This window comes from Actinacidiphila sp. bgisy144 (assembly GCF_057708105.1).
Window position 1 is genome coordinate 52,936 of sequence record NZ_JBYIRM010000025.1, and the last position, 55,143, is coordinate 108,078.

Sequence of the window (55,143 nt, forward strand, 5' to 3'; positions counted from 1 at the left end):
CCTCCTCAACGAGGAGGGCGAACCGGTGCCCCGGCCTGTGGATGATCTGCGACCGCTCGACACGGGCGGCTGCCGCGGCTGCGGCGTCGTCCGGCAGACCGAGGAAGCGGGCGTTCGCCGACAGCAGCGCCCGAGCGTAGCCCTCGGTCTGGAGGAACCCGGGCACCAGGGTGGTCGAGTACACCCTGAAAGTCTCGGTGGACGCGTACATCGACCGGTAGGAGTCCTGCAACTTGCGCAGACTGTCTCGAGCTTGCCGCTTCCACTCGGTGTACAGCGACTCGGCGTGCAAGGAGGCCGCGACCAGGTCATCAACCTGGTCGTCAGCGTCGGTGGCACGGCACCACAGTCGGATGTCGGTGGGCGACTCCGGCGTGCGCGCGTTCTCGATGCGGCTGGTCTTGGCGTGGTGCCAGGAGCACCGGTTGGCCAGCTCGGTGACCGTCAGGCCGGCCGTTCGGCGCAGGCCGCTGAGGCGTCGTGCCACGTCTTCTCGTGCGGCCTGCGCGGACGATGACGGCGATGCGACCCTCGCCCTCACCGAGGAACTGCGCGCCGCGATCGAGGCGGCACCCGCCGCCCCGTCCACCAGGAAGGAGGAGCCCGATGTCCTGTGACACCCCCGGCTGCCGCAAAGGCGGCTGCACCACCGAACCCGCACCTCACCCGAACTGACCCACCCCCGAACCGCCGCGGTTGGTCCCGCGGCACGGCCGCCGCCACCCCCTGCGCGGCAGCCACCGGCCCCGGTACGCACCCCACCGCGTACCGGGGCCCTTCTACAGGGGTTGCCCCGACGCCCTCACGGGGGCCGGGCGCGAGCCAAGCCGCGGGAACCATGGGCTCGGGAAAAGGAGCACACTGGCTCGGAGAAGGGAGCTTCAGGGCGTGGGCCAGGTGGTGATCGCGGAGAGGAGCGCCGGACGGATCTCGTGGTCGAGACGGTCCGCCTGGGCGCGGAGAAGGTGCGCGAGATTGAGGAGCCCGTCAGGGTCGAGATCGGTGATCCACGTCTCCTCACAGAGGTGGACGTTGGCGACGGGCATGCGGGGATCGGGGTGGAAGGCGTAAGGGGTGCAGTCGATGGTGCAGGAGAAGATCTCCTGGGAGGTCGGGCGGCCGGTGGGCCCGGGGGCGCTGTAGAGGTTGATCCGCTGCCCGGGGAAGCGGGCGGTGTGGTGGATGTCGGCGAGGCGGTCCGCCAACTGGTCCGCGGGGACGTTGTGTTCGCTGGGGTCGTCGCCCGCCCACGGCGGCAGGTAGCCGGTGACGGTACGCCCGTCGGACGTCGTGATGGTCCACTGCCGCGGCAGTCCGGGTAACACCGGGAACTCGGCCGGGTCGGGCGAATTGCTGGTCATGCGAGGCGTTCCTTCTCTACGGCGGTACGGTTCGACGACAGTTCAACGGCCCTACGGCGCAAGGCGGTCCAGGGCTCGAGACGTATCTGCGGCTCCACGGCGGAGCCGCCCTACATCCACGCCTCCTTCCGCAACGGCAGCACCGTCGCGACCCGCGGCGGATCGTCCAGCTCCCAGCTGTGCCCGCCCGCGTGCCCCGCGAACTCACTGCACGGGCTGTCCACTTCGCGCCCGGCCGGGCAGTCCGGTATCTCCAGCACGGCGTTCGGCTCGCCGCCGTCCCGCCACAGTGCCCACAGCGTCCCGGCGTCCGGTCCGCGCAGGTTGAGCGCCGCACCGTAGTGAACCGGCCCCCGGTGCACCTCGATCGTGCACACCAGCGTCGCGAACATGTCCTCCCGGGTGTACGCGTACGCGTCGTCCGCCGCCACCAGGCTCAGCACCGTACGCACCAACTCGTTCGGCACCAGGGTCCGTCGACCACAGATGAAGCGCTGCGCGCGCCGCACGGGCATGCCCCGCACCTCCTCCCGCCATCGCTCCCGCGATCGCTGTTGCTCTTGCCACTGCTCATGCTCATGCTCCTCTGAGCCTGAACTGCGCGGCTCTACCGCGCAGTGGTGCCCTCAGAGGGGACCCGCCCCGGTCGTCGGCGACCAAACCGAGAGTCCGTCCCCGCCCGGGGGTGGGAAAACGGGGACCCGAAAGGACTCGGTCCGACCGGGGCGGGCGTTCACAGGGAAACGTCAAGGACCGTACGGGTCAGCGGCGATGACCAGGCCGATCTCCAGCCCGCACAGCGCCGCCAACCCGACCAGCACCACGATCCCGGTCCAGCCCATCAGCAGGACCAGACCCCACTTGCGGATCACGTGCGCACTCCCTCCAGATCGGCCACCGCCAGTGCCTCGGCCCGCAGCTCCCTCTCGCTGGCCGGCCGCACGCTCCCGGGGTCCGCCGACCACAGTCCGCGCCGCCCGGGCCGCTGGAGGGACAGCAGGCCACCGGTCTGCCGCAGCACCTCGCCGAGGTCCCCCGTCATCGTGTCCACCACCCATGTGCCTTCCGGGTACACCATGTGATCGGTCTCCGTGATCGCATTCTGACGTTCCGTGAACAAGAATGCACTGCGCGGCCTACGATCGGCATATGTGAGCCGTTGCCGTCCACGTAGGACTAGGCGGCGAGCCAAAACACGTCTGTCAGGGCGTCACCACTGCGCACTTGGCCGCCTGAGTGCGTACGCAGTGCGCCGATTGACCAGACCTCAGGACAAGGAGAAAGGGCTCTCTTTACTGATGAACAGCTTCATCGAAGGACTATCTCAGCTCGCAGGATGTACGCGGAAGAGCTCGCGCGGCTACGTCAGCTCCACGGGTGGAGTCTCGTCGAGCTGGGTGACCTCTGCAACTACGAGCAGTCGTACCTCCACCGCCTGGAAACCGGCGGCCGCCTGGGCACGATCGAGGCCGCCCAGGCGCTGGACAAGGTCTACGGCACGGCCCACCTGGTCAAGCTGTGGAAGCTCGCCAAGGAGGAGTCGAAGCGCAGCCGCTACGACGGCTTCGTTGAGTTGGAGGCCGACGCGACCAGCATCCAGGAGTTCTGCGTCACGACGGTTCCTGGTCTGCTGCAAACGAGGGCGTATGCGGAGACCCAGCTCCGGACGGCCGAGCCGGAGAACGAGGAGGTGCTGGCAGCGGGAATCGAGGCCCGGATGCGTCGACAGGAGATCCTCACCGGTGACAACCCCAAGAAGTACCGAGGGCTTCTGGACGAGTCGGTGATTCGGCGGCTGCCGCAGGACCCCACGGTGCGAAACGAGCAGTTGGAACGGCTCATCGACGCGATGCAGCAGCCCAACATCACAATCCAGATCGTGCCTTTCAGCGCTGGAATGCACAGTCTCCTCAACACCGCGCTCCAGTTGCTGTGGCTGCCAAATGGCCGGACCGTCGCGTACGTGGAGACCGACTGGAGCGGCCAGTTGATCGAGGAAATCGAGGACGTCGAGCGACTTCGCTTGCTCTACGATCAGCTCCGGGACTCCGCTCTGTCGCCCTCCGAGTCCCTGCAGCTACTGCGATCCGCACTGGAGGAACACACCCCATGTCCCACTCCACCCCAGACCTGAGCGCAGCCGCCTGGCGCAAGTCGTCTTACAGCGGGAGCTCGGACCCGAACAGCTGCATCGAGGTGGCCGACGGCTACACCGGCATCGTGCCCGTACGCGACTCCAAGGACCCGCAGGGACCGGCGCTGACGTTCACCGATGCCGCGTGGACCTCGTTCGTGACGGCCGTACGCGCGGATGAGTTCCCGACTGCCTGAACCAATTCGGGCCAAAGGGGCGCAAGTGGCTGTCCAATCCAGCCGCTTGCGCCCCACACTCATTCTCACAGCTCCCCCGCCCGATCGACGTCTGACCCGTCGAAGGAGCACCTGACATGCCGTACCCGAACCCGACCTGGCGGAAGTCGTCCTACAGCGGCGGCGCGGACCCGGACAGCTGCATCGAGGTGGCCGACGGCCACCCCGCACTCGTCCCCGTGCGCGACTCCAAGGACCCGCAGGGACCCGCGCTGACCTTCACCCGCGACGCCTGGACCGACTTCGTGACGGCCGTACGCACGGACGAGTTCCCCGCCGTCTGACCACCGCAGGCACCCGGAGCTGCCGGCCTGCGACGGGTAGGCTGATCGTTCGGCATCGGACCGGGGAGGCCGGCGTGGACTATGGCGACAAGCTCTTCTGGCTCTCGGTGGTGATCCAACGCAAGTACGCGGAGATCTGCGCCGGGTTCGACCTGACCCCCTTGCAGGCCACCCTGCTCTGCGCGATCAGGGACAGGCCGCGGCAGATGGCCGACCTCGCCGCGTCGTTGGGTATGACCAAGAACGCACTGAGCCAGCTGGTCGACCGCACCGCGCGGCGCGAGTGGGTCAGCCGGGCGAACTCGGCGCAGGATCGGCGGGTCGTCATGCTCAGTGTGACCCCCGCGGGGAAGGTGCTCGCCGAGGCCGTCTACGCCGAGGTCGCCAAGCGCCTGCCCGAGATCGCGAAGAACCTCGACGCCGACGACCAGCGCGACTTCGAGCGCGTGGCCACCGCCATCGTGGACACCTCGGACCTGTCCGCGCCCACCTCGCACACCTCGGAGTGACCCCTCCCCCCGCTCAGCCGTCGCATCCGCACCTTGACGACGTTCATGCCGTGAACTAGTTTCGTTCACGGCATGAACTAGTGAAGGGTGTCAGCGATGAGCACACAGACGACCGGCACGATCGCGGTCTTCGGCGCGACGGGGCAACAGGGCGGGGCGGTGGTCGACGCGCTGCTGGACCACAAGGCGCGGGTGCGGGCGCTGGTCCGCGACCCGCGGTCCGAACGGGCCCAGGCGCTGGCCGCCCGCGGCGTCGAGCTGGCGGCGGTCCGGACCGACGATCCGGCGTCGCTGGCCGCCGCGCTGGCGACGGTCGAGGGGTTCTCCTTCATGACCCCGGAGGCGAACAGCCTCGAAGAGGTCGAGACGGAGATCCGCATCGGTACCGCGCTCGTCGACGCGGCGGTCGAGGCGGGCGTCCCGCACGTCGTGTTCAACTCGGTCTTCGGAGCGGACCGGGAGGCGGGGGTCCCGCACCACGACTCGAAGCACGCGATCGAAGAGCACCTGAGGAAGTCCGACCTCAGGGCCTCGATGGTCCGCGCGACCGCCTTCATGGACAACTTCGCGAGCGTGATCGCACCGAGCCTGGAGCACGGGGAGATCGTGGTGAGGATGCCGCTGCCGGAGGACGTCGCCCTGAAGATGATCTCGATCAGGGACATCGGCCGGGTCTCCGCCGCGCTCCTGCTCGGCATCGCGGAGGCGCCCGGCGGGGCCGTCGAGCTCGTCGGCGACGAGCTGACGGGACCCGAGATCGCCGCGGTGTTCGGCGCGCGTGCCGGGCTCCCGGCACGGTACGAGGCCCTCCCGTTGAGCGTGCTCCCCACCGACCTCGACAAGGCGATGTTCCGCGAGTTCGCGAAGGCGGCGGAACACCCGTCGGACCTCGCGGTGGTGCGCTCGATCGAGCCGGACACCCTGGACCTGGCCGCGTGGATTCGAACCACCGGCTGGACCGCGCCCACCACCGTGGTCGGCTCCTGACCCTGGGGCCGCGATGCAGGCGCTACGGCGACTTCGGGCGCGGCGGGATCGGCGCCGTTGGCAAGCGCCGAGGGGGAGTTGGACCCCGAGGCGCGCGGACGGCCACTTGGCCTTCCCACTCGACGCGGGCTGACCGGTCAGGGTCGGCGGCGGGCGAGGTGGATGTGGAGGTCGGCGGTGAGAACGACGGTGGCGGGCAGGACGGCGGCGATCGCGCGGAGGGCGTGGCGCCGCTCGGCGGCGGGCAGCATCAGGTAGGCGGAGATCGTGCCGAGGTGGCCGAGGTAGTCGTCGGCGGTCATCGTCAACTTCCGCTGGATCACTGTCTGTTGGACGTCGGCGAACCGGTCGGAGCGCTGGAGTTCGGTGCCCGGCCACTGCATGGGGTGGTCCGGGGGTGTGCCGTCGGGCGAGGGGATGTCGTCGCGGTCCATGAAGGGCGCGCGGGCGGCGCGGACCGCCTCCGCCACGGCCGGGTCGGCCAGTTGGACGGGGCCGCCGAAGCAGGCGAAGACCCCGCCCGGGCGGAGGAGCGCGGCCACGCGGGGCCAGCGGCCGTCCGGGGCGGTCCAGTGCAGGGACGCGGCGGCGTACATCAGGTCGTACGGGGGCGGTCCGGCGCCGTCCTCCGACCGTAGGGCCTGCGGGCTGAGCTGCTCGAACGCGGCCTGGACGGTGCGGACTTCAGCCGGTACCCGGCGGCGCAGTTCGGCGAGCATCGCGGGGTCGGGCTCGGTCGCGGTGACGGCGGTGCCGCGGGCGGCGAAGAGGCGGGTGGCCTTGCCGGTGCCGGCGCCGATCTCCAGGGCGGTGCGCGGCGGGTGGCCCGCGTACGCCGTCACGGTGTCGGCCAGCGCGGCGGGGTAGCCGGGGCGGAAGCGTTCGTACGCTTCCGCCCCGGCTCCGAAGCTGAGGGCGCGGTCGGCCATGCGGAGCATCCTGGCACGGCCGGCGCGCCGTACGCCCGGGGTGCCCCGGGTGCCCCGGGGTGCGGTGCGGGCTACCAGGGCACCACGCCCTCGTCGTCGTAGAAACCGCCGGTCGGGCCGTCGTCGGGGAGCGACGCGAGGCGGATCGCGATCGCCGCGCCCTGGCGGGGGGTGCGGACGCCGCGGAAGCCGTTGAGGTCGGTCGCGCAGAAGCCCGGGCAGCCCGCGTTGATCAGGATGTTCGTGTCGCGCAGTTCCTTCGCGTACTGCACGGTCACGCCGTTGAGGAACGTCTTCGACGCCGCGTACGCCACGGAGATCGGGCCGGTTTCGGCGCCGGGCGTGGTCTGGCGGGTCAACGACCCCACGGTGCTGGACATGTTGACGATCCGCGGCGACGCCGAGCGGCGCAGCAGCGGGAGCAGCGCGTTGGTGACGCGGATGACGCCGATGACGTTCGTCTCGACGGCGGTCCGCACGGTGTCGAGGGCGACGGTGGTGGGGGTCTGCGGGAGGGAGCCGGTGACGCCCGCGTTGTTGACGAGGACGTCGAGGCGGCCGGCGCGCTCCTCGATGAGGCGGGCCGCGGCGGCGGCGCTCTCGTCGTCGGTCACGTCGAGGGGGACGCCGAACGCGTCGACGCCGTCCGCCGTGAGCTTGCGCACCGCGGTCTCGCGGCGCTCGTCGTCGCGGGCACCGACGCCGACGCTCCAGCCGAGGGCGCCGAGGCCGGCCGCGATCTCGTAGCCGATGCCCTTGTTCGCGCCGGTGACCAGCGCGATCGTCTTCTTCTCTGCGGTCATGACTTCAGCGTGCTGCGGGTCCGGCCGCGAAGCCAGGACCATGTCGGTGGGGGGCTATACCCGGCGGGTATCGGTGCAGTTCATGGTGGCTTTACGGCCGGTGGCGGGGGCGGCTCGGGTACCGTGGCGGGATGGAGACGCGGGAGCTGCGGTACTTCGTCGCCGTCGCGGAGGAGCTGCACTTCGGGCGGGCGGCGCAGCGGCTGGGGATCGCGCAGCCGCCATTGTCGCGGGCGATTCGGCAGATGGAGCGGCGGCTCGGCGCGCCGCTGCTGGAGCGGACGAGTCGCGGGGTCGCGCTGACGGAGGTCGGTGCGGTGCTGCTGCGGGAGGGGCGGGCGGCGCTCGACGCGGTGGACGCGGCCGACCGGCGGGCGCGGCGGGCGGCCGCGGCGGCGGGGGGCGGCGGCAGCGCGGCCATCGTCCTGGTGACGAAGGCGGGTGCGGCCAACGACCTGCTGGCGAAGCTGCTGGACGCGTACGCGGCCGAGCCGGGCGCGGTGCCGGTCGATGTGGTGCTGTGCCGGCCCGGGGAGCAGGAGCGGCTGCTGCGCGACGGGCGGGCGGACGTGGGGCTGCTGCACCTGCCGTTCGACTCGACGGCCGGGTTCGACACGGAGGAGCTGCGGGTCGAGGGCCAGGTGGCGGTCCTCCCGTCGGGTCATCCGCTCGCGACCCGGGGGGAGTTGCGGGTGGCGGACATGGCCGAGCTGCCGGGGCTGCCGCTGCCGCGCTGGCCCCGCTTCGACGGGACCTTTCCCGACGGGCCCGGGCCCGAGGTGCACGACCACACCCAGTTGCTCCAGCTCATCTCCCTCGGCCGGGCCGCGGCCGTCCTCCCCGAGGCCTCCCGGGCCGGCCTCCACGAGGGCCTGACCGCGGTCCCGCTCACCGACGCCCCCACGGTCACCACGGTCATCGCCTGGCCCCCGCACAGCACCTCCCGCCCCCTGGCCGCGCTCATCACCACGGCCACCCGGCTGTGACGCCCAGGGCGGAGGCCGGACGCTACGGCGCCGTGGCGGGCGGTGGCAGCGGGGCCACCTCGCGGGCGAAGAAGGGTTCGTACTCCTGCGCGCGGGCGTAGAGCGCGTCGAAGCCGGCGGAGGTCTCCGCGATGAGGGCGGGGTCGGTGAAGCGGTTCGCACCGTCGGCGTTGCCGTCGGCGTCGTACTGCACCTCGAACATGACGACGTCCCCGAGGACGACCACTTCGGGCACGGGATGCTGCTTCTCGATGTCGGCGATGGCGGCCGCGTCCAGTACGCGGATGGGGTCGCCTTCCTGTGTGCGCACCCGCAGGACGTGCAACTCCCATTGCACGTAGGGGGTGAGCGGGAATTCCACCACGCGCAGGCGGCGCTGGAGGACGCCGAGGCGTTCCGCTTCCCTCATCTGCTGCGCGTAGCCGGCGCGGCGCTCCTCGATCAACTCGATCGCCGTGTCCCACTCACCAGCGGCGAACGCCTCCCAGCTGGCGAATCCGCGTTCCTTGAAATGCTGCCCGCGCTCCAGTTTGTTCATGTGCCGGATTCCACTGGAGAAAACCCGGTAGAAATCCTCGTGGTACGCGGGGCGGTCGAGTCGCTCGGGCCGTGCGGCCGCGAAGGAGTCAAACACTCGGGATGTCCGGCTTCGCCGCGACGAGCATGCTGCGCGGGATCACCACGAGGCGCTCGTCGGCCCCCAACGAGACGCCCTCCGGCAGGCGCGTGCCGAGCGAACCGGTCACGTCGCGCCCGATGACGGCGATGTCGCCGTTGTCCAGCTCCCAGAGGTCGGGGCAGTCGGGGCTGTCCGAGGTGACGCCCAGTTCCTGGGGGGACTTGCCCAACCGGCGCCGAAATCCGGTATTCGGATCGGCGTCCCACGGCCTCGTCACAGATGCCCCCTCGGATGGCCTGCGGATCACCTGCGCATTCGGGAATCCGCCCACCATAGCACCGACCCATTAGGGGCAATATTGTCGCGCGGTCGATTCCGAAGGAAACAGGCCATCTCGTACATGCAACCGATTCGCCTTACGCGACCTGCGATTCATGTCATCCTCTTGGGGGAAAGCGCGGCAGGCGTACGGCCACGCAACCGCGGACAACCGTGAACGACACAACCAGGAGAGCAGTGGACCCGGAGATCACAGCACTCACCCAGGAGGCCGGCGGCACGCTGGTCGCGCTGATGGCCACGGACACCTGGCAGGCGGTCCGCGGGGCCGTGCTGCACATGTGGCAGGCCCGCCAACCCGAGCACGCCGCCGCCGTGGACGCGGAGTTAACCGCCGACCAGCAGGAAGCCGCCGCAGCCGGACTGTCCGCCGCCCCCGACGGCGACCGCGTCCTGGCCGAACTCCGGTCCCAGTGGCAGGCCAACTTCCGGCGCCTGGTGGCGGCACACCCTGAGGCCGCCGCTGAACTCCGCGCCCTGCTCGCCGACTTCCCCCCACCCCCGGTAGCCGCCGACGCCTCCCCCGCGCTCGCCCAGCACGCCACGGCCTCCGGCTCCGGCCGCGTCTACCAGGCAGGACGCGACCAGCACATCACCGAGCGATGACCACCCCATGACCGGCGGCCCGGGTGGCGACGACCCGAACCGGGCGTCGGGGAAGCGCGACGCCTCCCCCCACCCGGGCCCCGGCATGACCGGCAGCGCCGAGGACAGCGCCCGGGTCTACCAGTCCTCGGGCGACCAGTTCATCACCGAACACCACCACCACGGCTCCGAGCCGGTCGAAGCCCGCGCCTCGCGCTTCGCAGGCGACCGCGCAAGCTGGCCGGATTCCGTACGCCGCCCGGCGATCGGCCGCACCCCCGTCGTCCTCCGTGACCGCTCCGACGTGCTGGCCCGGCTGCGGCAGGGCATCGCGACCGGCCGCGGCGGCGCCGTGTACGTCCTGCACGGCATGGGCGGCTGCGGCAAGACCGCGGTCGCCCACGACGTGTTCCGGATCGCGATCCGCGAGTTCGACCGGGTCGGTCTGTGGGTCAACGCCGCTGACCGGGCGAGCCTGCGCGCGGGCATGCTCGCGGTCGCCGCGGACCGAGGTGCCGGCGACGGGGAACTCCAAGCCGCGCGCCATGGTTACCGCCCGGCCGCGGACCTCGTATGGGACCGCCTCGACCAGTCACCGGAGCCCTGGCTGCTGGTGCTCGACAACGCCGACGACCCGGCGATCCTGCGCGACGGCAGCTGGCTGCGGGAGAGCCCCGGCGGCATTGTGGTCGTCACCACCCGCCGTGCCGCGGCCCGCTGGTGGCCGGGAGCACAACTTCAGCACATCGGCGTTCTGCCGCAGGACGCCGCCGCGCAGGTGCTCTGCGACCTCGCGCCGCACAGCGGGACGCTGGAGCAGGCCGCCCGGATCGCCGAGCGACTGGGGCGGCTGCCCCTCGCACTCACCCTCGCGGGTGGCTTTCTCGCGCAACAGGTCATCGATCCCTGGACGTTGGACACCTACGGCCGCCATCTTGACGAAGGCGCGCGTGTGGACCTCATCGACCAAGGAGCTGATGGCTTGACCGGCGACGACCCGCGCCACCTTGTCGGCCGCACCTGGCAGTTGACCCTCGACTCCTTCGAGGCGAACGGACTGCCGGAAGCGGTGGTCCTGCTGCGGCTGCTGGCCAGGCTCGCCCCCGAGCCACTGCCGCTGTCGGTGCTGGGCCGCCCGGAGATCGGGGCGGTCCTGCCGCCGGCCCGGGCCGAGGCCGCGCTGACCGCACTGCTCGACCACTCGCTGGCCCAGCTCGTCGACCTCGGAGTGCGGTGCGTGCACGGCCACGGCGTGCTGCTCGACAGCGTCGCCACGGCGACTCCGGCCGAGGACGTACCGGTACTGGACACGACCGCCGTCCACCTGCTCGACGCCAGTGTGCCCGCGCAACCGGACGCCGGGCCGTACGACCCGAGGTTGCGGCTGCTCGCACCGCATGTGCTGGCGCTGCTCCGGCAGCCGGGAGCGCCTGAGCACGGCACGGCGGGGTCCGGACGTACGGCGGCCACCACCGCGGACGTCCTGGCCGTCGCCACCCGCCTCGCCGTCGCCCTGCACCGGACCGGCGACTACCTGTCCGCCTGGGAGACCGCGGGCGCCGCCGCGACCCTGGCCGAAGGCACGCTCGGCCCCGAGCACCGCGGGGTGCTCGCCGCCCGTTCCCGGACCGGACGGTCCCTCTTCCGGCTGGGCCGCTACGACGAGGCCGAGGCCCTGCTGCGCCGCACCCGCGACACCCAGCAGCGGCTGCTCGGTGCCACCCATCCCGACACCCTCGACTCCTGCCACGCGCTGCAACTCGTCCTCGGCAACCACGGCAAGCGCGACGAGGCGATCAGGCTGCTCCGGTCGACCATCGCGGCACGCCGACAGGTGCTCGGGCCCGGTCATCCGGCGACGCTCCGGTCGCGTGCCAGCATGCTGACCCTGCTGACCGGACCCGAACTCGCCGCGGAGGAGGGCGGATCGCTTCTGGAACTGGCCGAGGACTGCGTCCGCCACCTGGGCCCCGAGCACACCGTCACGCTCACCGCACGCCACAACCGCGCAAGAGCGCTGTTCGTGCTGGGCCGCCCCACCGGCGCCGACGAGGAGATCCGCCAGGTCATCGGGTTGTACGAGCAGCGTTTTGGTCCCGACCACCCGACGGTCCTTGCCGCACGACAGTTGCGCGCCCAGACCGCGGCCGCGCTCGGCGACCGCGGGACGGGTGTGGCGATCATGGCGGATGTCACCGCCCGCCGGGAGCAGAACCTCGGCAGTGACCACCACTTCACGACGGTGAGCCGGGCCCTGCTCGAAGCTCTGCGCGACGGCAGTTGGCAGCCGCCGCTGCCCGCCGGGCCGTGACCCGGGCGGGTCAGGTGCCCAGGGGGGAGTCGGTGGGGATGGAGCCGAGGCGGCCGGCCTGGAAGTCGTCGAAGGCCTGGGCGAGTTCGGCGTGGGTGTTCATGACGAAGGGCCCGTACTGCATCATCGGCTCGCGGATGGGGAGGCCGCCGAGCAGCACCACCTCGAGGTTCTCGCTGCGCGAGTCCTGCTTCTCGTGGGCGCGCAGGGTCAGCGCGTCGCCCTTGCCGAAGAGGACCGCCTGGCCGAGGTGGAAGGGGCGCGCCTCGGGGCCGGCGAAGCCGTTGCCGGCCAGGCCGTAGGCGAGGGCGTTGAAGTCCGCGCGCCAGGGCAGGGTGACCGTGGCGCCGGGGTTGACGGAGACATGGATCATCGTGATCGGGGTGTGGGTCGCGCCCGGGCCGCGGTGCCCGTCGAGGTCGCCGGCGATCAGGCGGATCAGGGCGCCGCCGTCCTCGGAGGTGAGCAGCTTCAGGCCGCCGGCGCGGATGTCCTGGTACTTCGGCGGCATCATCTTGTCCGCCTTCGGGAGGTTCACCCAGAGTTGGAGGCCGTGGAAGAGGCCGCCGCTGAGCACCAGGGACTCCGGCGGGGTCTCGATGTGCAGCAGTCCGGACCCGGCGGTCATCCACTGGGTGTCGCCGTTGGTGATGGTGCCGCCCCCGCCGTGGCTGTCACGGTGGATGAAGGTGCCGTCCATGATGTACGTCACCGTCTCGAAGCCGCGGTGCGGGTGCCAGGGGGTGCCCTTGGGCTCCCCCGCCGCGTAGTCCACCTCGCCCATCTGGTCCATGAGGATGAACGGGTCCAGGTGCCGGTAGTCGATGCCGGCGAAGGCGCGGCGGACCGGGAAGCCCTCGCCCTCCAGCCCGCTCGGCGCGGTGGTCACCGTCAGCGCGGGCCTCGACGTGCTCCCCTGTGCCGGGCTGACCCGGGGCAGGCTCAACGGGTTCTCAACGGTCACTGCGGGCATGACGTCCTCCTAGCGGATGCTGAAATCCAAAGTAGTTGAACTCTGAACATCTCGCAAGGCGCGCCTGTTCCCTCGCGGGTGCACAGGGGAGCGACAGGGTAGTGACAGGGGAGCGAGCAGGGGCGCACGCGCGGCGCACACCTGCCCCGTACAGCGGTGGTGCGGTACGCCCTAGCCGCGCATCAGCCGTACATGCGGCGCATCGTGAAGTCGACCATCTGCTCGACCGCCTTCGCGTCGAACACCATCCGGTGCTGGCCGTCGATGTCCAGGACGAAGCCGTAGCCGGTGGGGAGCAGGTCGAGCACCTCGGCGCCGGTGATGACGAAGTACTTGGACTCCTTGCCCGCGTACCGCCGCAGCTCCTTGAGCGAGGTGAACATCGGGATGACCGGCTGCTGGGTGTCGTGCAGCGCCAGGAACCCGGGGTTCTCGCCGCGCGGGCAGTACACCTTGGACGTGGCGAAGATCGCCTGGAAGTCCTCGGCCATCATCGCGCCGGTGGTGAACGCGCGCACCGCGTCGGCGAGCGACGGCGGCGAGGGCTCGGGGTAGGCGGCGGACGGCTCCGAGTACCCCGGACCGCCCATCTGACCGCCGCCCATCGGCGCGCCGCCCATGGGGGGACCCATCGGCGGACCCATCGGGCCGGCGCCCATCTGACCGCCCGGCCCGCCATTCACGCTCTGCTCGTAGCCGTACACACGTGCAAGGGTATCGACCCGCGCGGGCCGGCAACGAGGAAGCCGTCACATCGGGCCCGGTAGGGGTTGCGTCTTATTACCGACGGGTAGCATCATTTCGGTGAAGCCTTCTTCTTGACTGCGATACGGAGCCTTGGTCATGGGCCACTACAAGCCGAACCTCCGCGACATCGAGTTCAACCTCTTCGAGGTCCTGGGCCGCGACCAGGTCTACGGCACCGGTCCGTTCGCGGAGGTGGACGTCGACACCGCGAAGGACATCCTGGGCGAGGTCGCCCGCCTCGCCGAGCACGACCTCGCGGACTCGTTCACTGACGCCGACCGCAACCCGCCCGTCTTCGACCCCGAGACCAGCACCGCGCCGGTCCCCGAGTCGTTCAAGAAGAGCTACGCGGCCTACATGGACGCGGAGTACTGGCGGCTCGGCCTGCCCGAGGAGATCGGCGGCACGGCCGCCCCCCGCTCCCTGATCTGGGCCTTCGGCGAGCTGGTGCTCGGCTCCAACCCCGCCGTGTGGATGTACGCCAGCGGCCCCGCCTTCGCCCGCATCCTCTTCGAGGAGGGCACCGAGGAGCAGAAGGCGATCGCCACCTTCGCGAGCGAGAAGCGCTGGGGCTCCACGATGGTGCTCACCGAGCCCGACGCGGGCTCCGACGTGGGCGCCGGCCGCACCAAGGCCGTCAAGCAGGAGGACGGCAGCTGGCACATCGAGGGCGTCAAGCGCTTCATCACCTCCGGTGAGCACGACCTGAGCGAGAACATCCTGCACTACGTCCTGGCCCGCCCCGAGGGCGCCGGCCCCGGCACCAAGGGCCTGTCGCTGTTCATGGTGCCGAAGTACGAGTTCGACTTCACCACCGGCGAGCTGGGCGAGCGCAACGGCGTGTACGCCACCAACGTCGAGCACAAGATGGGCCTGAAGGCGTCCAACACCTGCGAGCTCACCTTCGGCGACAAGCACCCCGCCAAGGGCTGGCTGATCGGCGACCGGCACGACGGCATCCGCCAGATGTTCCGGATCATCGAGTTCGCCCGCATGATGGTCGGCACCAAGGCGATCGCCACCCTGTCCACCGGCTACCTCAACGCGCTGGAGTACGCCAAGGAGCGCGTCCAGGGCCCGGACCTGGCCAAGTTCACCGACAAGGCCGCGCCCAAGGTCACCATCACCCACCACCCCGACGTGCGCCGCTCGCTGATGACGCAGAAGGCGTACGCGGAGGGCATGCGCGCCCTGGTGCTCTACACCGCGACCGTCCAGGACGCGATCCAGGCCGCCGAGTCCCGCGGCGAGGACGCCAAGCAGCTGCACGGGCTCAACGACCTGCTGCTGCCGATCGTCAAGGGTTACGGCTCCGAGCGGTCCTACGAGCAGCTCGCCCAGTCCCTCCAGACCTTCGGCGGCTCCGGCTACCTCCAGGAGTACCCGGTCGAGCAGTACATCCGGGACGCCAAGATCGACACCCTCTACGAGGGCACCACCGCGATCCAGGGCCAGGACTTCTTCTTCCGGAAGATCGTCCGCGACCAGGGGCAGTCGCTCACCGCGCTCAGCGAGGAGATCAAGAAGTTCCTCGCCGAGGCGCCGGGCGGCGAGGAGCTGGCCGCGGCCCGCGACCAGCTCGCGAAGTCCGCGGCCGACCTGGAGGCGATCGTCGGCACCATGCTCACCGACCTCGCGGCGACCGAGCAGGACGTGCGCTCCATCTACAAGGTCGGGCTCAACTCCACCCGGCTGCTGCTCGCCTCCGGCGATGTCGTCATCGGCTACCTGCTGCTGCGCGGCGCGGCCGTCGCCGCCGAGAAGCTGCCCGCGGCGAGCGGCAAGGACAAGCCCTTCTACACCGGCAAGGTCGCGGCGGCGAAGTTCTTCGCGGCCACCGTCCTGCCGGAGGTCGCCACCGCGCGCACCCTGGCCGAGGCGGTCACGCTGGACGTCATGGACCTGCCCGAAGAGGCCTTCTGACCCGAAGAGGCCCTCTGACCGGTCCGGTCGGCCCCTCGTCAACGCCGCGTGCCGTCACCCCCCCGGGGTGGCGGCACGACGCCGTTGCCGCAGGCCACACCCCCACCGCGGACCGGCTGCCTACAGCGTCCGTAACTAAGCTGGCCGCCATGACCACTCAGCAGCGTCCCGCGTTCGACCGCGGGCACACCGACGACCTGGCCGCGTTCGTACGATCCGCGCCCACCCCCTACCACGCGGCCGCCTCCGTGGCCGAGCGGCTGGACGCGGCGGGCTTCACCCGGGTCGACGAGAACGAGCGGTGGGCGGACGCCGCGAGCGGTCCCGGTGGGCGGTACGTCGTACGCGGCGGCGCCGTCGTCGCCTGGTACGTGCCGGAGGGCGCCGCGCCGCACACCCCGTTCCGCGTGGTCGGCGCGCACACCGACTCGCCGAACCTGCGGGTCAAGCCGCAGCCCGACCTCGGCGCGCAGGGCTGGCGGCAGATCGCCGTGGAGATCTACGGCGGCCCGCTGCTCAACAGCTGGCTCGACCGCGACCTGGGCATCGCCGGGCGGCTGTCACTGCGCGACGGCTCCACCCGCCTGGTGAACGTGGACCGGCCGCTGCTGCGGGTGCCGCAGCTCGCCATCCACCTCGACCGGTCCGCGAACGACTCGCTCAGCCTGGACCGGCAGCGGCACCTCCAGCCCGTGTGGGGCCTGGGCGAGGTGACCGAGGGCGACCTGATCGGCTTCCTCGCCGGGGAGGCGGGGGTCGCCGAGGCCGACGTGGCCGGCTTCGACCTCATGACGCACGACGTGCAGGCCCCGTCGTACCTGGGGCGGGACCGCGAGCTGTTCGCCGGCCCGCGGCTGGACAACCTGCTGTCCACGCACGCCGGGGCGGCCGCGCTGATCGCCGCCGCGGCCCGGCCCGACCTGGCCCATGTGCCGGTGCTGGCCGCCTTCGACCACGAGGAGACCGGCAGCCAGTCCGACACCGGCGCCGGCGGCCCGCTGCTCGGCCGGATCTTCGAACGGTCCGTGCTGGCGCGGGGCGGCGACCAGGAGGACGTGCTGCGCGCACTGGCCGCGACGGTCTGCGCGTCCTCCGACGTCGGGCACGCGGTGCACCCCAACTACGCCGAGCGGCACGACCCGAGCCACCACCCGCGGGCCAACGGGGGGCCGATCCTCAAGACCAACGTCAACCAGCGCTACGCCACCGACGGGGTCGGCCGGGCGGCGTTCGCCGCCGCGTGCGAGCGGGCCGGGGTGCCGTTGCAGCACTTCGTCTCCAACAACACGATCCCCTGCGGGACGACGATCGGGCCGATCACCGCGGCCCGGTACGGGATCACCACGGTGGACGTCGGGGTGCCGCTGCTGTCGATGCACTCGGCGCGGGAGCTCGCCGGGGCGGACGACCCGCACCTGCTGGCCAGTGCGCTGGCGGAGTTCCTGGCAGGGTGAGGGCAGGGGCGGGGCCGTGAGGGCCGGCGGCCGCGCCCTCACGGGACGAGGATGACCTTGCCCGCGACCGTCCGGGACTCGGCCAGCTCCAGCGCCGCGGACGCCTCGGCCAGCGGGATGCGCGCGGCGATCTGCGGGGTCAGGACGCCCTCGTCCACCAGGCGCAGCACCTGCGTGAGGTCCTCGGCGAGCCGCTGCCGGAAGGCGGCCTTGCGGCGGCGGCCGGCCCAGAAGTTGTAGAAGTGCGCGCCCTTGCCGTTGGGCAGGGCGTTCCAGGCCAGGATGCGGGCGAGGAGCAGGAGCACCGGCAGCTGGGAGTTGCCCTCGTCGTCCTTGGTGGCGGCCGTGCCGTAGGAGACCAGGGTGCCGCCCTTGCGCAGCAGCGACCAGGAGCGGGCCAGGCCCGCGCCGCCGACGTGGTCGAAGACCGCGTCCACGCCGCCTGGGGCGAGTGCGCGCAGGCGCGCGTACAGGTCCGGGTCGCGGTAGTCGACCGGGGTCGCGCCCAGGGCGCGGACGGCGTCGTGGTGGCGCGGGGAGGCGGTGCCGATCACGGAGATCCCGGCGTGCCGGGCGAGTTGCACCAGGGTGGAGCCGACACCGCCGTTGGCGCCGAGGACCACTATGGTGCCGCCGGCGCGGACCTTGGCGATGCGGTGCAGCATCTGCCAGGCGGTGATGCCGTTGACGACGACCGTCTCCGCCGCGGCGGCGTCCACCCCGTCGGGGACGGGTACGAGGTCGGCCGCCTCGATGAGCTGGTGGCTGGCCCAGCTGCCGACCTTGGTGACCGCGGCGAAGCGCCGACCGACCATCCCGGCGTCCACCCCGGGCCCTGCCGCGGTGACGGTGCCGACCACGTCGTAGCCGGGGACGAAGGGGAATGCCGGCTGGTCGTAGTACTTGCCGCGGCGCATCTGCTGCTCGGCGAAGGAGACGCCGGTCGCGTCCATCCGCAGGACGACCTGGCCGGCGGCCGGCTGCGGCAGGTCCCGGGTCCTGACCTCCAGGCCGCTCGGCTCGACCGCGGCGGGCAGGACGACCTCCGTGGCGCGGACGGTAATGGTGCTGGTCATGGCGTGCTCCCTCAGGCTCGGCCCGTTTCCTTACGCTTGTAAAGCTACACACGTAAGCAGACGGCTGCAAGACACTGCGGCAGTAAGTTTTCAGGTGTAAGGTCACAGCCGTGAAAGAGACCACCCCGGCCGAGACGGCCGCACCGAAGCCCACCCGCGCCCGCAACCGCCGCGGCGAGGGGAACCGGCTGCGCGACGACATCGTCAGCGCCGCGACCGAGCTGCTGGACGAGACCGGCGACGAGCGCGCCATCACCCTGCGGTCCGTCGCCCGCCGGGTCGGCATCGCCGCACCCTCGATCTACCCGCACTTCCCGGACCAGCCGGCGATCATGCTGGCCGTCGTCCAGGGCGAGTTCGCCGAACTGGGACGCGAACTGCGCATCTGCGCGGAGCAGGCCGGCGACGACCCCCGCGACCGGCTCTTCGCGATCTGCGAGGGATACCTGCGCTACGCCCGCGAGCACCCCGAGCGCTACCGCACGATGTTCGGCGGCCTGTGGATGCCGAGCCTCGGCGACAGCTCCGTGACCGAGGCGGACCTCGCCGACCTCGGCCTGGACACCATGGAACTGCTCATCGGCGCGCTCAGCGAGTGCGTCGCCACCGGGCAGTCCACCAGCGCCGATCCGGGCGGGGACGCGATCGCGCTCTGGCTGGGCCTGCACGGCCTGGCCCACCAGCGCGCCGTCACCCGCGTCCACTTCTGGCCGCCGGACACCGGCGACCGCATCATCGCCGCACTCGCCCACCTCACCGCCACCTGAGGCCGGGGCGGGGCCCCGCCGCGCCCCGGCCCACCGGTCAGTTGATGTGGATGAAGGTCACGGTGCCGTTGACCGCGATGTTCCGCTGGTCCTTCAGGAAGTTGACCTGCACGGCGCTGCTGCCCCGGTCCACCCGGACATAGCCCGCGTTGTTGCCGGAGTTGAGGTACGAGACGTCGTAGACGGCGACGGGCAGGTCCCCGGCGTTGGCGAAGCAGAGTTCCTCACCGGAGGGCTGTTTCCACAACTGCAGGAAGTCCGACCGGTTGTCGCAGTCGGTGCGGTTGACGGCCGCGCTGGTCGGTGCCGCCACGGCGGCCGCCGCAGATCCGGCGACCATCGTCGCGGCGAACGTGACGGCGAGCGCCGCCTTGAGCGTCTTGTCGGGCTGGAATTTCATGCCGTTCCCTCGGGTCTCGTGCCTGCGAAAGGAATGCGTGCACCCAGGCCGTGAAAAGCCTGCGCGCACGGTCACTTTAGCGAGGAAAATAAGGGACGCAATGTTTTTCCGACCCCCGTCACCCACCCCCGCGGAAAGTGGGAAAATCAAACAAACAATTCCCGCAATTGCGCCACCCGACGCGCCACCTAATACTCCACGGTGATCCGCCGCGCGGGCCCGTCCACCCGGACCTGGCCGCCGTACGGGATGACCTGCTGCGGGTCGGTGTGCCCGAGGTCGACGTCGAAGACGATCATCGTGTCGGGGGCGTACTGCCCGAACGCCCGCAGCACGGCCTCCTGTTGCCGCGCGCGGTGGGCGACGCGCTCCTGCGGCGGCAGCGGCCGGTCGAAGGACCAGCTCTTGGCGCGGCCCATCAGCAGCGCGGGGAACCGCTGGAGCAGACCGCGTTCGCCCATGTTGCGCAGGATGCGGAAGACCTCCTCGCCGGAAGGCAGTTCCTCCGACGTCTCCAGGAACAGCACGCACCCTTCGTACGCCTCGGGCGCTTTGATACCGCGGTCGGCCATCAGCAGCCAGGACAGGATCTCCAGGTTGCCGCCCCAACTCGGGCCCTGCACCACCCGGTCGGGCCGGTGCCAGGTCCAGCCGCCGGCCGGCTCCATCGCGGGCTCCGCCGTGAAGGTCGCCGGGTCCTCCCACCGCCGTCCCACGTCGGTGAACTCGGCGGCGGGCACCAGTTCGTACGGGCCCGACCCGAGCAGCGCGGCGCGCAACGACCGTTCGGTGAGCGGGTTCAGGGCGCCGGGCCGGCCGAACTCCACCATCACGCTGCCGCCGTGGTAGCCGACGATCCCCAGGTTCCACAGGTGGACCAGCAGGTTGGTGCAGTCGCTGTAGCCGAAGAACGGCTTCGGGTTCGCCCGCAGCAACTCCGTGTCCAGCAGCGGAAGGACGGTGATCTGGTCGTCCCCGCCGATGGTGCTGATCACCGCCTTGACGCCGGGGTCGGCGAACGCCGCGTGCAGGTCCGCGGCCCGCTCGGCGGGGGTCGAGCCGATCCGCCGGGTGGCGGGGTACTCCACCACCTCCAGCCCGAACTGCTCGCGCAGCCGGGTGAGGCCGAGTTCGTACGGCAACGGCAGCACCGCCGGCAGGCCGGAGGACGGTGAGAGCACCGCGACCCGGTCGCCCGGGCGCGGTTTGGCGGGGTGGCGGAATTCCATGCCGCCATGGTCCTCGACGAGCGGGCGGTACCGCGAGCTGATTGTGCGGCAGAGGGCGGGGTAGGCGACAGCCGTTACCGCAATGTCGTCAACTCGACTGGGAGGCGGACACTGTGGGAATCGGAGGCTGCATAGTCCTCATCGCCATCGGCGGGATCATCACGTTCGCGACCGACTGGCACATGAAAGGCGTCAACGTCGACCTGGTCGGCCTGATCATGATGGCCGTGGGCATCGTCGGACTCGCCGCGTACGTGAGCATCTTCAAGCGCCGGCGCATCCCGCCCACGGCGGACGGCGACGTGCCGCCCGTCGTGGAGGAGCGCTACTACCCGTCCGAGCGGCGCTACTGAGCCGCTTCCGCCGGACCGTCGTCCCCGTCGTCCTCGCCGTCCATACCGGCCAGCACCAGGGCCAGGCGGGGCGCGCCGGCGGGGGTGAGACGGACGGGGACACCCCAGTCCTGCTGGTGGACGTGGCAGGCGGGGTAGGGGTTGGCGGGGTCGTCGTCGCAGGACGCGGCCATCGCCGAGATGTGCAGGACGCCCTCGGGAACCGCGGGGTCCAGTTCCAGGTCGCGGAAGAGGTCGGTGCCCTTGCCGGTGCCCGCCCTGAGCAGGCCGGGCGGGGTCGACTCGACCAGCAGGCGGGTGGCCGGGCCGTAGCGGTCGTCGAGCTTCTGGCCGGGCGGCGCGCTGAAGACCACGTCGAGCCGGAACGGGCCCGCCGCCACATCGGTGGCGGCGCGCTGCGTGCGGTGTGCCTCGCCCTGCACGCGGGCCGCCTCCTCGGGCAGCCTGATCCGGGTCAGCCGGTGTGCCGCGGACTCCACGACCACCACGTCGCCGTCGACCACCGCCGCGTCCGAGGGTTCGCGCAGGTCACCCGCGAGGGTGGTCACCTCGCCGGTCGCCGGGTCGTACCGGCGCAGCGCGTTGTTGTAGGTGTCGCTGATCGCGACCGAGCCGTCCGGCAGCGCGGTGACGCCCAGCGGGTGCTGGAGCAGCGCCTGCCCGGCCGGCCCGTCGCGGTGCCCGAAGTCGAAGAGCCCGGTGCCGACCGCCGTGCGGATCACGTACCCGTCGCCGTCGGCGGCCCGTTCGGCCCAGCGCAGCGCGGACGTCTCGGAGTCGGCGATCCACAGCTTGCCGTCGGCCGCGGACAGCCCCGACGGCTGGGCGAACCAGGCGTCGCCGGCGTGCCCGTCGACCAGGCCCTCGTTGGTGGTGCCCGCCGCGACCTCGACCCGCTCGGTGGCGGGGTCGTACGTCCACAGCTGGTGGACGCCGGCCATCGCGATCCACACCCGGTCGTCGTACCAGGCCACGTCCCACGGCGAGGACAGGTCCACCTCCAGGGCGGGTCCGGAGCTGCGCGAGCCCTGCCACCACTGGCGGCCGGTGCCCGCGACCGTGGTGACCTGCCCGGTCTCGAGGTCGAGGCGGCGCAGCGCGTGGTTGACGGTGTCGGCGACGATGATCGCGCCCCCGGGCAGCAGCGCCAGGCCCTGCGGCTCGCTGAACCGCGCGGTCCGCTCGTCGCCGTCGGCCAGGCCCCGCTCGCCGGTGCCGATCCGGCGCACCACGGTCTCGCCGTCGGCCGCCAGCTCGACCAGCGCGTGCCGGGTGGAGTCCGACACCAGGTAGTGGCCGCTGCCGGGCAGCGCCAGCATCTTGCCGGGGAAACGCAGGTCCGTCGAGACCGGCTCCGGCGGCACGTACAGTCCGTCGCCGCGGCGCAGGGTGCCCTTGGCGGCGTGCTCCTGCTCCAGCCGGTTGACCAGCTTCTCCAGCGCGTGCGCGTGTCCCTCCCCGGCGTGCTGGGCGACCACGTAGCCCTCCGGGTCGATCACGACGAGCGTCGGCCAGGCCCGTACCGCGTACTGCCGCCAGGTGGCCAGCTCCGGGTCGTCGAGGACCGGGTGGTGCACGCCGTAGCGCTCCACCGCGTCGACCACCGCCTGGTGCTCCGCCTCGTGCACGAACTTCGGCGAGTGCACGCCCACGATCACCACGGTGTCGCGGTGCCGTTCCTCCAGCTCGCGCAGCTCGTCCAGCACGTGCAGGCAGTTCACGCAGCAGAACGTCCAGAAGTCGAGGATCACGATCGATCCGCGCAGATCGGCGAGGGCGGGTTGGCGGTCTCCGGTGTTCAGCCAGCCGCCCTTGCCAACCAGCTCGGGCGCCCGGACACGTGCACGTGCAGTCATATCCCCATCAAACCGCATCGCGGCGGTGAACACATTCCCGGCCGGAGCGGGTACATGTCCCCCCATGAAATACGTGGTGCGGGAGAAGATGTTCGCGGTCGGCGACGACTACTGGGTGGAGGACGAGCACGGGCGGCGCGCGTTCTACGTGGACGGGAAGGTGCTGCGGATCAGGGACACCCTGGAGATCCAGGACGCCGAGGGCAACGAGGTGGCGGTCATCCACCAGAAGCTGCTGAGCCTGCGCGACGCGATGACGATCGAGCGCGGCGGGCAGACCCTGGTGACCGTCAAGAAGAAGCGGCTCGCCTTCCTGCGCGAGGTCTTCCGCGCGGAGCTGGCCTCCGGTGAGGAGCTGGAGATCCGCGGCGACCTCATCGACAAGGAGTACGACATCGAGTACGAGGGGGAGCGGCTCGCCCGGATCTCCCGCCGCTGGTTCACTCTGCGGGACTCCTACGCCGTCGACGTGGAGCGGGAGGACGCCGACGCGGGCATGCTGCTGGCGATCGCGGTGTGCGTGGACCACATCGTCGCCAAGGAGCACGACTCCGACTGATCACAGGCGGCGGTTTCCGGCTGGTCACAGCCGGCGGTCGCGCAGGACCGGGAAGTCCGCCCGGGTGGCGGCCACCGAGGAGGGGTCCAGGTCCGCGGTGAGGGTCTGCGCGTCCGGGCCCGCCTCGCACAGGATCTCGCCCCAGGGGTCGACGATCATGCTGTGGCCGGCCTGCGGCACCCCCGCGTGCGTGCCGGCGGTGCCGCAGGCGAGGACGTACGCCTGGCACTCCACCGCCCGCGCCTGGGCCAGGACCCGCCAGTGGGCGAGCCGGCGGGCGGGCCAGCCGGCGGGCAGCACGACGATCTCCGTCCCGGCGTCGACCAGCAGCCGGAACAGCTCCGGGAAGCGCAGGTCGTAACAGGTCGCGAGGCCGAGTACGGCATCGGGGTGGCGCACGGTGACGACTTCCGCGCCGGGCGCCATCAGCGCGGCCTCGCCGCGGTCGAAGCCGAACCGGTGGATCTTGCGGTAGGCGCCGCGGAGCTCGCCGTCGGGCCCGAAGACGAGCGAGGTGTTGTAGAGCGGCCCGTCCGGGTCGCGCTCGACGACCGAGCCCGCGTGCAGCCACACCCCGGCGTCGCGCGCGGCCGCGCCCATCGCCTCGACGGTCGGCCCGTCCGGCACCTGCTCGGCCTCGGCCGCGAACAGGTCCGCGGCGAAGGCGCCCACGGTCCACAGTTCCGGCAGCACCACGAGATCCGCCCCGGCCTGCGCACGTACCAGCGCCGCCACCCGGGCCCGGCGGACGGCCGGCAACTCGGCGGGGTCCACGTCGATCTGGAGAAGCGTTGCGCGCATCCGTACACCGCCCCTACGTTGGGTCGTCGAAGTCGGGCCTACCATCGTCACTCGAAAGCACTGCGTGGGCGCCCGCGCGAAGACTAACTTAGGCGCCAAACCGCCACGACCGCGCACCGACCGTCGAGGGGTCCCGTGACCGTCCACCGCAAGATCCAGCCGTACATCGACGCCTGGACCCACTCCATAGAGTCCATCAACGAACTGGTCTCGCCGCTGCCGGAAGCCGAGTGGAACCGGCCCACCGACTGCCCGTACTGGTCCGTGCGCGACGTGGTCTCCCACGTCATCGGCTTCGAGTGCGAGATCCTCGGCGACCCGCGGCCGATCCACAGCCTGCCGAGCGACCTGCGGCACATCACCAGCGACCGCGCCCGCTACACCGAGGTCCCGGTCGACATCCGCCGCCACCACACCGCGCCGGAGATGACCTCCGAACTGGAGTACACCATCATCCGCCGCTCGCGGCAGCTGCGGAACGAGTCGCGCGAGCCCGACGCCGACGTGCGCGCGATCGGCGGCGGCGAGACCACCCTCGAAGAGCTGCTGTGGTCACGGGTGTTCGACGTGTGGGTGCACGAACAGGACCTGCGCCGGGCCCTGGACAAGCCCGGCAACCTCGCCTCGGCGGCGGCGGTGCTCTCCCGCGAGTTCGTGCTGCGCGCGCTGCCGAAGGTGGTCGCGCACGACGCGGGCGCCAAGCCCGGCTCCGCGGTGGTCTTCGACGTGCACGGCCCGCTGGAGTTCATGCGCACCGTCCGGGTCAACGCCGAGGGGCGCGGCACCATCGACTCCGCGGTCTCGCTCGGCCCGGCGGTCACCTTCGTGGTCGAGTGGGAGGCGTTCCTGCGGCTGCTGACCGGCCGGGTGAAGGCGGCGGCGGTGCCCGAGGACCGGCTGAAGATCGAGGGCGACGAGGAGCTGGCGCAGGCGATCCTGGCGAGGCTCGCGGTCACCGAATAACCGGACGGGACGGCGAACTCCCCCTGAACCAGGGCGAATCGGTGGCCGAAAGTGAATTCTTGCACGCGCGGTGATGATCCAGTAACAGTCCGGCGACCAATACCTCAAGTTTCGGGCATAGGACACGAGTTCGGCGAGTAGGGTGAGGCGAACTCATCCTGTTGCCGCCCGTACGTCAGCGTGACCCGGCACGGCGGTCGGCTTCCGGTCCGGCCATGGGGTATCGCCTGATGTCAGCTCAAGGCTCACCGTTACCGTCTCAGCCGCCGCGGCGCTCCGGCGGCGGATTCCGCGCAGCCGGACGTGCCGCACCACTCCCGCTCGCCGCGGTGGTCGCCGCCGGGGCGGCCGGCGCGTGGGCGGTGCGCCGCGCCGACGCCCAGGACCGCCCGCTGGTGGCCGCGACCGCCGCGCTGGCCGCGCTGCTGCTCGGCACCGCGGTCGCGCTGGCCGCCTCCCGCCGCCGCACGGTACGCCGACTGCGCGCCGAAGCGGCCGAGTTACGGGAGGACACCGCCCGCTCCGTGGCCCTGCACGCCGAGGCCACCCGGCAGGCGGCCGCCGAACTGGAGTCGTCCCGGCGGTCGTTGCGCGACGCGGAGGCGCGGCGGCGGGCGTGGGCCGAGACCGAGGCGTCGCTGCGCGGCGCACTGCGCACCCAGACGGCACGGGCCGCCGCGCTGGAGGAAGAGGCCGTACGGCTGGCGGAGGTGACGATCCCGCTCGCCGTCGAGCAGTTGCGCGAGGGCGGCTCCACCGGCACCGTCCTGGCCGCGCTGCCGCGCCCCGAAGGGCGCACCCACCAGCGGCTGCTGGAGGTGGCGGTGCGAGAGCTGGGAGCCGGGGAGCGCGCCCGGGCCGCGGGGATGGCCGCGTGCGCCAGTGCCGCCGCCCGGGTGCAGGCGCTGACCACCACCATGCTGGCCGACCTGCGCGAGATGGAGCAGCGGCACGACGAGAGCGTGCTGGACGACCTGCTGCGGCTGGACCACTACGCCGCCCAGACCGGCCGGCTCGCGGACAGCGTCGCGGTGCTCTCCGGCTCGCGCTCCGGGCGCCGCTGGACCCGGCCGATCGCGATGGAGAGCGTGCTGCGCGGCGCGATGGGCCGTATCCACGCCTACCGCCGGGTACGGCTGCACACCACGACCGGCGCGGCCGTCGCCGGGCACGCCGCCGAGGGCGTCATGCACGTCCTGGCCGAACTCATGGACAACGCCTGCAACTTCTCGCCGCCGTCGGAGGAGGTCCACGTCTACGTCCAGGAGTCGCACTCGGGTGTCGTGGTCACCGTCGAGGACGCCGGGCTCGCGATGCCCGCGGGCGACCTCGCCCGGATCGAGGGCCTGGTCTCGGGCGACCCGGCGGAGGCCGCGGGCGACCTGCTGCCCGGCCTGTCCGGCACCCGGATCGGGCTGACCGTGGTGGGGCGGCTCGCCCGCAAGCACGGCCTGCGGATCTCCTTCCGGCCGTCCTCGCGCGGCGGCACCGGCGTGGTCGTGCTGATCCCGTCGCGGATCGTCACCCGGGCCACCGAGGCGTACGGGCCGGGCCTCGAGCCGGCCGCCGGTCCCGGACCAGGCCGCGGGTACGAGCCCGCGCCCGGGACCTCCTACGGCACCGCGGTGGCCGGCGGGCGGTACGGCGACCGGACCGGCACCGACGTCGGCGCCGGCCACGACGGCTTCCCCGAGCCCGCACGGCCCGAGGAGATCGGGCACACCGGCCCCCACACCGCACCGGACGGGCGAGGCGCTCCCGCGGGCCCTGACGGCGGCGTACGGCCCGTACGGCCCCGTACCGCCGCCGGTCCGGAAGGCGGCGCCACGGGCGGCCCGGCCGACCCCGTCCACGTGCCGCTGCCGCGGCGCACCCGGGGCCGGGGCATGCCCGAGCCCGCGCCCGGGTACGACTCCTCCCCGTGGCCTACGGCGGGCCCGGCACCCGCCACGGGTGCCGACGCGGGCGCCCGGTTCGGCGCCTTCCGGGACGCGGCGACCGGACGGGACCGGGGCAGCGCCGACAGCGAAGGGGAGGGTGACCAGTGACGACGAACGGCACCGGAGGCGCCGGAGGCGACGTCTCCTTACTGCTCGAACGGTTCGTGGCCCTGACGCCCGGCGCCCGCCACGCGCTGCTGCTGTCCGCCGACGGCCTGAAGCTGCACTGGTCGCCCGAGCTGTCCGTGGACCGCGCCGACCAGCTCGCCGCGATCGCCTCGGGCATCCAGAGCCTGGTGCACGGCGCGTCCGTCGAGTTCGGCGACGGCACCGGCGGCGTACGGCAGTCCATGACCGACTTCCACGGCGGCGCGCTGTTCATCGTCGAGGCCGGCGCGGGCGCCCATCTGGCCGTCGTCGGCGAGGAGTCGGCGGACGCCCGGGCGATCGGCCGCGGCATGAACGACATCGTCGAGGCGGCTCGCGGCCCGCAGGGCACCCTGCCGGCGGCGGGCGTACGCGGGAAGCTCCCGGCATGAGAAGCGGGCCGATACGCGGGCCGGTCGACAGCGGCGCCCCGGACCGGCTCTACACCCTCACCGGCGGGCGGAGCGGCACCGGCACCAAGGGCTTCGACCTCGCCACCGTCATCGCCGCCCGCGGCGAACCGCTCCCCGGGATGCCCTCGGAGCACGTCCGCATCCTGCGGCTGTGCCGCCGCCCCATCGCCGTGCTCGAACTCTCCTCCCGGCTGGCCCTGCCGGTCGGCGTGGTGCGCGTGCTGCTCGCCGACCTCCTCACCGGGCAGCACATCACCGCGCACGCGCCCACCACCGCGGCGGAGTTGCTGCCCCCGTCCGACATGCTGAGGAAGGTCCTCCGTGCGCTGCACAACCTCTGATCCACGGAAGACACCCGCGCCATGACGCCGCCTCAGGAGTGGGAGCCGCAGCAGCAGGAGCCCCGGGAGCGGCGCGGCCGGGCGGACGAGGTGGTGCCGCCGCGCGGGCTCGCGCCTCAGGGGCGGATGCCGCAGGTGGGCGCGGCCGCGCGGCAGCGGCTCGCGGAGATACCCGGGCCGCAGCCGGTGCCGCCGTGGGGGCCGGCCGCGACGAGCGAACGGCCGCCCGGCCCCGTACCCGCGAGCGGCCCTGTTCCCGGGCCCGGCTCCGTATCCGCGCCCACCTCCGTGTCCGGGTCCCCGCCCGGTCCCGGTTCCGCGCCGGACCACCGGCCGGTCGCCCACGTGCCGCACCCGGCGGCGCCCGCGTTCGACCACGCCGACCCGGGCGCGTACTACCGGGCACTGCGCGAGGCGTACGGGCCGGTCGCGCCGGTGCTGCTGGACGGCGGGGTGCCCGCGTGGCTGGTGCTTGGCTACCACGAAGTCCAACTCGTCGCGGGAAACCCGGAGTTGTTCGGACGCGACCCGCGCCGCTGGCACGCCTGGGACCGGGTGCCCGCCGGGTGGCCGCTGCTGCCGCACGTGGCGCACACCCCGTCGGTCCGCTTCACCGAGGGCGCCGAGCACCAGCGGCGCGCAGGCGCGGTCGCGGACGTGCTCGGCGAGGTGGACCCGTACGAGCTGCGGCAGCGCGCCGAACGGGCCGCGGACGCCGCGGTGGACGCCTTCGCGGGCGCCGGGCGGGCGGAGTTGGTGGCGCAGTACGCCGAGCAGGTGCCGCTGCACGTCATGGCCGGGCTGTTCGGGCTGCGCCCGGACGAGACGGCGGCACTGGAACGGGACCTGGCCGGCCAGTACGGCTACGGCACCGCCGCGCCGCCCGCGCAGTGCCCGGCGCACCCGGGCGGTGCTCCGTCCGCGTCCGGGCCCGCCGCTTCCGCCGCGCGGTTGCGGACCATGCTGGAGGCGGTGCTCGCCCGGGTGCGGCGCGCTCCCGCGCCCGGCGCCGACCTGCCGTCCCGGCTGCTGGCGCACCCGGCCCGGCTCACCGACGAGGAGGTCGTGCAGGACCTGCTCACGATCATGGCGGCCGGGCGGCGGCCCACCGCCGACTGGATCGGCAACACGCTGCGGCTGCTGCTGACCGACGAGCGGTTCGCGCTCACCCTGTCCGGCGGGCGGCGGAGCATCGCGCAGGCGCTGGCGGAGGTGCTGTGGAGCGATCCGCCCGTGCAGAACGTGATCGGGCGCTGGGCCACCCGCGACACCCAGCTGGGCGGGCGCGCCGTACGGCGCGGCGACTGCCTCGTGCTCGGGCTCGCCGCCGCCAACGCCGATCCCCGGGTGCACCCGGCGCTGCCCGGCGGTGCCGTCGGCAACCACGCGCACCTGTCCTTCAGCCACGGCGCCCACCGCTGTCCGGCGCCCGCGCCCCAACTGGCGGAGATCGTCGCGACCACGGCCCTGGAGATCCTGCTCGACCGCATCCCGGATCTGGCGCCGGCGCTGGCCTCGGCCGAACTCCCCTGGCGCCCTTCCCTCTGGCAGCGCGGCCCCGCCGCGCTCCCGGTCACCTTCACCCCGCTGTAGGGGCGCGGGGAACGGCGCGACAAGCCACCGTGCACCGCAAGGTCCGGCACCCGCAGGACGGGGCATCCCGGGGGGCAACCCACCACCGGCAGGTGGTCCCTCAGCCGACGGAGCCGGGCAACCCGGGGGGTCCCGTCGGCGCATGACTGCGGTGGACGCTCTCCACGCGGCTGGCCGCGACCCGTTCGCGTTCGAGCCGGGCGGTGCGGCGCCGCAGCCGCAGGATCTGGGTGGTGCCGAGGAGTTGGAGCACGAAGACGCTGCTCCAGGCCACGCGGTAGTCGTCGTGGGTGGCGTCCAGGAGCAGCCCGATCGCCAGGAGGGTCACCATCGACGCGGTGAAACCGCCGATGTTGACGATCCCGGAGGCGGTGCCGAACCGCTCGGGCGGGTTGGCCGGGCGGGCGAAGTCGAAGCCGATCATCGAGCCGGGCCCGCACGCGCCGAGCACCACGCACAGCACGACGAGCAGCCACAGCGGGTCGTGCCCGCCGGGCCACGCCAGCACCGCCGCCCAGGCGAGGGCGGTCGCGCCAATCACCCCGAGCGTCAGCGGCATCCGGACGCCGTGGTGCCGGGCGATGAGCTGCCCGAAGAGCATGCCGAACACCATGTTCGCGACGACCACCAGCGTCAGCAGCGTGCCCGCGCTGCCCCGCGACAGCCCCTGGTCCTCGACGAGGAACGGCATCCCCCACAGCAGCAGGAACACCATCCCGGAGAACTGCGTGGTGAAGTGCGTCCACATCCCCAGCCGGGTGCCGGGCTCCCGCCAGGCGTCGGCGATCTGCCGCCGCACGTACGCGGTCCCGACGTGCTCGACGGGCGCGGGGGCGTGGCCGTCGGGGTGGTCCTGGAGCAGCAGCGCGACCAGGACCAGGACGAACGCGCCGCCGATCGCGGTGCCGAGGAAGGTCGGGGTCCAGCCGGCGGAGTGCAGCAGCCGCGAGAGCGCCACCGTGGAGACCAGGTTGCCCGCGACGCCGAAGAGCGCGGCGCCCTGCGCCACCATCGGCCCGCGCCGGGCGGGGAACCAGCGCGAGCCCAGCCGCAGCACGCTCACGAACGTCATCGCGTCGCCGCAGCCGAGCACCGCGCGGGCGGCGAGCGCGGTGCCGTAGGAGTGGGAGAGCGCGAACGCGCCCTGCCCGGCGGTGAAGAGGACCGCGCCGAGCATCAGCACCTTCTTCGTGCCGAGCGAGTCCACCATCAGGCCGACGGGTATCTGCATGCCCGCGTAGACGAGCACCTGGAGGATGGAGAACGACGACAGTTCGGAGGCGCCGATGTGGAAGCGGGCGGCGGCGTCGATCCCGGCGACGCCGAGGCTGGTGCGGTGGACGACGGCCACGAGGTAGACGAGGGTACCCACTCCCCACACGAGGGTGGCCCGGCGGCCGCCCGGTGGGTCCCCCGGCAGCGGCTTCGCGGTCACGACTCGCCCCGGGCCAGCGTGTTGACCCAGGACACGTGCCGGTCGACGACTATCGCCGCGGTCCGCTCGTCGCCGTCCCGCAGCGCCTGGAGGATCTCGGTGTGCTCGACGATGTTCTTCGCCACCCGGCTCGGCTCGGCGTGCATCGTGGCGACCCCCATCCGCAACTGGCGGTCCCGCAGCTGGTCGTAGAGGTGCGCGAGGATGCGGTTGCCCGCCGCGCGGACGATCTCCGCGTGGAAGGTGCGGTCCGCGACGGCGAAGGCGGCCAGGTCGCCGGCGGCGGCGTGCGCGCGCTGCTCGGCGAGCGAGTCCTCCAACTGGCCGATCAGCCCGGCGGGTACGGCCGGCACCACCTTGGCGACCGCGTGCTGCTCGACCAGCAGCCGGGTCTCGACCACGTCGGCGATCTCCTGCGCGGAGACCGGCAGGACCAGCGCGCCCTTCTTCGGATACAGCTTGAGCAGGCCCTCGGCCTCCAGCCGCAGCAGGGCCTCCCGCACCGGGGTGCGCGAGACCCCGACCGCCTCGGCGAGGTCGCCCTCGGTCAGCAGCGTCCCGCCCTCGTAAGAGCGGTCCAGCACCCCGCTCTTCACATGGAGGTAGACCCGCTCGGCGGCGGGCGGCGACTTCGTATCCATAATGCGCACATCATAGATACAACACACAAGCAGACGATAGCCCTTCAGGCGGCAGGCATACGTCGAGCCGGGGCCGGGGATGTCCCCCGACCCCGGCTCATTGCCGTGCGCTCAGCGGTTGACGGTCTGGATCTCCTCCACCGTCACCGGCTGCTCGGACTGCGACATCCCGTCGGGCAGCGCGGTCCCCGCGGGCTGCACGTCGGCGGTCGGCGTCCACCACACCTTCCACGTCATGGCCGCGGTGAACGTGTAGTTCCCCGAACTGGCCTTGGTGTACGTGACGTTGCAGGACGCGCCGGACGTGTCCAGCGACGCGCCCGTGCCCGACTGGCTGAACCGGTAGTCGCAGCTCTGCGGGCTCGCGTACTGCGTGCCCGCCTCCACGTGCAGGCTGTACGGCTGCGCCACCACCGTGGCCGCGACCGCGTCGCCGTTCGGCTCGGTCAGCTGCGCGGTCACCGACACCTGGGCGTCGGTCTCCTTGAAGTCCACGTACGTCGGCAGGTTCACCTTCTGGTTGCCCGGCTGCGGGCTCAGCTTGACGCCCTTGGTGGGCAGCTTCAGCTGGCCGTACGCCGCCTTGGCCAGCACCTCGGGGGATATCGCGCCCTGGGGCGGGTCCGCCGGCGGCTCCCACATCCACCCGGTGCTGTACGGGCAGGTCGCGCCCGGCTCGTTGAGCGCGTTGTCGTCCCAGGTCAGCACCCACCAACTACCGTCGTCGCCCTTGTGGTACTTGATGTCGTTCATGTCCGACTGAACTTCGTTGTAGTACGTGTAGACGGTACCCGCGCCCTCCTGGCCGGCCGCGATATACCGACGATCGATCTCGTCCTTGAACTCGTCCGGCGTGAAACTCGTGTACCAGCACACCGGCGGCGAGAAGTTCGCGTCCGACGAGGTCACCGGCGTCGAGCCGTCCCCCTCCCCGTTCCCGCGGTGCGTATAACTCACGTGCACCTGGTACGAGGTGCCGCCACCGGAAGCAGTGCTGCTCGATGAGCTCGTGTCACCGTAGCCCTTGCCCGTCTTGGCGACCGCTCCCTCGGCGGTGCCGGCCAGCACGGAGACGCAGACGAGGGTGACGGCAGCGCCGCGGGTCAGTCGACGTACTGTCAGGCGATCTGGCACTGCTTCGCTCCGTTCTGCCACGTATGGTCGTATGCCTGCCATTCTCCTGTGGAACTCTTGGTCATGGTCAGCGTCCACAGGTTGAAGTCCTCCAAGGACGGCGTGGTCACGTCGACCTTGCCCGTCTTGGCGTCCTTGCCGTACGCCTTCCGCTGGTCCTCGCAGTACTGGACCGCCAGGTTCCCGGTCGAGAGGGTCTTCACCACCGGCTTGTAGTAGTTGAAGGTCCCGGTGACGACACTGCCGTCCTTGCCTTGCGCGATCAGCGAATCGGCGAACTCCGCACCGTGCTCGCCGGTCCAGAACCGTTTGAAGAACGCCGGTTCCTTGGTGTAGACCCTCGCCGTGAACTCGACCACGGCCGTCGCCGCGTAGGTGGCGTCCTTGAGTGCGGCCTTTTTCGTCGGGTCGCTGCTGTCGAACCCGTCGAAATTGATCTTGATGTCCGACGGAAGGTCGAACTTCGGCGCTGTGGGGCCTGCCGCCTGGGTCGGAGACGCGGTGGTCGCCGTCGCCGAGGCACTGCCCGTCGGGCTGTCCGACGAGCTGATCTTGTCCGAGCTGTTGGAGCCACCGCCACAAGCAGCCAGCAGGAGCGCGGCCGCAGCCGCAGTGACCGCGGCGACGGGCAGGGAAGAGCGGGTCACGATGACATCCCCCGTGAGATACCTGTACGTAAACAGAGTTGGCACCTCGACGCTACCGGCGCCACCCCAGCGACCGGAAGCGCCCCTCCCACAACTGTGACCCGCCCGGCACAACACCGGCGCCCTGGAGTCAGGCGTCGGTGTCCAACGACGTCACCGACGTCGAGTACGGGCGACCGTGCGACGCGCGGTGCGTCCGCTCAGTCCGCCTGGCACTTCTTCACCCCGTGTACCCTGCTGTAGTCGATGACCTGCCACTCGCCGGACGACGCCTTGCTCATGACGTACGTCCAGGAGTTGTAGCTGCGCAGCGACGGCTCGGTCACCGTCACCTTGCCGGTCTTCGCGTCCTTGTCGTACGCCTTGCTCTGGTCCTCACAGAAGAAGACGTTCACCGAGCCCGCCGCCTTGTTGACCGTCACCTTCGGCCCGTAATAGCGGATGGTGCCGGTGGCGACCTTGCCCGTCCGCGCGTACGAGATCATCTGGTCCGCCAGCGCCGCGCCATGATCGCCGGTGAAGAACCGCTTGAGGTTCGGCGTCTCCGCGAGCTTGCCCAGCGCCTCCGTCTCCACCACCGACGTGGCCGCGTACGTCGCGTCCAGCAGCACCGCCTTGTTCGTCGGGTCGCTGCTGGTGAAGCCGGTGAAGTTCACCTTGATGTCCGACGGAAGGTCGAACGTCGGCGCTGTCGGGCCTGCCGCCTGGGTCGGGGACGCGGTGGTCGCCGTCGCCGAGGCGCTGCCCGGCGGGCTGTCCGACGAGCTGGCCTTGTCCGAGCTGGTGGAGCCGCCGCCGCAGGCGGCCAGCAGGAGCGCGGCCGCGGCCGCGGTGACCGCGGCGACGGGCAGCGAAGAGCGGGTCACGATGACATCCCCCCGTGAGACGTCTCTATGTCAAGAGAGTTGGCACGCTACCAGCGGTCGGGGGTGGATACGTCGTCCAGGGTGTTCATCAGGACGGCGAAGGAGACGAGCAGGATGATCAGGGTGAGGCCGACGATGAGGGGGAGGACGAAGGCGGAGGAGGAGACGCCGGCGGTGGAGGTGGTGCCGTCGGTGGTGGCCGTGACGGCCTCCATACCGGTGTAGTGCATCGCACTGATCGCGAACGCCATGACCAGCGCCGCACCGGTGATGGCCACGCGGCCGCGCACCCGCAGGGTCGCCCACAGCGCGGCGGTCGCCGCCACGACGGCGATGACGACCGAGAGGGCCACCACGGCGGGGTCGTAGGAGAGCGAACCGGGCAGCCGGATCGCGCGCATGCCCAGGTAGTGCATACCGGCGACGCCGAGCCCGGCCAGGACGCCGCCGCCGAGCAGGTGGTGCAAGGCGTCGCGGCGGCCGGCGACGTGCATGCCGACACCGACGACGACCACCGCCAGCAGCCAGCTCAGCGCGGTGAGGGCGACCTCGTAGCGCAGGTCGGCGCCGTCCACCTCGTACCCGAGCATCGCCACGAAGTGCATGCCCCATATCCCGCTGCCCAGTGAAACCGCGCCGGCCGCCAACCAGCCTTTTCCACGGCCCGGTCCGACCACCCGGAGCCGGCCGGCACACGACAGCCCCAGCACCGAGCCGATGAAAGCGATCAGGTACGCGGTGGCCGGATACCACGAACTGGACCAGAGTTGCGCGTGGTGCGTCATGGCGCACGCCCTCCCAAGGAATTCCCCGCCGCACACGGCTCCGGCACCGTCCCGGCCGGCTCACCACGGGCGTTCAATGGGAGATTTCTATCACCGCGATGGCCGAAAAAAGCCCCCCGGAAAGGAAAAGAGGACGTGACGTCGATCCTGTCCGCGGGCGAACTCGAACCGGCGATCTTGAAGGGCGGGTTGCGCGGGAAACACGGATACGCGTGGGAATTGCGAGGCGTTTTCGCGGCGGCGTTTCTTTACGGGTGGATGGTGCCGACGAGGGAGGCGGTGGACACGAGGGTGGACTGGATCGTGGGGGCGAGGCTGGAGGAGGCGAGGCAGAAGCCGAGGAGGGTGCAGGTGATGGCATGGCTCGGCTTGAGCGAGCGGTTGTGCATCTGCATTCCGGCCAGAAGCAGGAGCAGCAGGACGACGGAGACAGAGACGACCATACGGTCGATGGCAGCACAAAAGGTGCGGAAAGTGGGGGCGACACGCACGTGCGGCGGGCCGGGGCGTCCACACGCCCGGGCCCGCCGCACGAAAGGGTGTTCAGCCGGCGCCCGCCGGCCGGGCGACCGCTACGACCGCTACGACCGCTACGACCGCTACGACCGCTACGACCAGGTGATCAGCCGCTTGGGCTGTTCGAGGACCGCCGCGATGTCGCCGAGCACCTTCGAACCCAGCTCGCCATCGACCAGCCGGTGGTCGAAGGAAAGCGCCAGGGTGGTGACGTGCCGCGCCTTCACCTTGCCCTTGTGCACCCAGGGTTGGAGCTTGACCGCCCCGAACGCGAGGATCGCGGACTCCCCCGGGTTGAGGATCGGCGTGCCGGTGTCGACGCCGAAGACACCGACGTTGGTGATGGTGACGGTGCCGCCCTGCATCGCGGCGGGCGAGGTCTTCCCCTCGCGCGCCGTGCTGACCAACTCGCCCAGCGCGGACGCCAGTTCCGGCAGCGTCTTGTCGTGGGCGTCCTTGATGTTCGGCACCACCAGACCGCGCGGGGTGGCCGCGGCGATGCCCAGGTTCACATAGGACTTCCGGACGATCTCCTGGTTCGCCTCGTCCCAGGCGGAGTTGATCTCCGGGTTGCGGCGGATCGCCACCAGCAGCGCCTTGGCGACCAGCAGCAGCGGGCTGACCTTGAGGCCCGCGAACGCCGGATCGGCCTTCAGCTCCTGCACCAGCTTCATCGTCTTCGTGATGTCGAAGGTCACGAACTCGGTGACGTGGGGCGCGGTGAAGGCGCTGGCGACCATCGCCTGGGCGGTGGCCTTGCGGACGCCCTTGATCGGCACCCGGGTCTCGCGGGCGCCGGAGGAGGCGATGCCGAAGGCCGCAGCGGCCTCGCCGGTGTCGGCGGTCTCCGGCAGCGGCAGCCGGGCCGGCGGCGCGGCGGCGGCCCGGATGTCCTCGCGGGTCACCTCGCCGTGCGCCCCGGTGGGCTCCACCATGGCCAGGTCGACGCCCAGTTCCTTGGCGAGCTTGCGCACCGGCGGCTTGGCGAGCGGCCGCTGCGCGCCGGGCACCGGCCCCGCCGCCGAGGGCGCGGCGGCTGGAGAGGGGGCAGGGGCGGATGCGGGCGCGGGCGCGGGCGCCGCCTGCCCGTTGAGCTGCTGCGCGCCCGCCTGCTGCTTGCGCGGCCGCCGGGTCGTCGACGACGGCGCGACCCCGTAGCCGACCAGCACCGCCTTGCGTTCCACCGCCGGCTCCGGCGCGGCCTCGACCGGGGCCTCGGCGGCGGCCGAGGCCGCCTCGCCCCCGTCCGTCACGGCGCCCCCGGCATCCCCCGCGCCGTCAGCGCCATCCGCGCCGTCGGCACCCCCCGCGTCCACCACGATGATCGGCGTGCCCACGTCCACCGTGGTGCCCTCGTCGAAGCGGATCTCGCTGACCACCCCGTCGAACGGGATCGGCAGCTCCACCGCCGCCTTCGCCGTCTCGACCTCGCAGATCACCTGCCCGTCGGTGACCGCGTCCCCGACGCCCACGTACCACTTGAGGATCTCCGCCTCGGTCAGGCCCTCGCCGACGTCCGGCATCCTGAACTCGCGAAAGCGCTGCGCCTGTACGGCCATGATCGTCACAACCCTCTCCTCAGTACGCCAGCACGCGGTCGACGGCGTCGAGTACGCGGTCAAGACCGGGCAGGTACTCGTCTTCCAGCCTGGCCGGCGGGTACGGCGCGTGGAAACCGCCCACCCGCAGCACCGGCGCCTCCATGGCGTAGAAGCAGCGCTCGGTGATCCGGGCGGCGATCTCCGCGCCGGAGCCGAAGAAGACCGGCGCCTCGTGCACCACGACCAGCCGGCCGGTCTTCTCCACCGACGCCTGCACGGTGTCGAAGTCGATCGGCGAGATCGAGCGCAGGTCCACCACTTCCACGCTGCGGCCCTCGTTCGCCGCCGCGGCCGCCGCCTCCAGGCACACCTTCACCATCGGCCCGTACGCCACCAGGGTGACGTCAGTGCCCTCCTGGGCCACCGCGGCCTTGTGCAGCCCGGCGGGCACGGCCGAGACGGCCACCTCGCCCTTGTCCCAGTAGCGGCGCTTGGGCTCGAAGAAGATCACCGGGTCGTCGCACTCGATGGCCTGCCGCATCATCCAGTACGCGTCCGACGCGTTGGACGGCGAGACCACCTTCAGCCCGGCGATGTGCGCGAAGAGCGTCTCCGGGGACTCGCTGTGGTGCTCGACCGCGCCGATGCCGCCGCCGTACGGGATGCGGATGACGATCGGCAGCTTGATCTTGCCGAGCGCCCGGGCGTGCATCTTCGCCAGCTGCGTGACGATCTGGTCGTACGCCGGGAAGACGAACCCGTCGAACTGGATCTCCACCACCGGGCGGTAGCCGCGCAGCGCCAGGCCGATCGCGGTGCCCACGATGCCGGACTCGGCGAGCGGGGTGTCGATCACCCGGCCCTCGCCGAAGTCCTTGAACAGGCCGTCGGTGATCCGGAAGACGCCGCCGAGCCGGCCGACGTCCTCCCCCATCACCAGGACCTTCGGGTCGTTCTCCAGTGACGTGCGCAACGACTCGTTGAGCGCCTTCGCGATGGCCATCTGCGTCATGTCAGTGCCCCTTTCCGGCGCTGCCGGCGCCGTGGCCCGCTGCGGGGGCGTCCTCGAAGGAGTCCAGGTACTCGGCGAACTGCGCGCGCTCCTCGTCCACCAGCGCGTGCCCGTCGGCGTAGATGTGCTCGAAGACCGCCATCTTGTCGGGGTCGGGCATGCCGCGCACCCCGTCCCTGACCCGCTTGGCCAGGACGTCGCTCTCGGCCTCGACGCTCGCGTAGAACTCCTCGTCGGCCAGGTCCTGCTTGTCGAGGTAGGTGCGCAGCCGGGCGATCGGGTCCTTCGACGCCCACTCCTCGCGCTCCTCGTCGGCGCGGTAGCGCGTCGGGTCGTCGGTGGTGGTGTGGGCGCCCATCCGGTAGGTGAACGCCTCGACGAGCATCGGGCCCTGCCCGCTGCGGGCGTGGTCCAAGGCGGCCCGGGTCACCGCGAGCACCGCGAGCACGTCGTTGCCGTCCACCCGGACGCCCGGGAAACCGAATCCGGCCGCGCGCTGGTAGATCGGCACGCGGGACTGCTTCTCGGTCGGCTCGGAGATCGCCCACTGGTTGTTCTGGCAGAAGAACACCACCGGCGCGTTGTAGACCGCCGCGAAGGTGAAGGCCTCGGCCACGTCGCCCTGGCTGGAGGCGCCGTCGCCGAAGTACGCGATCACCCCGGCGTCCGCGCCGTCCTTGGCGACGCCCATCGCGTAGCCGGTCGCGTGCAGCACCTGCGAGCCGATGACGATCGTGTACAGGTGGAAGTTGTTCTCGTTCGGGTCCCACCCGCCGTGGTTGACCCCGCGGAACATGCCCAGCAGGTTCAGCGGGTCCACGTCCCGGGTCCAGGCGACACCGTGCTCGCGGTAGGTCGGGAAGATGTAGTCGTCGGGGCGGGTGGCCCGGCCGGAGCCGATCTGGGCGGCCTCCTGGCCGAGCAACGACGCCCACAGCCCCAGCTCGCCCTGCCGCTGCAAGGTGATCGCCTCGGCGTCGAACCGCCGGGTCAGCACCATGTCCCGGTACAGGCCACGCAGCTCGTCCGGGGTCAGGTCGATGGAGTACGCGTCGTGCTCGACGCGTTCGCCTTCCGGGGTCAGTAGTTGTACGAGCTCGGGCTCGCCCCCACGGCGCTTCGCGCGGCCGCGGCTACTGCTCCGCGCGGCGGTGCTCTTCACGCTCACGTTCGCTCCTCCGTCTGTCCGGCCCCCGGGATCTGCCGGAGAACCAGTGCGGCTGACCAGGTCCGGCGGGACGCACGGGGTATGTGCGGCATGACCGGGCCAGGCGTGACAACGCCCCGGCGAATGGCCTGCAAAGCAGACGTTACCTATATCCGGAAGCCTTCGCGTACACCGAGGGCACACTTTCTGACCTGCGGTTTTGCTTGGATTTCCTAGTAGTCCGCGTTACCGCAGGCCATGACCGGGACACCGGCACCGTATCCCGATCGGGAAAACTCCGTAAGGGGTGAACGGCACGGAGCGCCGTCAGGTTCCGGCCACCGGCGCGAACGCGACCAGCCGGACATAGCAGACGCAAGGCCACCGCCGCCACTCGCGCCGGCCGGAGCCGCCAGTTGATCTACGCTGAGCCGCGTGATGGGCACGGCACAGCGGCCGCCCGCACTGACCGCCCTGTTACGCCGCTACGACCGTGCGGCAACCCTGCTGACCTGCGAACGCGTTCCGCGCGGGTTACTCAACCGGGGCTGGCGGATCACGACGAACAGCGGCCGCTTCTTTCTGAAACAGTACGTCGCCGCGGACACCGCGGCCCCCGCGGTGATCGCCCGGCAGCACCACGCGACGCGCAGGCTCGTCCGGATCGGACTGCCCGCGGCCGCGCCGCTGCACGACCGGGACGGCGCCACCGTCACGGTGGTCGACGGCCACGGCTACGCGCTCTTCCCGTGGGTCGAGGGCCGCCACCGCGAGGGCACCGAACTCTCCGCCTGCCAGTCCCGCCGGCTCGGCGCGCTGCTCGGCATGGTGCACACCGGGCTGGCCGACACCCAGCCGCCGCCCCCGGCCGGGCCGCACCCCAGCGCCGACCCCGACCGTACCCACGAGCAGATCGACCAGCTGCTGGCGCTGGTGCGCGGGCACCGCCCGTACGACGCGTTCGACGCGCTCGCCGAGCACCGGCTGCTCGAACGCCGCGAGTTGCTGCGCCGCTACGCGCACCGGCGGCCGCCGGACGCCGACGGCACGGTCAGCGGCTGGGTGCACGGCGACTTCCACCCGCTCAACGTGCTCTACCGCGGCGAGGAGCCCGCCGCGATCATCGACTGGGACCGGCTCGGCGTCCACCCGCGCGCCGAGGAGGCGGTGCGGGCGGCCGTCATCTTCTTCGTGCACCCCGCCGACGGGCGGCTCGACCTGGCGAAGATCCGGGGGTACGCCCGGGCGTACCGGCGGGCGGCGGGGATCGCCGCGGCCGAATTGTCCGCGGCGGTGCACCGCGTGTGGTGGGAGCGGCTCAACGACTTCTGGATGCTGAACTGGCGCTACCAGCACCGCGACCGCCGCTCCGATCCCCTCTTCCCGGCGGCGTCCGCGCTGGCGGTGTGGTGGACGGAGGAGTACGCCCGCGTGTGCGAGGCGTTCACGGGGTGAGCGCGGCGGGGGGCCGTCAGCCGGTGGCGCCGGACGAGTCCCCGCCGGTGGCGTCCGCGCCGGCGCTGCTCCCGCTGCTGCTGCCCTCGCTGCTACCGGTGCTGGTGCCGGTGCCGCCGGCGTCGCCGCCGGCGGACGTACCACCCGTGGTCGGTGCGGTGGTGGGCGGCTTCGTGGTGGGGGCGGTGGTGGGCGGCTTCGTCGTGTGGGTGGGGGCCGTGGTGGGCGCTGTGGTGGGAGCCGTCGGCGAGGAGGTGGTCGGCTGGTCGGTGGGGGAGTCGCTGGCCTCGCCGGAGTCCGTGGGCTCGTCGGAGACCTGGCCGGAGGAGTCGTCGGACGGCTGGTCCGTGCTGTCGTCGGACGGCTGGTCGGCGGCCTGCGAGGTGCTGGGCGGAGGGGTGTCGTCGGTGGTGGTGCCGCCGCCCCCGCCGCCGCCCCTGGTCGCGAGGTAGACGCCGAGCGCGATGGCGAGCACCGCGGCGATCACGAAGAGCACCGGCTTGACCCAGGGGCTGCCGCCGGCCGGCGGCTTCTCGCCGTACCCGTGCACGTCGTCGTCGCCGCCGACCCCGGAGATCCCGCCGAGCAGCGGGCCGATCTCGGCGGTGGAGCCGTTCTGCGGGTGGCCGCCGCTCTGGGCGACCACGGTGGGCGCGGTACCGGTCTGGCGGGGCGTGACGGCGGTGACCGCGCCGGTGTTCCACTGGCCGCCGGTCCAGCCGCCCTGCTGGAGGAGGGTGTGGTGGGCGTACCCGACCAGCGCCCGCATCTCCTCGGCGTTCTGGAACCGGGCCTCGGGCTGCTTGGCGAGCGAGCGCAGCACCAGGCCGTCCAGCTCCGGCGGCACCCGGTCGCTGATCTGCGACGGGAGCTGCGGCTCGTCCTGCACGTGCTGGTAGACCACCGAGAGCGGGGTCTCGCCCACGAACGGCGGCCGCAGCGTCAGCAGTTCGTACAGCAGGCAGCCGGTCGCGTACAGGTCGCTGCGGTGGTCGACGGTCTTGCCGAGCGCCTGCTCGGGGGAGAGGTACTGCGGGGTGCCCATCACCATGCCTGTCTGCGTCATGGTGCTGGCCGCCCCGTGCAGCGCCCGGGCGATGCCGAAGTCCATCACCTTGACCGCGCCGGTGGTCGTGATGATGACGTTCGCGGGCTTGATGTCGCGGTGCACGATGCCGGCGCGGTGGCTGTAGGCGAGCGCGTCCAGCACACCGGAGACGATCAGCAGCGCCTGGTCGACCGGCGGCGGGGTGGGCCCGGTGAGCAGGTCCTTGATGGTGTGGCCCTCGACCAGCTCCATCACGATGTAGGGGACGGTACCCGTACGGGTGATGTCCTCGCCGGAGTCGTAGACCGCGACGACCGCGTGGTGGTTGAGGCCGGCCACCGACTGGGCCTCGCGGGTGAAGCGGGCCCGGGCCACCTGGTCCTCGGCGAGGTCGGAGCGCAGCAGCTTGACGGCGACGATCCGGCCGAGCCGGACGTCCTCCGCCGCGAAGACCTCGGCCATGCCGCCGCGCCCCAGCCGTCCGGTCAGCCGGTACCGGCCGTCGCCGATCACCGCTCCGGGGCCCCAGGGACCGCCTGCCTCCGACGGTTCGATGCCGGCGGCCGTCTCGTTCGGGTCGACCATCAGTCCTCGTCGTCCGTCCATGTCGTGCGAGCCGTGTGGCTGCGGGCCTGTCGTACGCGTCGCTGCTGTCGCTGTCCTGGTGCGCCACCGTACCGCTTTTCCGCAGGGTGATCCGGTGCGCGTCCGGCTGCCGTACAAAGGTCACCGCATTGTGCGCGGACGATGCGTATCAGGTGACGAGATGGTCAACGAACTTGACGTGCAGGTGCGATAAGCGAGACTTGGCGGGCAAGCTCGGGGACTGGTCTGTCCCGGTCCACTTCCAGGGGGTAGCAGTACTGATGAGCGGGGACGCCACACAGGGCGGGTTCACGGGGCGCTCGGTCGGCGGCGGGCGGTATGTACTGCGCGACCTGCTCGGGCAGGGCGGAATGGCGTCCGTACACCTGGCACACGACACGGTGCTGGACCGGCCCGTGGCCGTCAAGACCCTCCACACCAACCTCGGCACCGAGCAGTCGTTCCGGGAGCGCTTCCGCCGCGAGGCCCAGTCCGTCGCCAAGCTCAACCACACCAACATCGTCTCGGTCTTCGACTCCGGCGAGGACATGATCGACGGCCAGATGGTGCCGTACATCGTGATGGAGTACGTCGAGGGCAAGCCGCTGGGCGACGTACTGGCCGCGGACATCGCCCAGTTCGGCGCGATGCCCGCCGACAAGGCGCTGAAGGTCACCGGCGACGTGCTGGCCGCGCTGGCGGTCAGCCACGAGATGGGCCTGGTGCACCGCGACATCAAGCCGGGCAACGTGATGGTCACCCGGCGCGGTGTGGTCAAGGTGATGGACTTCGGCATCGCGCGGGCCATGCAGTCCGGTGTGACGTCGATGACGCAGACCGGCATGGTGGTCGGCACCCCGCAGTACCTCTCGCCCGAGCAGGCCCTGGGCCGCGGCGTGGACGAGCGCTCCGACCTGTACTCAGTCGGCTGCATGCTCTTCGAACTGCTCACCGGCCGGCTGCCGTTCGACGCGGACTCGCCGCTGGCCATGGCCTACCAGCACGTGCAGGAGACCCCGCCGGCCCCCTCCACGGTCAACCAGGCGCTGGGCCCGGCCATCGACGCGCTGATCGCCCGCGCGCTGCGCAAGAACCCGGCCGAGCGCTTCCCGACCGCCGACGCGATGCACGACGAGATCGAACGGGTGCTGGGCGCCACGCAGAGCGGCGCCATGCCGGTGATCACCGGCAACCCGGTGGGCGGCAACCGCGGCGAGGGCGTGGCCGCGTCGGTCTTCCCGGCCCAGCCCGGTCAGGTGCCGCCCCCGGCGCAGCAGGTACAGACGCCGTACGCGCCGACCCCGCAGCCGGGCTACGGGCCGACGACCCCGCCGCCGTCGGCGTACGGCTACCCGCAGCAGGGCGCCCAGACCCCGCCGCCCACCCCCGCGTACAACCTCGCCCCGGCCCCGGTGCCGCAGCAGCACCCGATGAACGGCCCGGGGGTCCCCGGCGGCCCCGGCATGGGCGCGCCGAACCGGCCGGGCCGCGGCGGCGGCCGGTCGTCCAATACCCCGCTGGTCGTGGGCGTCGTGGTGGCCGTGGTGGCGATCGCGGTGATCGTGGGCGTGGTCGTCGCCATGACCGGCGGCGGCGGGGGCGGCGACACCACCGCGGACCACACCGCCCAGCCGGACGTCAAAACCAGCACGTCGGCGACGGCCAGCGCGTCCGCGAGCGACGACGTGGTCCAGGGCGACCAGACCCGCACCATCGAGACCAACGAGTGCACCGACGCCCACAACGACTTCATCAACCCGGACAAGCCCGATGTCGCCACGATGCCGGACTTCCACACCGACTACGTCGACTCGGTCGTCGCCTGCATGAAGGCCGCGGGCTGGAAGTACACCATCAAACACACCAACGAGCAGCTGTGGGGCAAGGGCTCCGTGACGAGCCAGTCGCCGTCCGCCGACGACGACTACGACCCGAAGACCGACGGCCCGGTGACCATCTGGGTGTCGACGGGCAAGAGCTCCGACTGACCGCCGGCCGCCAGGCCGCGCACCCCCGTACCCCCCGCACATGGCGAAGGGGCCCTCCTCCCGCGGGGAAGAGGGCCCCTTTCGCTGTCGCTCACGGTGTCACCGCCGGGCGGCGCTCACAGGTAGGGCCCGCCGGAGCGGCCCGCCGGACCGCCCTGCTGCTCCTCCTCGAGGCCTCCCGCGCCGGGCGGCAGGGCGCGCCGCATCTGCTCCAACTGGGCCCGCGCGGCCATCTGCTGGGCGAACAGCGCGGTCTGGATGCCGTGGAAGAGCCCTTCGAGCCAGCCCACGAGCTGCGCCTGCGCGATCCGCAGCTCCGCCTCGCTGGGCACGCTGTCGTCGGTGAACGGCAGCGACAGCCGCTCCAGCTCCTCGACCAGCTCCGGGGCGAGCCCCGCCTCCAGCTCCTTGACCGAGCCCGCGTGGATCTCCTTCAGCCGGACCCGGCTGGCCTCGTCGAGAGGAGCCGCCCGCACTTCCTCCAGGAGCTGCTTGATCATGCTGCCGATCCGCATCACCTTCGCCGGCTGCTCGACCATCTCCGTCACCGGGATCTCACGGGGCTCCTCGCCCTCGCCCGGCGAGCCGCCGAGCGCCATCCCGTCCGGCCCGACGACCAGGACCTGCGGGTTCTGCGCGTTCTCCGTCGACCGTTCGTTCATCGGCATCTCCATACGGCCATTGTCCCGCAGTGGCGCCGCGAGCCACGACCCCGGGACGGCGCACGGCCCGCAGCCGTTGTCCACCGCGGCCGGACGCCGGTCACGGGCCGCGGTCACGGGCGGCGCAGCCGCACCCCGAGGAACCCCAGCCCCAGCCCGACCAGCACCAGGCCGGTGCCGAGCGTCGTCACCCGCGGCACCGGGCGGCCCGCGGTGACGAGCGGCACCGCCTGGTCGGCCTGGTCGGCCTGTTCCGCGGCGGGCCGGGCCGCGCCCGCCTGGGACGACGGCAACGGGGTGGCGGCGGGCTCTCCGGCGCCGGTGCCGGCCGGGGCCTGGGGCGCGCCGCCGGTGGTGGGGCGGTGGACCGGGGTGTGCGGGGGCCGGGGCGCGCGGGGGGTTCCGGCGGCGGGCGCGGTCCGCCTCTTCGCCGTTGCTTCTGTCTTCACCTTCGCCTTCGCGGTGGGCGCGGCGTGGCCGGGGTGGTGTGGTGCGGGGGCGGTGGAGGGCGCGGCGGAGGGGGCGGGAGTCTGTGCGGGGTGGGGCGCGGCCGGGCCGGCGGGGGCGGGAGGCGCAGCGGGCGCCGGGGGAGCGGTGGCGTCCGGTACGGCGAAGCTCGGCAGCGTCAGGACGGTGCCGGTGGCGGGGTCGGCGTCCGTGCCGGTGCCGGTCAGGGGCAGCGGGCGCGGCAGGACGGGGGCCTGCGGACGGGCGGCGGGCGGCGCGGCGGGGCCGCCGGGAGCGGCGGACCCGGCGTGCGGACCGGACGCAGGACCGGAGCCGGCCCCGGAACCCGCGGCCGTACCCGTACCGGAACCCGCGGCGGAGGGGGCCGAGGGTGCCGGTCGAGGTGCGCCCGGGCCGGGGCGGCCCGGACTGTGCTGCTGATGTGCGCCCGGGTGCGGCGCGCCCTCGGCCGCCCACGTCGGCGCCGCCGTACCGAGCAGCGCGGCGCCCAGCACCGCCGTGCCCACCGCCGCTTGCCGTACCCGGCCCCGCCTGTGCTCCGCCGCCCACCGCACGTTCGCGCCTCCCGCACCCGCCGTGTGTAGGACAAGCGTCACATGATGTGGCGAATGCGGCATTACGGGCGGGCGGTGGTACGTCCGCGGCTCGCCGTTCTCAGACCGTCAGCAGGATCTTCCCGATGTGGGTGCTGGACTCCATCAGCCGGTGCGCGTCGGCGGCCTGGGCGAGCGGGATCGCGCGGTCGACCACGGGCCGCACCGTGCCCGCTTCGATCAGCGGCCAGACGTGCTGGCGGACCGCGGCGACGATCGACGCCTTCTCGGCCGGCGGGCGGGCGCGGAGCGTGGTGGCGGCGACGGCACCCCGCTTGGCCATCAGCTTCGCGAGGTTCAGCTCGGCCTTCACGCCGCCCTGCATGCCGATCACCACCAGGCGGCCGCCGGGCGCGAGCGCGTCGATGTTGCGGTCCAGGTACTTCGCGCCCACCAGGTCCAGGACGACGTCCGCGCCGTCGGGGCCGAGCTCGGCGACGAAGTCCTGCCGGTGGTAGTCGATCAGCTGGTCCGCGCCCAACTCCCGGCAGGCGTCGAGCTTCTCCGGGCTGCCCGCGGTGACCGCGACCCGCGCGCCGACCGCCTTCCCGAGTTGGATGGCCATGGTGCCGATCCCGCTGGACCCGCCGTGCACCAGCAGCGTCTCGGTGGGCCGCAGATGGGCCACCATGAACACGTTCGACCAGACGGTGGCGGTGACTTCGGGCAGCGCGGCCGCCGTCACGAGGTCGACGCCCTTGGGTACGGGGAGCAGTTGGCCGGCGGGCACCGCCACCTTCTCGGCGTAGCCGCCGCCCGCGAGCAGCGCGCACACCTCGTCGCCGACCGCCCAGCCGGACACACCGGGGCCGGCGGACACGATCCGGCCGGAGCACTCCAGCCCGGGGTAGGGCGCGGCACCGGGCGGCGGGTCGTAGTGGCCCTGCCGCTGGAGGAGGTCGGCGCGGTTCACCGCGGCGGCCGCGACCTCGACCACGACCTCACCGGTGCCGGCCACCGGATCGGGTACGTCCGCCCAGGTCAACGCGTCCGGGCCGCCGGGCTGGGGAATCGTCATCGCGTACATGCGAAGGCAGGCTACTCCGCCGCGGACCGCTCCCCCACGAGCGCGCGGGGCCTGTCGCCGGCCAGCACGGCCAGGGTGTCGCGCAGCCAGCGGTGCGCGGGGTCGGCGTCGTGGCGTACGTGCCAGGACATGTCGAACCTCACCGCGGGCAGGCGCAGCGGGATCTCGTGCACCGCCAACCGCAGTGCGGCGGCGGCGCGTTCGGCGAACCCGGAGGGCACGATCGCGTACGCGTCGGTCTCCAGCGCGAGGAAGCAGGCCGCACCGAAAGTCGGCACCGTGGCCAGCACCCGCCGTTCCAGGCCGAGTTCGGCGAGCCGGTCGTCGATGACGCTGCGGGCGCGGCCGTGCCGGGAGACGGTGACGTGGGGGAGGGCGACGAAGCCGGCGGGGGAGAGCGGGGCGGATGCCGGGCCGCGCGCGGGGGAGTCGCCCCCGGGCCGTACAGCGGCGACGTACCGGTGCTCGGCGAGGTGGGCGGTGCGCACGTCCGGCGGAGTCTCGGGCAGGGCGCCGAGGTCGAGGTCCACCCGGTCGCGCAGGTCAGCCGGGTCCTCGTCGCCCTCGGGCAGGATGCGCAGCCGCACCCCCGGCGCCTCGCGGGCGACCCTGGCGAGCAGCGCGGCGCCGAGCACCACGGCCACGCTGTCGTTCGTCCGGATCACGAAGTCCCGCTGCACCTCGGCGAGGTCGACCGGGGGAGGCGGGCGCAGCGCGGCCAGCGCCTGGCCGAGCGCGGCGGCCGCCTGCGGGCGCAGTTCCCGGGCCCGCGGGGTCAGCGCCATCCCGCGGCCCGAGGGCACCAGCAGCGGGTCGCCGACCACCCGGCGCAGCCGGGCGAGGGTCCGGCTCATCGCGGACGGGGAGACGTTCATGACGGCCGCCGCGCCTGTGACGCTGCCCTCGCGGAGCAGCGCGTCCAGGGCGGGCAGCAGGTTCATGTCCGGCAGGAGCATGCGGCCAGTCTCGCACCGAACGTTGCGCGCCATGCAATGGTCGTATGACAACCAGGACCTTGTGATCAACGGTGGCCGGATTGCACGCTGAACACGTGATCAACGCACCGAAGCACTCGGGACCTGGACAGCAGCGCACGGACGAGGGCGCAAGCGTGGACCTGGACATCGGTCCGGGGGCCCTGACCGGGATCAGCCCGCGGCAGCGCGCCGTCGGCCTGCTCGTGGCCGGCTGCTTCTTCATGGAGAACCTCGACGGCACCATCGTGTCCACCGCCGCGCCCCGGATCGGCGCGTCCCTCGGCGTCTCCGCCACCGCGGTCGGCCTGGTCGTCACCGCCTACGTCCTCACCCTCGCCGTCCTGGTGCCGCTGAGCGGCTGGCTCACCGCGCGGTTCGGTGCGCGCCGGATCTTCCTCTCGGCGATCGTGCTCTTCACGGCCGCCTCGCTCGCGTGCGCCGCCGCGTCCGACCTCGGCGAACTCGTCGCGCTGCGCGTCCTGCAGGGCGCGGGCGGCGCGATGATGGTGCCCGTCGGACGGCTGGTGGCCCTGTCGGGGGCCGCCAAGCCCGACATCCCGCGGATCGTGTCGTACATCGTGTGGCCCGCGCTGATCGCGCCGGTGGCGGCGCCGCTGCTCGGCGGTGTGATCACCACGTACGCGAACTGGCACTGGCTGTTCCTGATCAACATCCCGCTCGGGCTGGTCGCGTTCGCCGCCGCCTGGCGTCTGATCGAGGGCGGCCCGGCCAACGGGACGGGCCCGCTGGACTGGCTCGGGCTGGTCTGGACGTCGGCGGGGCTGGGCGCGCTGACGTACGCCGGGCACCTGCTGGCGGACTCCGGCACGCCGCTGCCGCTCGCCGCCGGTCTCGGCACGGCCGCCCTGCTGCTGATCGCGCTCGCGCTGCGGCACCTGCGGCGGGCCGCGCACCCGCTGATCGACCTCGGCACGCTCACCACGCACACGTTCCGCGCGTCCGTCTCGGGCGGCTCGGCCTTCTGGATCTCGGTCGCCGCGGTGCCGTTCCTGCTGCCGCTGCTCTTCCAGGAGGTCTTCGGGTGGAGTGCGGTGCGCTCGGGCGCGCTGGTCCTCTTCGTCTTCGTCGGCAACATCGGCATCAAGCCCGCGACCGGCTTCCTCTTCGGCCGCTTCGGCTACCGCACGATGCTGGCCGCCTCCGGCGTGGTGCTGGCCGCCACCATGGCCGGCTGCGCGTTCCTCACCTCGGGCACGCCCCTGTGGCTGATCGGCGCCCTCGTCACCCTCAGCGGCGCCGCCCGCTCCGTCGGGCTGACCGGCTACAACACCCTCGCATTCGCCGACGTGCCCGCGGAGCGCATGCGCGACGCCAACACCCTCAACGCGACCGCCACCCAGACCGCCGCGGGCCTCGGCGTCGCCGCCGCCCCCGTCGCTCTCCGCCTCGGCTCCCCCCTGACCCACCACCTCCTGGGCCACGCCTCCCCCGCCCTCTCCTACAGCGCCGCCTTCGCCCTGCTCGCCCTGCCCGCCCTCGCCGCCACCACCAACGCCACCTGCCTCCCCGCGACCGCCGGCGACGTCCTCCGCCGCTGACCCGGCAGGGCGCGGCTGGCGCGCGGGCCCCGCCGGGTCTCAGGTCGTCCGGTGGATCGCGATCAGCCGGTCCCCCGCCCGCAGCGCCCCCAACTGCGGGTCGTCGTGGCCGAGCAGTTCCTCCCCGCGCCGGACCGACACCACCAGGTCCGCCAACTCCCTGGGCGCGCTGCCGACTTCGGCCGGCTCCACCGCCCGCTCGATGAGATCCAGCCCGCTGCCGTAGGTGATGAGGTCGTCCATCACCCGGCCCGCACTCGGACTGAGCATCGACATCCCGAGCAGCCGCCCCGCCGCACTCGAACTCGTGATCACCGCGTCGGCCCCGGACTGCCGCAGCAGCGGCGCGTTCTCCTCCTCGCGCACGGACGCCACGATCCGCGCCGTGCCGTTGAGCTGCCGCGCCGTGAGCGTGACCAGCACCGCGGTGTCGTCGCGCTGCGCGGCGATCACGATCTGCCGGGCCCGGCCGACCTCCGCCCGCAGCAGCACCTCGTTGCGGGTCGCGTCGCCGCTGACCGTCACGAACCCCTCGTCGGCCGCGGCCTGCGCCACCTTCGGCACCGGGTCCACCACCACGATCCGCCCCTGCGGCACGCCCCGCCCGATCAGGGTCTGCGCGGCGGACCGCCCCTTCGTCCCGAACCCGACGATCACCACATGGTCGTGCAAGGCGCTCCTCCAGCGCTTGAGCCGGTACTGCTCCCTGGTGCGCTCGGTCAGCACCTCCAGGGTGGTCCCGACCAGGATGATCAGGAAGATCACCCGCAGCGGCGTCACCAGCAGCGTATTGGTCAGCCGCGCCGCGTTGCTGTACGGGACGATGTCGCCGTAGCCGGTCGTGGACAGCGTCACCGTCGAGTAGTAGAGCGCGTCCAGGAACGACAACGAGCCGCCCGCGGCGTCGTGGTAGCCGCCGCGGCCGACGTAGACGACGGCCACAGTGATCGCCAGCACCAGCAGCGCGAGCAGCAGCCGGCGGATCACCTGCTTGAGCGGCCCGGCCGCCGGACGCGGGAGCAGCACCCGGTACGCGGTGCGGACCCCACTGCCGCCCTCGGCACCGCCGTGGCCCGCGAAGTCGCCCTCGGGGTACGGCGGATACGGCTCCGGGCCCGTCCCGTCCGCGCCGCGGGAACCACGGGACAGCCTCACCGCGCGCTCCCCCGAGCCGTGTCGGCCATCCCGATGTCCAGCACCTTGACCTCCTGACCCGCCGCCGCCCCGCCCGGCGGCACCACCGCCATCCCGTGGGCGCCGGCCAGCCCGCGCAGCATCGCCGAACCGGCGTGGCGCAGCGGCCGCGCGGCCGCCCGGCCGTCGAACACCACCGGCACCAGGCGGGTGTCGCTGGCGTGCCCGCCGACGTCCTCGGTGAGCGGCGCGGTGTACGACGCGGGGGCGGGGTGGCCGCCCAGAGTACGCAGCAGGGGCGCGACGAGCGTCAGCACCCCGGCGGCGGCGGCGAGCGGGTTGCCCGGCAGGCCGATGAAATGGCTTCTGCGGGGCGGGACTTCGGCCCCGGTGTCCTCCCCCTCCGCGGCGGCCGCGGTACCGCCCGGGCCCGGGGTCCCGCCCGGGCCGCACGGGAACTCGGCGAGCAGCATCGGGTGCCCCGGCCGTACGGTCACCCCGTCCACGCGCAGCCGCGCGCCGAGCCGGGCCAGCGCGCCGTGCACATGGTCGCGCGGGCCGCTCGCGGTGCCGCCGGTGGTGACCACCAGGTGCGCGCCGCGGGTCGCGACGGCATCGGCGATCGCCGCGCGCAGCGCCTCCGCGTCATCCGGCAGCGTCCGTACGGCGACCACGTCCGCGCCCAGTGCGCGCAGCCACGGCGGCAGCATCGGGCCCAGCGCGTCGCGGACCAGGCCCTTGCCCGGGCGGCCCGCGGCAAGCAACTCGTCGCCGAGGACGAGCAGTTCGACCCGCGGCCGGGCCACCACCGCCAGGTCGTCGTACCCGGCGGCCGCGGCGAGCCCCAGCACCGCGGGTGTCACCGTCGCCCCCGCGGGCAGCAACTCCTGGCCCGCACGGCACTCCTGGCCGCGCCTGCGCACCTCCTGGCCCGGCACCGGCACCGGCTGGTCCGCGGCGACCTGCAACCACTCGCCGTCCGGCCGCAGTTCGACCGCGCCGTGCTCGTTGCGCAGCACCGCCACGGCACCCGGGGGGAGTTCGGCGCCGGTCGCCACCCGCACCGCGTGCCCGTCGGCGAGGCGGGCATGCGGCGCCTGGCCGGCGAGCACCTGCCCGGTCAGGTGCCAGGGCCCGGGGCCGGCGAGCGCCCAGCCGTCCATCGCCGAGGAGTCGAACGGCGGCAGGTCCGTGAGCGCCGCCAGGCCGTGCGCGAGTGCGGAGCCCAACGCCTCGTCGCTCAGCGGGACATGCACCGGGTCCAGCCGGCGCGCGGCGGTCAGCGCGGTGTGGCGCGCCCTGAGCCAGGCGGTGCCCGACCGCCGGAAGACGGTTGAGGCGGGGGCGTGCAGGTGCGGAGCGCTGTCGGGGTCGGGGTCGGGCCCGGGGTCGGCGCCGGTCTCCGGTGCGGCGGGGGCCGGGTGGGTGCGGCGGCGCAGGTAGTCGGTGAGGCCGAGGCCCTCCAGGTACGCCCGCACCGAAGGGTCGGCGGTCAGCTCGGCGAGGCTGGGGTCCATGTCCTCGGCGGCGGGCGGGGCTTCGGGGGAGCCGTTGCCGTCGGGTCCGGCTTCGGGGGAGCCGTTGCCGTCGGGTCCGGTGCCGGGGCCTGGCGAACTCATTCCGGGGCGCCCTCGGTGCCGGCCCTCGGTCCGTCCTGCTCCGCCGCGGCAGCTTGTTCAGCCTGTTCGGCCTGTTCGGCCCACCGTACGGCCAGTGCCGCGGCCTTCTCCGCCGCCGCGCGCACCTCGTCCGGGCCGCCGCCCGCGCGGCCTGCGGCATAGCCGACGAGGAACGTGGTCAGCGGCGCCGCCGGCCGCGCCACCCCGTGGGCCGCGTCGCGGGCGAGGTCGAGCAGGACGCCGGTGTCCACGTCGAGGTCGATGCCCAGTTCGGTCTTGGCTGCTGCGATCCATTCGTCCAACACAGGCCCATCGTCCCTGATCCCGGCGCGGGCGCCACGCAGGCTCACCCCTCGGGCCGGCGCTCCAGGCGGGCCCGGGCCGCCGCGACGTCAGCCCAGGTGTCGCAGTCGAAGGAGGCGTCGCCGGTCGGGTCGGCCATCCTGCGCAGCGCCAGCCCGCCGGTGAGCAGCCGCAGCGGCAACCCGCCGAGGCTGCCGTACTCCCCCGCGAGCAGCGCCAGTTCGCGGCGCAGCGGCTCCACCCGGTAGGCGGCGGCGAGCGGTTGGTCCCGCCCGTCGGCGTCGGTGAGCAGCACCCCGTCGGCCCCGCGCTCGGCGGCGGCCGCGGTGTCCGCCAGCGCGCCGACCGCGGCCGGGGTCAGGAACGGCAGGTCGGCGGCGAGCACCACGACCACGTCCGCGCCCGGCGTGTCCGGCCCGGGGGCGTCCAGCGCGGCTAGCCCGGCGGCCAGCGCCGGGACCGGTCCGCCGCCGGGCGGTTCCTCCCGGACCCAGCGCACCGGCCGGGCGGTCGGCCGCCGGGGGCCGACCACCACCGTGGCGCCCGCGGCCGCGCAGGCCGCGAGCACCCGGTCGAGCAGCGGGCGGCCGCCGACCGCCAGCGCGGGCTTGTCGGTGCCGCCGAGCCGGCGGGCGGCGCCGCCGGCCGGCACCACCGCGTCGTAGCGCGTCGTCATGCCCGCGAGTATGCCGGTCAGACCGCGGCGAGCAGCACCGCCGGGTCCTGCACGCAGTCGGCCACGAACCGCAGGAAGCCGCCCGCCGTGCCGCCGTCGCACACCCGGTGGTCGAAGGTGAAGGACAGCTGCACCACCTGCCGCACCGCCAGCTCCCCCTGGTGCACCCACGGCTTGGCCGCGATCCGGCCGACCCCGAGCATGCCCGCCTCGGGGTGGTTGAGGATCGGCGTGGAGCCGTCCACGCCGAACACGCCGTAGTTGTTGAGGGTGAAGGTCCCGCCGGTCAGCTCGGCCGGCGTCAGCGCGCCGGTCCTGGCGGCTTCGGTCAGCCGGGCGATCTCCGCGGCCAGTTCGGCTGTGGTCCTGGCCTGAGCGTCCCGCACCACCGGCACCACCAGCCCGCGGTCGGTCTGCGCGGCGAACCCCAGGTGCACCGCGGGCAGCCGGACGATCTCGCCGCGCGCGGTGTCGACCGCCGCGTTCAGCTCCGGGTGGCGGGCCAGCGCGGCGGTCACGATCCGGGCCAGGAGCGCCAGGACCGAGATCCGGGTGCCGGCCTCGCCCGCGGCCGCGTTCATGGCCGCGCGGGCGGCGAGCAGCGCGGTGGCGTCGGCGTCGACCCAGCAGGTGGCGTCGGGGATCTCCCGCCTGCTGCGCGCCAGCTTCTCCGCGACCGCGCCCCGTATCCCGCGCAGCGGGACCCGCACCTCGCCGTCGACGGCCGGCCGGGCCGCTGCCGCCGGAACGCTGCCGCCCTCGGTCCCGGCCCCCGCGAGGGCGCTCGCCGCGCGGTCCACGTCGGCCCGCAGGATCAGCCCGTCGGGGCCGCTGCCGGTCAGTGTCCGCAGGTCCAGGCCCTTCTCCCGGGCGATGCGGCGCACCAGCGGCGAGATGACCGCGACCGGTCCGCCGTCCGGGTGAGCGAGGTCCCCGCGCGGGGGCTCGGCCGTATTCGCCGCGGGCCCGGCAGCACTCGTCGCGGGCCCGGCCGTACTCGGGGCCGCCGCCGTCTCGTGTCCGACCGCCGCGCTCACCGCGCGCACCCGGGCGCGCCTGCGGCTGACCGCCGCCTGGGTGCCGTAGCCGACCAGGACGTTCCCCGAACCCTCGTCCTCGGCGGCGGTGTCCTTCCCGGACGGCTGCTCCGCGGACGGGTCCGCGCCGACCGCCACCGTCACCAGGGGCCGCCCGACCGCCAAGGTGTCGCCCTGCGCGCCGTACCGCGCGGTGACCACCCCGCCGTAGGGGCAGGGCACCTCCACCACGGCCTTCGCGGTCTCCACCTCGACCACCGGCTGGTCCACCGCGACGACCTCGCCGACCTCCACCAGCCACCGCACGATCTCCGCCTCGGTGAGCCCCTCACCGAGGTCGGGCAGGGTGAACTCCTTGACGGCGGCCATCACCCCTCCTCCCACTGGAGGCGGCCGACCGCGTCCAGAATCCGGTCCACACCGGGCAGGTGGTGCCGCTCCAGCATCGGCGGCGGGTAGGGGATGTCGAAGCCCGCCACCCGCAGCACCGGCGCCTGGAGGTGGTGGAAGCACCGCTCGGTGATCCGCGCCGCGATCTCCGCGCCCGCGCCGCCGAACCCGGACGACTCGTGCACCACCACCGCCCGACCGGTGCCGCGCACCACCTCCGCGACCGTCTCCTCGTCGAAGGGCACCAGGCTGCGCAGGTCCACCACGCCCAGGTCCCAGC

Annotated in this window: 56 protein-coding genes and 2 pseudogenes (2 of these 58 cut by a window edge); 22 read left to right on the forward strand and 36 right to left on the reverse strand. The window is 72.8% G+C overall.

Features of this window, described 5'->3' with window-relative positions:
• A pseudogene (locus tag AC3EVP_RS25950) lies at positions 1-466 on the reverse strand (helix-turn-helix domain-containing protein) (it extends 321 nt beyond the left edge of the window).
• Here AC3EVP_RS25950 and AC3EVP_RS25955 point away from each other — a divergent pair.
• Positions 354-617 (forward strand): hypothetical protein, encoded by a 264-nt coding sequence (locus AC3EVP_RS25955; protein ID WP_435133810.1) that lies wholly within the window; start codon positions 354-356, stop codon positions 615-617. The pseudogene AC3EVP_RS25950 and the gene AC3EVP_RS25955 sit on opposite strands and share 113 nt — an antisense overlap.
• Before the next feature lie 264 nt (positions 618-881).
• On the opposite strand, the gene AC3EVP_RS25960 is transcribed toward AC3EVP_RS25955, so the two are convergent.
• From AC3EVP_RS25960 to AC3EVP_RS25975, 4 genes are all read right to left on the reverse strand, one after another.
• Positions 882-1,361: a DUF6907 domain-containing protein gene (locus AC3EVP_RS25960; RefSeq protein WP_435133671.1), complete on the reverse strand. Its 480-nt coding sequence runs from the start codon at positions 1,359-1,361 to the stop codon at positions 882-884.
• 110 nt (positions 1,362-1,471) lie between these two features.
• Positions 1,472-1,876, reverse strand: coding sequence for a hypothetical protein (locus AC3EVP_RS25965; RefSeq protein WP_335971990.1), 405 nt, complete (start codon positions 1,874-1,876; stop codon positions 1,472-1,474).
• 231 nt (positions 1,877-2,107) lie between these two features.
• The gene (locus AC3EVP_RS25970) at positions 2,108-2,233 is read right to left on the reverse strand and encodes a hypothetical protein (RefSeq protein WP_335971988.1); all 126 of its coding nucleotides are present in this window, start codon (positions 2,231-2,233) and stop codon (positions 2,108-2,110) included.
• Positions 2,230-2,439, reverse strand: a complete 210-nt coding sequence (locus AC3EVP_RS25975; RefSeq protein ID WP_335971987.1) for a hypothetical protein — start codon at positions 2,437-2,439, stop codon at positions 2,230-2,232. The genes AC3EVP_RS25970 and AC3EVP_RS25975 overlap by 4 nt, the downstream gene beginning before the upstream one ends.
• A 258-nt stretch (positions 2,440-2,697) precedes the next feature.
• Between AC3EVP_RS25975 and AC3EVP_RS25980 the strand changes: the two genes are divergently transcribed.
• The 5 genes from AC3EVP_RS25980 to AC3EVP_RS26000 all read left to right on the forward strand — a co-directional run bounded on the left by AC3EVP_RS25980 (position 2,698) and on the right by AC3EVP_RS26000 (position 5,511).
• Positions 2,698-3,495, forward strand: a complete 798-nt coding sequence (locus tag AC3EVP_RS25980; protein WP_435133675.1) for a helix-turn-helix domain-containing protein — start codon at positions 2,698-2,700, stop codon at positions 3,493-3,495.
• The gene (locus AC3EVP_RS25985; protein WP_435133678.1) at positions 3,471-3,692 is read left to right on the forward strand and encodes a DUF397 domain-containing protein; all 222 of its coding nucleotides are present in this window, start codon (positions 3,471-3,473) and stop codon (positions 3,690-3,692) included. The genes AC3EVP_RS25980 and AC3EVP_RS25985 overlap by 25 nt, the downstream gene beginning before the upstream one ends.
• A 116-nt stretch (positions 3,693-3,808) precedes the next feature.
• Complete coding sequence (locus AC3EVP_RS25990; RefSeq protein WP_435133681.1) at positions 3,809-4,015, forward strand: DUF397 domain-containing protein; 207 nt, start codon at positions 3,809-3,811, stop codon at positions 4,013-4,015.
• Between the two features lie 74 nt (positions 4,016-4,089).
• Positions 4,090-4,524 carry a MarR family winged helix-turn-helix transcriptional regulator gene (locus tag AC3EVP_RS25995; RefSeq protein WP_435133683.1) on the forward strand — a complete coding sequence of 145 codons (435 nt, stop codon included), beginning with the start codon at positions 4,090-4,092 and terminating at the stop codon, positions 4,522-4,524.
• A gap of 96 nt (positions 4,525-4,620) precedes the next feature.
• Complete coding sequence (locus tag AC3EVP_RS26000) at positions 4,621-5,511, forward strand: NmrA/HSCARG family protein (RefSeq protein WP_435133686.1); 891 nt, start codon at positions 4,621-4,623, stop codon at positions 5,509-5,511.
• A gap of 137 nt (positions 5,512-5,648) precedes the next feature.
• Here the strand turns inward: AC3EVP_RS26000 and AC3EVP_RS26005 are convergent, their stop codons facing one another.
• Entirely contained in the window at positions 5,649-6,440 is a 792-nt protein-coding gene (locus tag AC3EVP_RS26005; RefSeq protein WP_435133688.1) for a class I SAM-dependent methyltransferase, read from the reverse strand.
• A 71-nt stretch (positions 6,441-6,511) separates the two neighbouring features.
• Positions 6,512-7,243: an SDR family oxidoreductase gene (locus AC3EVP_RS26010; RefSeq protein ID WP_335971975.1), complete on the reverse strand. Its 732-nt coding sequence runs from the start codon at positions 7,241-7,243 to the stop codon at positions 6,512-6,514.
• A 131-nt stretch (positions 7,244-7,374) separates the two neighbouring features.
• Between AC3EVP_RS26010 and AC3EVP_RS26015 the strand changes: the two genes are divergently transcribed.
• A complete protein-coding gene (locus AC3EVP_RS26015; protein WP_435133691.1) occupies positions 7,375-8,229 on the forward strand; it encodes a LysR family transcriptional regulator in 855 nt (284 codons plus the stop codon).
• A gap of 22 nt (positions 8,230-8,251) precedes the next feature.
• On the opposite strand, the gene AC3EVP_RS26020 is transcribed toward AC3EVP_RS26015, so the two are convergent.
• The gene (locus AC3EVP_RS26020) at positions 8,252-8,863 is read right to left on the reverse strand and encodes a DUF6879 family protein (RefSeq protein ID WP_435133693.1); all 612 of its coding nucleotides are present in this window, start codon (positions 8,861-8,863) and stop codon (positions 8,252-8,254) included.
• On the reverse strand, positions 8,856-9,125 hold the full coding sequence (locus tag AC3EVP_RS26025) for a hypothetical protein (protein WP_435133696.1): 270 nt from the start codon (positions 9,123-9,125) through the stop codon (positions 8,856-8,858). The genes AC3EVP_RS26020 and AC3EVP_RS26025 overlap by 8 nt, the downstream gene beginning before the upstream one ends.
• Positions 9,126-9,364: 239 nt before the next feature.
• Between AC3EVP_RS26025 and AC3EVP_RS26030 the strand changes: the two genes are divergently transcribed.
• Together AC3EVP_RS26030 and AC3EVP_RS26035 are read left to right on the forward strand one after the other, a co-directional pair.
• Positions 9,365-9,793: a hypothetical protein gene (locus AC3EVP_RS26030; protein ID WP_435133698.1), complete on the forward strand. Its 429-nt coding sequence runs from the start codon at positions 9,365-9,367 to the stop codon at positions 9,791-9,793.
• An 85-nt stretch (positions 9,794-9,878) separates the two neighbouring features.
• On the forward strand, positions 9,879-12,083 hold the full coding sequence (locus AC3EVP_RS26035; RefSeq protein WP_435133796.1) for a tetratricopeptide repeat protein: 2,205 nt from the start codon (positions 9,879-9,881) through the stop codon (positions 12,081-12,083).
• Positions 12,084-12,093: 10 nt separating this feature from the next.
• On the opposite strand, the gene AC3EVP_RS26040 is transcribed toward AC3EVP_RS26035, so the two are convergent.
• Positions 12,094-13,056, reverse strand: a complete 963-nt coding sequence (locus AC3EVP_RS26040; protein WP_335971969.1) for a pirin family protein — start codon at positions 13,054-13,056, stop codon at positions 12,094-12,096.
• 182 nt (positions 13,057-13,238) lie between these two features.
• Positions 13,239-13,760: an SseB family protein gene (locus AC3EVP_RS26045; RefSeq protein WP_435133702.1), complete on the reverse strand. Its 522-nt coding sequence runs from the start codon at positions 13,758-13,760 to the stop codon at positions 13,239-13,241.
• 139 nt (positions 13,761-13,899) lie between these two features.
• Between AC3EVP_RS26045 and AC3EVP_RS26050 the strand changes: the two genes are divergently transcribed.
• Together AC3EVP_RS26050 and AC3EVP_RS26055 are read left to right on the forward strand one after the other, a co-directional pair.
• Entirely contained in the window at positions 13,900-15,726 is a 1,827-nt protein-coding gene (locus AC3EVP_RS26050) for an acyl-CoA dehydrogenase (RefSeq protein WP_435133705.1), read from the forward strand.
• Between the two features lie 149 nt (positions 15,727-15,875).
• Positions 15,876-17,180 (forward strand): M18 family aminopeptidase, encoded by a 1,305-nt coding sequence (locus tag AC3EVP_RS26055; protein ID WP_335971965.1) that lies wholly within the window; start codon positions 15,876-15,878, stop codon positions 17,178-17,180.
• 38 nt (positions 17,181-17,218) lie between these two features.
• Here AC3EVP_RS26055 and AC3EVP_RS26060 read toward each other — a convergent pair whose 3' ends face one another.
• Positions 17,219-18,256 (reverse strand): medium chain dehydrogenase/reductase family protein, encoded by a 1,038-nt coding sequence (locus AC3EVP_RS26060; RefSeq protein ID WP_435133707.1) that lies wholly within the window; start codon positions 18,254-18,256, stop codon positions 17,219-17,221.
• 110 nt (positions 18,257-18,366) lie between these two features.
• Between AC3EVP_RS26060 and AC3EVP_RS26065 the strand changes: the two genes are divergently transcribed.
• Positions 18,367-19,023, forward strand: a complete 657-nt coding sequence (locus AC3EVP_RS26065) for a TetR/AcrR family transcriptional regulator (RefSeq protein ID WP_435133710.1) — start codon at positions 18,367-18,369, stop codon at positions 19,021-19,023.
• Between the two features lie 37 nt (positions 19,024-19,060).
• On the opposite strand, the gene AC3EVP_RS26070 is transcribed toward AC3EVP_RS26065, so the two are convergent.
• Both AC3EVP_RS26070 and AC3EVP_RS26075 read right to left on the reverse strand, forming a co-directional pair.
• Positions 19,061-19,423, reverse strand: coding sequence for a beta/gamma crystallin domain-containing protein (locus AC3EVP_RS26070; protein ID WP_335971961.1), 363 nt, complete (start codon positions 19,421-19,423; stop codon positions 19,061-19,063).
• 188 nt (positions 19,424-19,611) lie between these two features.
• Positions 19,612-20,652 carry a S66 family peptidase gene (locus AC3EVP_RS26075; RefSeq protein ID WP_435133713.1) on the reverse strand — a complete coding sequence of 347 codons (1,041 nt, stop codon included), beginning with the start codon at positions 20,650-20,652 and terminating at the stop codon, positions 19,612-19,614.
• 113 nt (positions 20,653-20,765) lie between these two features.
• Between AC3EVP_RS26075 and AC3EVP_RS26080 the strand changes: the two genes are divergently transcribed.
• A complete protein-coding gene (locus AC3EVP_RS26080) occupies positions 20,766-21,005 on the forward strand; it encodes a hypothetical protein (protein WP_335971956.1) in 240 nt (79 codons plus the stop codon).
• Here AC3EVP_RS26080 and AC3EVP_RS26085 read toward each other — a convergent pair.
• Complete coding sequence (locus AC3EVP_RS26085) at positions 20,999-22,861, reverse strand: NHL domain-containing thioredoxin family protein (protein ID WP_335971954.1); 1,863 nt, start codon at positions 22,859-22,861, stop codon at positions 20,999-21,001. The genes AC3EVP_RS26080 and AC3EVP_RS26085 overlap by 7 nt on opposite strands.
• 64 nt (positions 22,862-22,925) lie before the next feature.
• Between AC3EVP_RS26085 and AC3EVP_RS26090 the strand changes: the two genes are divergently transcribed.
• The gene (locus AC3EVP_RS26090) at positions 22,926-23,420 is read left to right on the forward strand and encodes an LURP-one-related/scramblase family protein (RefSeq protein ID WP_435133717.1); all 495 of its coding nucleotides are present in this window, start codon (positions 22,926-22,928) and stop codon (positions 23,418-23,420) included.
• Between the two features lie 24 nt (positions 23,421-23,444).
• Here the strand turns inward: AC3EVP_RS26090 and AC3EVP_RS26095 are convergent, their stop codons facing one another.
• Complete coding sequence (locus AC3EVP_RS26095; protein WP_335971950.1) at positions 23,445-24,221, reverse strand: carbon-nitrogen family hydrolase; 777 nt, start codon at positions 24,219-24,221, stop codon at positions 23,445-23,447.
• 135 nt (positions 24,222-24,356) lie between these two features.
• On the opposite strand from AC3EVP_RS26095, the gene AC3EVP_RS26100 reads away from it, so the two are divergent.
• From AC3EVP_RS26100 to AC3EVP_RS26120, 5 genes are all read left to right on the forward strand, one after another.
• Entirely contained in the window at positions 24,357-25,184 is an 828-nt protein-coding gene (locus tag AC3EVP_RS26100; RefSeq protein WP_335971948.1) for a maleylpyruvate isomerase family mycothiol-dependent enzyme, read from the forward strand.
• Between the two features lie 329 nt (positions 25,185-25,513).
• Entirely contained in the window at positions 25,514-27,232 is a 1,719-nt protein-coding gene (locus AC3EVP_RS26105; RefSeq protein WP_335971946.1) for a sensor histidine kinase, read from the forward strand.
• Positions 27,229-27,663: a roadblock/LC7 domain-containing protein gene (locus tag AC3EVP_RS26110; RefSeq protein ID WP_335971944.1), complete on the forward strand. Its 435-nt coding sequence runs from the start codon at positions 27,229-27,231 to the stop codon at positions 27,661-27,663. Before AC3EVP_RS26105 ends, AC3EVP_RS26110 begins: the two co-directional genes overlap by 4 nt.
• A complete protein-coding gene (locus AC3EVP_RS26115; protein ID WP_335971942.1) occupies positions 27,660-28,025 on the forward strand; it encodes a DUF742 domain-containing protein in 366 nt (121 codons plus the stop codon). Before AC3EVP_RS26110 ends, AC3EVP_RS26115 begins: the two co-directional genes overlap by 4 nt.
• Positions 28,026-28,046: 21 nt before the next feature.
• Positions 28,047-29,618 (forward strand): cytochrome P450 family protein, encoded by a 1,572-nt coding sequence (locus AC3EVP_RS26120; RefSeq protein WP_435133722.1) that lies wholly within the window; start codon positions 28,047-28,049, stop codon positions 29,616-29,618.
• A 100-nt stretch (positions 29,619-29,718) separates the two neighbouring features.
• Here the strand turns inward: AC3EVP_RS26120 and AC3EVP_RS26125 are convergent, their stop codons facing one another.
• The 10 genes from AC3EVP_RS26125 to pdhA all read right to left on the reverse strand — a co-directional run bounded on the left by AC3EVP_RS26125 (position 29,719) and on the right by pdhA (position 39,363).
• Positions 29,719-31,053 (reverse strand): MFS transporter, encoded by a 1,335-nt coding sequence (locus AC3EVP_RS26125; protein WP_435133724.1) that lies wholly within the window; start codon positions 31,051-31,053, stop codon positions 29,719-29,721.
• On the reverse strand, positions 31,050-31,694 hold the full coding sequence (locus tag AC3EVP_RS26130; protein ID WP_335971937.1) for a GntR family transcriptional regulator: 645 nt from the start codon (positions 31,692-31,694) through the stop codon (positions 31,050-31,052). Before AC3EVP_RS26130 ends, AC3EVP_RS26125 begins: the two co-directional genes overlap by 4 nt.
• Positions 31,695-31,805: 111 nt before the next feature.
• Positions 31,806-32,828 carry a hypothetical protein gene (locus AC3EVP_RS26135; protein ID WP_435133728.1) on the reverse strand — a complete coding sequence of 341 codons (1,023 nt, stop codon included), beginning with the start codon at positions 32,826-32,828 and terminating at the stop codon, positions 31,806-31,808.
• Entirely contained in the window at positions 32,813-33,475 is a 663-nt protein-coding gene (locus AC3EVP_RS26140; protein WP_435133731.1) for a hypothetical protein, read from the reverse strand. The genes AC3EVP_RS26135 and AC3EVP_RS26140 overlap by 16 nt, the downstream gene beginning before the upstream one ends.
• A gap of 200 nt (positions 33,476-33,675) precedes the next feature.
• Positions 33,676-34,341 (reverse strand): hypothetical protein, encoded by a 666-nt coding sequence (locus AC3EVP_RS26145; protein ID WP_435133734.1) that lies wholly within the window; start codon positions 34,339-34,341, stop codon positions 33,676-33,678.
• Between the two features lie 47 nt (positions 34,342-34,388).
• Positions 34,389-35,126 (reverse strand): MHYT domain-containing protein, encoded by a 738-nt coding sequence (locus tag AC3EVP_RS26150; protein ID WP_435133737.1) that lies wholly within the window; start codon positions 35,124-35,126, stop codon positions 34,389-34,391.
• Positions 35,127-35,374: 248 nt separating this feature from the next.
• Positions 35,375-35,569 (reverse strand): hypothetical protein, encoded by a 195-nt coding sequence (locus AC3EVP_RS26155; protein ID WP_335971925.1) that lies wholly within the window; start codon positions 35,567-35,569, stop codon positions 35,375-35,377.
• Between the two features lie 165 nt (positions 35,570-35,734).
• On the reverse strand, positions 35,735-37,201 hold the full coding sequence (locus tag AC3EVP_RS26160; RefSeq protein WP_435133799.1) for a dihydrolipoamide acetyltransferase family protein: 1,467 nt from the start codon (positions 37,199-37,201) through the stop codon (positions 35,735-35,737).
• Between the two features lie 19 nt (positions 37,202-37,220).
• Positions 37,221-38,195, reverse strand: a complete 975-nt coding sequence (locus AC3EVP_RS26165) for an alpha-ketoacid dehydrogenase subunit beta (RefSeq protein WP_335971923.1) — start codon at positions 38,193-38,195, stop codon at positions 37,221-37,223.
• Between the two features lies 1 nt (position 38,196).
• Positions 38,197-39,363 (reverse strand): pyruvate dehydrogenase (acetyl-transferring) E1 component subunit alpha, encoded by a 1,167-nt coding sequence (gene pdhA / locus AC3EVP_RS26170; RefSeq protein WP_435133741.1) that lies wholly within the window; start codon positions 39,361-39,363, stop codon positions 38,197-38,199.
• A 417-nt stretch (positions 39,364-39,780) separates the two neighbouring features.
• On the opposite strand from pdhA, the gene AC3EVP_RS26175 reads away from it, so the two are divergent.
• The gene (locus tag AC3EVP_RS26175) at positions 39,781-40,797 is read left to right on the forward strand and encodes a phosphotransferase (protein ID WP_435133802.1); all 1,017 of its coding nucleotides are present in this window, start codon (positions 39,781-39,783) and stop codon (positions 40,795-40,797) included.
• A gap of 16 nt (positions 40,798-40,813) precedes the next feature.
• On the opposite strand, the gene AC3EVP_RS26180 is transcribed toward AC3EVP_RS26175, so the two are convergent.
• Positions 40,814-42,451, reverse strand: coding sequence for a protein kinase domain-containing protein (locus AC3EVP_RS26180; RefSeq protein ID WP_443033973.1), 1,638 nt, complete (start codon positions 42,449-42,451; stop codon positions 40,814-40,816).
• Between the two features lie 260 nt (positions 42,452-42,711).
• Here AC3EVP_RS26180 and AC3EVP_RS26185 point away from each other — a divergent pair, with 260 nt between their 5' ends.
• Complete coding sequence (locus tag AC3EVP_RS26185) at positions 42,712-44,418, forward strand: Stk1 family PASTA domain-containing Ser/Thr kinase (RefSeq protein ID WP_435133745.1); 1,707 nt, start codon at positions 42,712-42,714, stop codon at positions 44,416-44,418.
• Positions 44,419-44,534: 116 nt separating this feature from the next.
• Here AC3EVP_RS26185 and AC3EVP_RS26190 read toward each other — a convergent pair whose 3' ends face one another.
• The 4 genes from AC3EVP_RS26190 to AC3EVP_RS26205 all read right to left on the reverse strand — a co-directional run bounded on the left by AC3EVP_RS26190 (position 44,535) and on the right by AC3EVP_RS26205 (position 48,124).
• On the reverse strand, positions 44,535-45,092 hold the full coding sequence (locus AC3EVP_RS26190) for a bacterial proteasome activator family protein (protein WP_335971917.1): 558 nt from the start codon (positions 45,090-45,092) through the stop codon (positions 44,535-44,537).
• 101 nt (positions 45,093-45,193) lie between these two features.
• The gene (locus AC3EVP_RS26195; protein ID WP_435133749.1) at positions 45,194-46,054 is read right to left on the reverse strand and encodes a hypothetical protein; all 861 of its coding nucleotides are present in this window, start codon (positions 46,052-46,054) and stop codon (positions 45,194-45,196) included.
• 148 nt (positions 46,055-46,202) lie between these two features.
• Positions 46,203-47,168, reverse strand: a complete 966-nt coding sequence (locus tag AC3EVP_RS26200) for an NAD(P)H-quinone oxidoreductase (RefSeq protein WP_335971912.1) — start codon at positions 47,166-47,168, stop codon at positions 46,203-46,205.
• An 11-nt stretch (positions 47,169-47,179) separates the two neighbouring features.
• Entirely contained in the window at positions 47,180-48,124 is a 945-nt protein-coding gene (locus tag AC3EVP_RS26205; protein ID WP_435133752.1) for a LysR family transcriptional regulator, read from the reverse strand.
• A 95-nt stretch (positions 48,125-48,219) separates the two neighbouring features.
• On the opposite strand from AC3EVP_RS26205, the gene AC3EVP_RS26210 reads away from it, so the two are divergent.
• Positions 48,220-49,704, forward strand: a complete 1,485-nt coding sequence (locus tag AC3EVP_RS26210; RefSeq protein WP_435133754.1) for an MFS transporter — start codon at positions 48,220-48,222, stop codon at positions 49,702-49,704.
• A gap of 39 nt (positions 49,705-49,743) precedes the next feature.
• Here AC3EVP_RS26210 and AC3EVP_RS26215 read toward each other — a convergent pair whose 3' ends face one another.
• From AC3EVP_RS26215 to AC3EVP_RS26235, 5 genes and pseudogenes are all read right to left on the reverse strand, one after another.
• Positions 49,744-50,730 (reverse strand): potassium channel family protein, encoded by a 987-nt coding sequence (locus AC3EVP_RS26215; RefSeq protein WP_435133804.1) that lies wholly within the window; start codon positions 50,728-50,730, stop codon positions 49,744-49,746.
• 125 nt (positions 50,731-50,855) lie between these two features.
• On the reverse strand, positions 50,856-52,457 hold the full coding sequence (locus AC3EVP_RS26220; protein WP_435133757.1) for a molybdopterin molybdotransferase MoeA: 1,602 nt from the start codon (positions 52,455-52,457) through the stop codon (positions 50,856-50,858).
• Positions 52,454-53,436 (reverse strand): annotated as a pseudogene (locus AC3EVP_RS26225) (NTP transferase domain-containing protein). Before AC3EVP_RS26225 ends, AC3EVP_RS26220 begins: the two are co-directional and overlap by 4 nt.
• A 17-nt stretch (positions 53,437-53,453) precedes the next feature.
• Complete coding sequence (locus AC3EVP_RS26230) at positions 53,454-54,842, reverse strand: dihydrolipoamide acetyltransferase family protein (protein ID WP_435133760.1); 1,389 nt, start codon at positions 54,840-54,842, stop codon at positions 53,454-53,456.
• Positions 54,842-55,143, reverse strand: the 3' portion of a protein-coding gene (locus AC3EVP_RS26235) for an alpha-ketoacid dehydrogenase subunit beta (RefSeq protein WP_335972225.1). It continues 670 nt past the right edge of the window; only the last 302 of its 972 coding nucleotides appear in the window; its start codon lies off the right edge, out of view; the stop codon is at positions 54,842-54,844. Before AC3EVP_RS26235 ends, AC3EVP_RS26230 begins: the two co-directional genes overlap by 1 nt.

What these genes read in the sequence shown, in the direction of transcription:
- AC3EVP_RS26200 (WP_335971912.1), bottom strand. Translation starts at nt 47,168, where the DNA reads ATGTACGCGATGACGATTCCCCAGCCCGGCGGCCCGGACGCGTTGACC.
- AC3EVP_RS26160 (WP_435133799.1), bottom strand. Translation starts at nt 37,201, where the DNA reads ATGGCCGTACAGGCGCAGCGCTTTCGCGAGTTCAGGATGCCGGACGTC.
- AC3EVP_RS26060 (WP_435133707.1), bottom strand. Translation starts at nt 18,256, where the DNA reads ATGACCAGCACCATTACCGTCCGCGCCACGGAGGTCGTCCTGCCCGCC.
- AC3EVP_RS26010 (WP_335971975.1), bottom strand. Translation starts at nt 7,243, where the DNA reads ATGACCGCAGAGAAGAAGACGATCGCGCTGGTCACCGGCGCGAACAAG.
- AC3EVP_RS26000 (WP_435133686.1), top strand. Translation starts at nt 4,621, where the DNA reads ATGAGCACACAGACGACCGGCACGATCGCGGTCTTCGGCGCGACGGGG.
- AC3EVP_RS26165 (WP_335971923.1), bottom strand. Translation starts at nt 38,195, where the DNA reads ATGACGCAGATGGCCATCGCGAAGGCGCTCAACGAGTCGTTGCGCACG.
- AC3EVP_RS26090 (WP_435133717.1), top strand. Translation starts at nt 22,926, where the DNA reads ATGAAATACGTGGTGCGGGAGAAGATGTTCGCGGTCGGCGACGACTAC.
- AC3EVP_RS26095 (WP_335971950.1), bottom strand. Translation starts at nt 24,221, where the DNA reads ATGCGCGCAACGCTTCTCCAGATCGACGTGGACCCCGCCGAGTTGCCG.
- AC3EVP_RS25985 (WP_435133678.1), top strand. Translation starts at nt 3,471, where the DNA reads ATGTCCCACTCCACCCCAGACCTGAGCGCAGCCGCCTGGCGCAAGTCG.
- AC3EVP_RS26070 (WP_335971961.1), bottom strand. Translation starts at nt 19,423, where the DNA reads ATGAAATTCCAGCCCGACAAGACGCTCAAGGCGGCGCTCGCCGTCACG.
- AC3EVP_RS26205 (WP_435133752.1), bottom strand. Translation starts at nt 48,124, where the DNA reads ATGCTCCTGCCGGACATGAACCTGCTGCCCGCCCTGGACGCGCTGCTC.
- AC3EVP_RS26085 (WP_335971954.1), bottom strand. Translation starts at nt 22,861, where the DNA reads ATGACTGCACGTGCACGTGTCCGGGCGCCCGAGCTGGTTGGCAAGGGC.
- AC3EVP_RS26220 (WP_435133757.1), bottom strand. Translation starts at nt 52,457, where the DNA reads ATGAGTTCGCCAGGCCCCGGCACCGGACCCGACGGCAACGGCTCCCCC.
- AC3EVP_RS25975 (WP_335971987.1), bottom strand. Translation starts at nt 2,439, where the DNA reads ATGGTGTACCCGGAAGGCACATGGGTGGTGGACACGATGACGGGGGAC.
- AC3EVP_RS26075 (WP_435133713.1), bottom strand. Translation starts at nt 20,652, where the DNA reads ATGGAATTCCGCCACCCCGCCAAACCGCGCCCGGGCGACCGGGTCGCG.
- AC3EVP_RS26175 (WP_435133802.1), top strand. Translation starts at nt 39,781, where the DNA reads ATGGGCACGGCACAGCGGCCGCCCGCACTGACCGCCCTGTTACGCCGC.
- AC3EVP_RS25990 (WP_435133681.1), top strand. Translation starts at nt 3,809, where the DNA reads ATGCCGTACCCGAACCCGACCTGGCGGAAGTCGTCCTACAGCGGCGGC.
- AC3EVP_RS26180 (WP_443033973.1), bottom strand. Translation starts at nt 42,451, where the DNA reads ATGGACGGACGACGAGGACTGATGGTCGACCCGAACGAGACGGCCGCC.
- AC3EVP_RS25965 (WP_335971990.1), bottom strand. Translation starts at nt 1,876, where the DNA reads ATGCCCGTGCGGCGCGCGCAGCGCTTCATCTGTGGTCGACGGACCCTG.
- AC3EVP_RS25980 (WP_435133675.1), top strand. Translation starts at nt 2,698, where the DNA reads ATGTACGCGGAAGAGCTCGCGCGGCTACGTCAGCTCCACGGGTGGAGT.
- AC3EVP_RS26130 (WP_335971937.1), bottom strand. Translation starts at nt 31,694, where the DNA reads ATGGATACGAAGTCGCCGCCCGCCGCCGAGCGGGTCTACCTCCATGTG.
- AC3EVP_RS26150 (WP_435133737.1), bottom strand. Translation starts at nt 35,126, where the DNA reads ATGACGCACCACGCGCAACTCTGGTCCAGTTCGTGGTATCCGGCCACC.
- AC3EVP_RS26155 (WP_335971925.1), bottom strand. Translation starts at nt 35,569, where the DNA reads ATGGTCGTCTCTGTCTCCGTCGTCCTGCTGCTCCTGCTTCTGGCCGGA.
- AC3EVP_RS26050 (WP_435133705.1), top strand. Translation starts at nt 13,900, where the DNA reads ATGGGCCACTACAAGCCGAACCTCCGCGACATCGAGTTCAACCTCTTC.
- AC3EVP_RS25955 (WP_435133810.1), top strand. Translation starts at nt 354, where the DNA reads ATGTCGGTGGGCGACTCCGGCGTGCGCGCGTTCTCGATGCGGCTGGTC.
- AC3EVP_RS26015 (WP_435133691.1), top strand. Translation starts at nt 7,375, where the DNA reads ATGGAGACGCGGGAGCTGCGGTACTTCGTCGCCGTCGCGGAGGAGCTG.
- AC3EVP_RS26185 (WP_435133745.1), top strand. Translation starts at nt 42,712, where the DNA reads ATGAGCGGGGACGCCACACAGGGCGGGTTCACGGGGCGCTCGGTCGGC.
- AC3EVP_RS26055 (WP_335971965.1), top strand. Translation starts at nt 15,876, where the DNA reads ATGACCACTCAGCAGCGTCCCGCGTTCGACCGCGGGCACACCGACGAC.
- AC3EVP_RS26035 (WP_435133796.1), top strand. Translation starts at nt 9,879, where the DNA reads ATGACCGGCAGCGCCGAGGACAGCGCCCGGGTCTACCAGTCCTCGGGC.
- AC3EVP_RS26230 (WP_435133760.1), bottom strand. Translation starts at nt 54,842, where the DNA reads ATGGCCGCCGTCAAGGAGTTCACCCTGCCCGACCTCGGTGAGGGGCTC.
- AC3EVP_RS26120 (WP_435133722.1), top strand. Translation starts at nt 28,047, where the DNA reads ATGACGCCGCCTCAGGAGTGGGAGCCGCAGCAGCAGGAGCCCCGGGAG.
- AC3EVP_RS26005 (WP_435133688.1), bottom strand. Translation starts at nt 6,440, where the DNA reads ATGGCCGACCGCGCCCTCAGCTTCGGAGCCGGGGCGGAAGCGTACGAA.
- AC3EVP_RS26190 (WP_335971917.1), bottom strand. Translation starts at nt 45,092, where the DNA reads ATGGAGATGCCGATGAACGAACGGTCGACGGAGAACGCGCAGAACCCG.
- AC3EVP_RS25960 (WP_435133671.1), bottom strand. Translation starts at nt 1,361, where the DNA reads ATGACCAGCAATTCGCCCGACCCGGCCGAGTTCCCGGTGTTACCCGGA.
- AC3EVP_RS26040 (WP_335971969.1), bottom strand. Translation starts at nt 13,056, where the DNA reads ATGCCCGCAGTGACCGTTGAGAACCCGTTGAGCCTGCCCCGGGTCAGC.
- AC3EVP_RS26115 (WP_335971942.1), top strand. Translation starts at nt 27,660, where the DNA reads ATGAGAAGCGGGCCGATACGCGGGCCGGTCGACAGCGGCGCCCCGGAC.